Below are 57,671 nucleotides of genomic sequence, written 5' to 3'. Positions count from 1 at the left end.
ATTTCAAATACCTATCTTAAAAATAATCAATTTATAAACTGTACTTCAAAAAAAGCTTTAATCTATTCTTTAACTGAATTTAATGCATATCTCAAATTTAAAAATGCGACAATTAATGGAACTGAATTTAAATTATATTGTGAAGTAACAGATGATTTAAACAATAGTGTAAGTACTTATGGAGAAGTTCATTTCTTTATTAATGATGAAAAAATAAAGTCCAGCAGATCCAATAATGGTACTGCTTCAATATCTGTGATTAAATTATTAGATAATGGTGATTACACACTTAGTGGAACTTATTACTATTATGAAAATCCATTTGAAGTTAATGTGAAAAATGCAACACTCCATGTTGATTTTAATCATGACCCCCTAGAATTATGGGTATCAAATGATGGTAATGATACAACTGGTAATGGAAGTGAAAATAATCCATTTAAAACACTTAAACATGCATTAAATTATGGATTTGAAAATACAATAGATTTAACTATTCACATGAAAGATGGAGTTTATACTGGAAGTGACAATAAAGATTTATCTTACTCTAATGTTGGTAAATTAACTATTTTTGGTGAATCTTATAGAAATACCATAATTGATGCAGAAAACACAAAAAAGATTTTTAATTTTGGTGAATATCTAAATGTGACATTAGCAAACCTGACCCTAAGAAATACAAGTGGAAATGTCATTTCTGCTTATATTCTAAAAATCTATGATTCTGTTATTGAACATGCTGATTCTTTAAATGGAGAATATAGTGATACATCTAAAATAATTTTTAATAATCTAACTTACACTAACAGTGGTGGAATATACATATACAATGCAGAAATTTACAATTCCAAATTTAAAAATTGTAACAATACTAAAAATAATTGCCTTTTACGGATAGGTTCTCTTGGAAATAATATAATACATATTGAAAACACTACTATAATCAACAATACCGTTAACGGACGACATGGTTCTTCTATTGTTAGTATCTCTGGAAATAGTGTATTAATAAATAACGATTACATTAATAATACTGTTATTAGTGAAAATTCGAAGTATATTTTTCAAAGTTATTCTAATAAATTAATATCTGTAAACGAAACTTTCATAGGAAACAATGTGTCCAGTTATATAGCATATTATGATATTAATGGAAATAACGTTGAAATAATAATTGAAAATATTACTTTTAAAAATAATTATGTAAAAACCGATGGATCCGGGTTAGCTATTAAGACCGGAAGAATTAAAGGTGCAAAATTTATTAATAATACTGCTTTAAATAATGGCGGAGCTATTATTATCTTACCTCATTATACCGGCAGTCAAGTTCCGAAATGCATTCTTGAAAATGTATTTTTTGAAAATAATAGTGCAAATAATGGTAAAGACATATTTATTGAAAAGGCCAATATCGGTTATGAAAACGGACAATTAGACAACATTACAGTAACTTTTAATAGCTTAATTACACATAATTTACAAGATATTGTGATTGCAAATATTAGTCATGTTAGTGGAGCTGTTATTGGTGGTGGAATGATTGAATTTGATTTAAATGGCTCATATATGGGAGTTGCAGAAGTTATTAATGGTGTAGCTAAATTAAATTATTTAGGATTTACAAAAAACGGCAATTATACTTTAAGTGGTTCATATAACTATGAATCAAACACCACCATTTATAATAGTGCTGTTGTTAATGTAATTCTTAATCCATTAAAAGAAAATATTACTTCATATGTTTCTGATAGTAGAGGAGATGATGAAAATGGAAATGGTTCATATGAAAATCCTTACAAAACCATTGAAAATGCATTAAACGAAGGTTATAAACAATCTAAAGTAATTTTTATCAAAGTATTGGAAGGTAACTATACCGGTAAATTCAATAATAATATTACAATTTATGATTCTTTAAATATCACAATTATTGGTGAAGGAATTGATAAAACAATCATCACAGGAAATAATACTAAAAACAACTGGTTTATAACCGTATTACATGCAGGTAATGGATTTTTAAAATTAATAAATATGACCATTAGTGAAATTAATTATAATTATAAAAACATGAATAGTCAAAAATCTGCGGTTGTTATTGAAAAAGGTGCTAATGTATTTATTGATAGTGTTAAATTTACTAAAAATCGTGGATACAACGGCGGTGCAATCAATAATCAAGGTACATTAAACATTATTAACTCTATTTTTTATAATAATGGTGATTCAAGTTATGGTGGATCTATATATAACAAAGGTATAACAATCATTGACAATTCATCATTTATTGCAAATCATGCTAAATATTGTTCTGATATGTTTAATGAGGGTATTTTAAATATTTACAATTCAAATATTCAAGATTCTATGCGTACCAATGGTTGGACAGGAAACACCCTTGTAATTGGAGGCCTTGGCAATATAAGCATTATTAATTCCAAAATATTTAGGACAGGTAAAATGCCTTTAGAACTCATTGATCCAGACGATACATATGCTGATAATCCAGCATTTACTATAAGTATTGGAACAATTGGAAGTATAACATTAATAAATACAACAATAGATGGTCATGATGCCAAATATACTGGACCTAATTTTTATATTACAAATAATGCTGCTATAAGTTGGTCTGTCTCTACAAATATTAAAATTCACAATTCCAGTTTCTTAAATTTAAATAACATTCTAAATAATCAAATGGGAAATTTAATAATAAAGTCATCATTTATTAAAAATGTATCCAACCTGATTATGTCAACAAGCAATTATAATCTAACTGTAATAAACTCTTACTTTGCAGATGGAACAATATCCACTGAAAAATACGATATATCCAATATTTACTTAAATAATAATTGGTGGGGAAGTAATTCTAAACCTACTTATAAAGTAGATAATGTTGATACAACTCCTGAAACCTGGTTAATACTAACATTAAATCAAAGTAATAAAGAAAGTTTATTAAAAGACATTATTTTATCTTTTAAAGTTACTGATGGTGAAAACATAACAGATTATACAGGATATTTATATCCTAGACCATTTACAATGTCTGCTATAAACGCTACATTAGAATATGCCAATGGAAATATTATTAATCATCTTATCAATCAAATCAATATGGCGAAAAATGCAACTAGTTATTATATAGAAGCTAAAATAGATAACCAAACAGTTAATTTAACAAGTAATATAACCCATAATGTTACTATCATTGCTAATGATATAGAATTTGATTATGGAACTAAAACAATTACTGTGAATGTTTTATTCGACAACTTATCTGCAGATGATGAAATTATTACTTTAAAAGTTAATAATAAAGAGTATTCTACTAAAATCAATAATGGTATAGCTATCTTTAATATTGACACATTAGTTCGTGGAACATATACATTAAACTACAGTATAAATGCTACTGAATTACATGACAATGTAATAAATTCATCCACACTAATTGTAAACGGAATAGATCCAAATATTAATGCAAGTTCTAAAGCAGTGCTGGTTGGAAATAATGTGACAGTAACAATAACAATACCTTCTGACTTAACAGGAACAATAAATGTTATCTTAAATAATAAAACATATGTGGCAGAAATACATGATAATAAAGCTATTGCAATCATTCCTAATTTAGCACAAGGAAATTACTTAGCAAATGTTATCTATTCTGGAGACGAAAAATACTTAGCTAAAAATACAACATTAAACATTAAAGTACTTGAAATTAATATTTCAGCACCGAATGTTGAAAAATACTACAAAGGTTCTGAAAAACTACGAGTTATCGTAATAGATAGTGAAGGAAATGCAATTGTTGGTCAAAGTGTTCAAATTAAACTTAATAATGTAAATTACACAGAAATCACCAACCAGGAAGGGATTGTAAGTGTAAATCTTGACTTAAATGTTGGAAAATATTCTGCAACAATTTTAGTTAATGATAAAAAAATTAACACAGAAATAACTATCAAATCCACAATCCAAGGATTTAATATGATCAGAGGATATAATAGTGGATTAGATTATCAAGCAACTTTATTAAATGATGATGGAACACCATTAGACAATACACTTGTAAAACTCAAAATCGGAAATAGTATATATGAAGTTAGAAGTAATGCAAATGGAGTTGTTAAATTAAACAAAAAATTAGCAATTGGAACATACACTGTATTAATTACAAATCCATCTAATTTTGAAACACAAACAGCTACTTTAAAGATTGTTTCTAGAATAAATAATAATAAAAACATAATTGGTGATTATTTATCTGGATTTAGCTATAAAGTTCGCATCATTGGTGATAATGGTAAATCCGTAGGAGCTAGAGAAATTGTTAAATTTAAAATTAACAAAAAAACTTACAATATCAAAACAGATAAAAACGGTTATGCAAGTTTAAAAATAACATTAACTCCAAAAACATATCAAATTACTGCAACATACAAAGGTCAAAGTGTTAAGAACAAAATAACCGTTAAACAAATACTTAAAACAGCGAAAAAAATTAATATCAGAAAATCTGCAAAAAAATTAACTTTAAAAGCAACATTAAAAAAATCCAACAAAAAACCACTTAAAAACAAAAAAATAACATTCAAATTTAAAGGTAAAACCTACACCACTAAAACAAACAATAAAGGAATAGCTAAAATTATCATTAAAAAGAATGTTATTAAAAAACTCAAGGCAGGTAAAAAATATACAGTAAAAGTGACCTATGTAAAAGACATAATCACAGGATCCGTAAAAGTTAAAAGATAGAGGTTTGAAACCTCTATTACTATTTTTTTAATTATTTGATAATTAATTTTATAAGATTATATGTGCAAAATATTGTAATAAAAATATAACAACAATTAAAACCAAAATAAGATTAAAATAAAACAATAGTTATCAATCAAAATATAAAATAAACAAAAGATTAATTAATTATAATATTATGACTGATTAACTCAAATACTTTTTTTATAACACCCATTATTTTTTAATTTTAATAGTGTTTTTTATCCTGAATTTATTCCATATTGACATTATAGTATATTTTCCAACTTTTAAATTCTTAATCGTAAGTGTGGCTATTCCATTTTTATTAGTTTTAACTTTATAGACTTTTCCTTTAAATTTAAAAGTTATTTTTTTACCTTTTAATGCTTTTCCTTTAATATCAACTAATTTAGATGAAAATTTAATCTTTTTAGCTTTTTTATGAAAAATGTTTTTAGCTGTTAGTAATGATTTTACATTAATTTTATTTGATACAATGTATGAATTGTATTCTGCAGTAATTATATATTTTCCAGGTTTTAAGTTTATTTTAAACAAAGCATAACCATCTTTATTTGTTTTAATTTTGTAAGATTTTCCATTAACTTTAATTTTAACAATTACCCCCGATTCAACAATTTTACCATCACTTCCAATGGCACGAACTTTATAAAAAGCACAATTCGAGAAATACATATTTATATTCTTGTTATTAATAAGTGTTGGCAATATTTTAACTGTATTTTCAATATATTCTTTAGTAACTGGATTAAAAACTGTCACAAGATAAATTTTAGGATTAAAATCCATATTTAATTCTAAAATACCCTTAACATCTGTTTTTTTATAATATAAAACACCATTAATAATTATTTTTACGTTTTTATTTTTTAATGGATTTCCAAAGCTATCAAGTAATTGCGCAGTATATGAAACTCCATTGTTAAAAACTTTAACTAGATTATTTGAGCAAATAGTTGTTAAAATATCTAATTTATACGTCACAAATAACCCATCATAAGGATTGTTAACTGAAATAAGATGACTTCCTGAATTTAAATTAAGATTAAAATTAAAAATACCCTCATCATTAGTTTGTGCAGAGTATTTCTTACCATCAATATCAATAACAAAACTTGTGTTTTTAATTAGATTTCCCGCACCATCTAAAAATTTAATTGTTAAATAAGGATAATCTCCATAATATTTCACTTCACTTTGACCTAAAACAGTAGATAATACTGTGATATTGGTTTTATCAAAAGAATTTTCATCAGTATTATTTGAATAATAGTAACATTCCACATCATAAAATCCTGGTTTTAAGTCAATATTTAATGTAATCCATCCATTTTCATCAGTTGTACAATTATAATAATTCCCTTCCAATAAAATAGATAATATTTTATTAATTAAAGGAACTCCTTTAGAATTCACAAGTCTTGCATGAAATTGAGTTCCATTCCTATAATATTTAACTAATGGTATAGCATATAAATGCGTTAGTTCACCTGAAATAAATATCTTTTTCAAACTAGAAACTGATTTGTAATCCTTATCCCCATTAAAAATAGCTTTTATAATATAATAATTAGGATTTAGGTTTAATTCCAAGTAAGCTCTTCCTTTTTCATCAGTTATGGAAGTAATTGTTTTATTTCCAATGATAAATTTAATTTCTTTATTAACAAGCAAAGTTCCATTAATATCGGACAAAATAACATAATATTTAGAATTAGTTAATTTTGTCTCTACATTAAATAAAATGGTTTTTGTACGATTATCAGCTGATTCAATATTAATCGTATTAGTTGAATAGCTAGCTAAATACAAAGCATTTCCATTATAATGTAAATTAGCTATATATTTTCCATAATCTAAATTTAAATCAAAGCTAATTCTTCCGTTGGAATCTGTGATACCAGTAATATTAATAATTGACTCTCCATAAAATGTAAAAAGCTCAAGTATTACTTCAGAACTTGATATGCTATTATTTAACATGTCTGACAATCGTATAGTGAAATTTAATATTTGATTATCAAATGCATTAATATCTTGTGAATATAAATTTGAAGGTATTTTATCACTATCAACAACTAGAATAACAGATGATGAGTTTGAGGACAAATAATTTGGATTGATAAAATTATAACTAATAATATGCTTTCCAACACCCAAACTAAGTAATATTTTAGCTATACCCTCATCATTTGTAGTGGAATTATATTTCACACCATCAATATCAATATTTACAAGCATGTTTTTGATAGGATTATTATTAATATCTCTGAGATTTATTTCATATAATTGTTGTTCATTACTTTTCATCACAATATTATTCGCTATTAAAACAGCAGGCATTTTATAAACATGTATAGTATTTGAAGATGTGCCAAATATATTATAATGACTATTTGAATATTTGTAAGTAATATTATATTCTCCAGGATTCAAATTGATTTTTAAACGTGCAAGACCAAAAATATCAGTGAAAACTTCATAAGATTGTGACCATGAGCCAGAAGATATTGTAACTCCAATTTTTTTGCCATATTGGCTATATGCATTAGGATCATTAAATTTTATTATGAAATATTTATTTTCCCCATAATACTGAACCAAATCTGTTGAATTTATATTAATGTTGGATAAATTAACTTTTTTACTAATAACAATAGTTGCAGCATTAGTTGCATCACAATACCATTTATTTCCACCATATTCAAAAGTTGTTAGATAAGTTCCTTCTTCAAGGTTTATAACAAAATCAGCTTCTCCATTAGCATCAGTATTAATTGTGTATTTCTTTATTAGATTGCCTTTATATAAGGATAATGTTACAGATTCATTATTGACACGTCGCCCATACATATCACTTAAAACAACTGTGTATATCCCATTTAATGGTAAAATACAATGATGGAACCCTGAAATTATAGTAAAAATTTTTTCAACTTTAATAACTCCCTCACCACTAGTAGGGGCATATATACTATCTCCTAAAAACTGAGCTTTAACATTATAAACTCCAGGTAAATAGTTTATAGTTAATTTTGCAACACCATTATTATCTGTTTTTAATGTAAATTTATCACATGATGCTCCTTGAGTTATTGTGACAATAATATTTTCACCACGTATCAATGATCCATGAATATCTTTTAAAGTAATATTATAAACATCACCCACACCATATAATGTAACATTAGAAACAATTAGTGTGGAACTAACAGGATTGACCAATATATGAGAAATACTGCTTGAATAAGAATACCATAAATCACCTAAAAATTCAGACCTTATTGTATACTCACCTACATCCAAATTGATAATAATTTCACTAGTGGCGTCTTGATTTGTTAAAGAATAGATTTCCCTTAAATTACCTTTAGAATCTATAATCGTGAATTTTATAGTCATGTTGCTTAATTTCTTATTTCCTTCACCAAATAATACAGATTTAAACAAGTTATTTTTGCCGTAATATGTTTGATTATAACTAATTAAATAAGTATTAGATTTTATTATTTTCATTATAGAAGTAGAATTGCATTTATCAAAATATCCATTACCTAAATAATTAATATTTACCTGATAAATACCAACTGGATAATCTACATTAAATTCTGCATGACCATTATCATCAGTTTGAATTGTAAATATATTCTGTGTATTATTCTCATCAATAATTTCAACAACTAATGTTTGATTAAATATTTTATAACCATTAATATTGATTAAATCAACAGCAAAATTATTACTTTTACCTTTAAAAATAACATCTTCCATTATTAAGAGAGTTTTTGTATTTCTAATATCTAACTCTAATAGTTGATTATCAATTCTTGCATAGACTTTAAAATCTAAATTTAAATTATAAGTCATGTTTGTATAAGCAGAATTATTTATAAGTAAAGTATTCTCTGGAGAAAGACTTCCATGATTAATTTTGAAATAAACCATGCGAGAAGGCATGTTGTGGTTAATTTTACAAATATTACCTTCCCCATTATTAAGAGCATTTAATGAAGCTTTAATAATAGAATTTGAAACAGACTCAAATGTCATTATGACCCAATTATTCAAAGTTAAAGTTCCAAGGAAAATAAAAACTTTATCAGAGTTTGGTTTTTGATTATCACCCCACCAATTACTAGAATAATCTACATCTCCTGAATAAGAATAAATATCGTTACCACCATATTTAGAAGTGTTATTTACAAAAACACAATAATGGGCTTCTTTTGTATCTGCAATAGCTCCACCAAAAGCAGCTTCATTATACATAAAAATAGACTCCAATATACATCCAGCACTAGCTATGCCATTACCGATAAATACATTATTATAATCTTCATACAGATTTTTATTATTAATAAAAACTGAATTATTAATTAAATCAGCATAAACCATACTATAACCATAACGGGATTCAAAATTATTCATAAATATTGATGAATTAACACTGGTGGCGATGGCTAATTGACCTTTATTATTAATGAATGAACAGTTATCTATAATTCCATAAAAATGTTCATTTTCATTATAAATATCCAATCCAATTCCATTACTTGAATAATAAGAATTCTTATCGAAAAATACATTATTTTCAAATTTTGTGTTTTTAATATAAGCATATCTTGAATATGCATTACTATATTGAGAATATCTAAGTTTTGATGATGAATAAAAAAATGGATGTAAATTTACAATACCCATTAAATTATTTTGAAAACAGGAACTATAAATTTCTATGGAAGATGAAATTGCAAATAGTACATTATAATATTCATATCCTTGAATTATCCTATAGCATTTAATTTTTTCAAATAAAGAATTTGAAACACTTACTTTAGCAGACCCTATTAATATTGAGCCTGAAATATCTGCAAAATAAGAATCAGATATATTAACAATTCCATTATGTTCTATCCCATTAGATGTGTGGATAACATTTGTAGAAGTTATATTTGAAAAAGAACAATTGATAATAGATAAATTCCCACCATTTAAAATAATTAATGGATGTGCATAATCAATTATATCAACAGAGAAATTAATGTTTTTTAAAGACAAACTTCCCCATTCTTTAATATTGAAGATACTATAATCATTAGATCTTAGTAAATTTACATTTCCTAATCCAACAATAGTTATATTCTTCGTAATTGTAACATTAGAATTCCAATTGCCTTTATAAATCCCTTCTAATAAACAAATAGTGTTTCCATTTCCTACTTTGGAAACAGCATAATTTATTGTCTTAAATGGATGTTCGAAAGTACCATTTCCTAAACCGTCATGCCCTTCTGTTGAGACAAAATAATTATAGTTAGTTAAACCTTCTCCAATTCTAAGAGTCAACCTTTGAAAGTCTATAATAACATGAACTTGACAATCAAGATTGTTTCCAATTAAATAATTTGAAAAAACTTTTTCGATATTTGCAGATGAATATAAAAATTTACCATTTTGAGATTCAAATTTCAAATGTCTAAACGGTAAATATTCTTCTGTTTTAAATTCAAATGTAGAATTCCCATCACTCCATTTATTTAATGTTGTTGTAAAAGTGGAATTAGGATTAATTGGAATATAGTCAGATTCATATTCGAAAGTAGATATTGCCCAATAACTAACATTAACATCTGTAAAGTATTGATAAGATGGACCTGAATTAATACCCCACCAATTATAAGGAGCATAAAGATAACATTTATAGGCATTTCCAGATATTGATCTTAAAATTGCAGAATATGTTATATTAACATGCGAACGTTTAGTTGAAATAGGAGAATTAAAAACTGAATGAATCGCTGTAAAATTTGAATTCATTACATTAATTATTGAAAAAAGAGACTTATTATAAAGAAATGTACTCTCATCAACAGAAACATTACAACCATTAAAAATAGATTTAAATGTGATTTGAGAGTTGTGAATACAAACAAATGCATCTTCAAGATCAATGTTATCTAACTTAGAATTATTAATAAGAATTGAAGCTAAATTATATGAATCTTCAGAATATTTCTTATTTGAAAATAAATTATTAACTTGAGAATTAACAATACTAATCCTATTATAATTATAAACAACAACATCAATTGAAGAATATTCATTGTTTTCAATTAATTGGGAATTTAATATAGTAGTATTCCCAATATTAGTTAATATTTGAGCCATTGTTAAAGAAACTGCATTAGTAACCTTGGTATTTTCAATTTTTAAAGTTCCTTCATTAAAAAATGTTCCCATAATAGAGTTCATATTATTAAATGAAGAATTGTTTATCACTAATGTTCCAAGATTATTAATAATACCTAATTGAGAATAAGAATCTGTATATCCATTAATAAATTTAATATTATTAAGTATTAAAGAAGAAGAGGGGGTTATTTTAAAAAATGCATGTTTATTCTCTCCATTAATAACAACATTATTTGAAAAAGATTCAATTGTTAAATTTTTATTAATTAAAATAAATGTATTATTTGCACCTTTATATTCCCCCTCCATTAAAATAACTTTAGAATTATTTTTTGCCATTGCAACAGCATGATGAATGGAGGAAACAGGATTTTGAAAACTTCCATTAGCATCATCATCACCTAATGGACTGACATAAATTTCTTGATTTTCTAAAGAATTATTAATATCACATAAATTATGTTTAACATCCATTGGTTCTTCTACAATGCTCGTATTAGTATCAGCAGCACTAACAAAAGCTATTGAAGCAAACAGTAGGAATATTATTGATAATATTAAAATAAATTTAGTATATGACATTGAAACACCCTATTTTAATAATAAAAAAAGAATAATGATTATCATTCATCAAATTTACCAACTCCATATTTGTATCCTAAAATTATTAAAAACAATATAATAATTATAAATAAAATAAACGTAGTTATATGGTTCTCATCATAAAAGACTTCTTTAATTTTTTTAGTAATTTCATAAGATGCTGAATCACTTAAAGAACCTGATTCCTTACTAGCACGTTCTATTCCTCTTTGAGAACTTGATGGAGATGAAGCAGCATTAACAGTAAAACCAGCAGAAACTAAATCAGGATTATATTTTGAACTATTTGATTTACTGAGGCTATCTGAATCAACATTTCCACGATTTTGAGACTTATGTGAATTTGATGAGGTATTTGAATTCACATTTTGCCCATTATATTTATTATAACCTGGAATAGCTAAATAAAAACCTCCATTTCCACTACTCGGACCCAAATTATTTCCATCACCTGAACCAAAGTATTTCCCATTACCGTATCCATGATTATTCCCATTAGCTCCACCAATTGAAGTTGTAGTGGAAGAACTAGATCCTGTAGATATTGGATTATTATGATTATTTCCACCAGAGTTGGAATTAGGATTGATATAAGGATTATGATTACTAGAATTAGAGTTAAAACCAGAATTATTTGATTCAATGACTTTTGGCTTCCATTCTACCCATTGTTTGTACCATGGTTTAAATAAATTATGATTCACATTCCAAACTGAGTCATCAGGTCCAATATGACCATTTGGCAATACACCCCAATAGTTATATCTCATATCAATAGCGTATTTGATTCCATGAGAATTTATTGTAGTACCAGAAGGTGCAAAATTATTTACAATATTTGAATCATGAACAGAAACATTTCCAGAACCTATGTTAAATGCACCACCAGCATTTAAAGCTTTATTATTAGATATGGTGGAATTATAAATGTTAAAGTTGTCTTGAATATGCCCATAATAGGTATAAGAATCATATTCAATAGCTCCACCATATCTAGCTGAATTATTTGAAATAATTGATCTCATGATAAGGAAATTTTTTGAAATATCTAAAGCACCACCATTACTTCCTGCACGATTATTATTGAAAATAGAGTCTATTATCTTACCATCATTAGCTTTAGCATATAAAACTCCTCCATTATTAATAACCTGATTATAATAAAAATTAGAAGCATTTATATATAGTTTATTGTATGTTCCATAAACAACTCCTCCATTATAATCGTTAAAATAATCATAGTTCTTTAAATAAAGTGGATCATCTTTAAATCTAGTATCATTAGCCTTATTACTATTAAAATAACAATTATCAATATATAAATTAACATCAGAAATAAAATTTGATAGTTGTGTAAAAATATCACATTGTGTGGCTATTACACCACCAATACGAGCAGAATTATAAATAAAAGATGAATTTTTAATTAATACTGAAGTATTTTTAGTATAAATTACTCCACCAGCACCAATTGGTGAATCACATTCAGATTTATAATTATAAATATAATTCTCTCCAATTGACCAACCAATGGAATGTAACATGATTTTACAAAAGTCTATTGAAGTTACTGCTGTGTTATTATTAAAAATAGAGTTAATTACAAACAAATTATTTTTTGAATCTGAATAAATACATCCTCCATGAATTCCCCGATTATTATAAAAAATAGATGAATTTATAATAGTTTTGCCATAATCAGCTATTACACCACCACGATGCCCAAAATTATTAAAAAAGATAGATGAATTAATAATTAATTCACCGTTATTGAGAATTGCTCCGCCTTTACCTGTATTAGAACAATCAACTGTATGTGCTTTATCAATTAAATTATCTTCATGATAAGTTATATTTTGGTCAAATATTGGATGAGAATTATCAAAATAAGATGAGGAATTAAATATAACTACATTATTAATGAACAACTTACCATTGTTAATAAATACGGATCCTCCATCAACATTATGAGCATTTCCAATTAAAAAGCCAGAAATTGATAAAGTATTATCTTCAAGTATATCAAATAATTGATTAATTTGAACATCAATGAAAACTTTACCTAAATTAACAGCAACAAGTGTTAAATTCTTATCAATAATAATATTAGACTCAGTATAATTTCCATCAAATACATGTATAACATACAAATTTAAACTATTTTCAATAGCTTTTTTGATTGTAGCATAAGGATTATCAATACTACCATCTCCTACAACATCACTTCCATTACATGAAACATAAATGTCAAATGGAGAATTATCTTTAACCAAATCAAATGGAGCGTATACTGCAAAATTAGCTCGTTTAAATCCATTAGAACTTATTAAATAGTTTTTAATTATTAAATTTGATAAACTTTCATTTGAAATTACTGAAACTGCATAGTCATTAGCATTTAGTGAATATGAAATAATATAGTTTTCATTAATTGTATTATTAGATGAGTTATTACAATAATATATAGCTGACTGATTGGTTGATTTATTAATTAAAATATTATTATAACTAATACTACTCCATTTTGCATTAGAAGCTAAATATCCGCATATTGACGAAGCATTAGCATTTAATATATTTTTATAAATATTATCATAACTTGAACCCTTAGAACAAATAAAAATTAATGAATCGGATATGCCTATTATTACATTATTACTAATCAATGTGAAATTAGAATTATTAATAGTTATAATTTTAGAATTAGATGTATTGAATTTAATATTATTATTTTTTATAATATTTAATAAAGTTTTATTGAGATTAATCACTGAAATATCAGTAGAATTAATAAATAGCTCATTATTAACAAATAAATTTTTTTCTCCACCATTAATATTTAATATACAACTATTTGAAGAGTTAAAAGTGTTATTTATAATATTAATATTTGAAACATTGATTAAATCAATTGAAGAATTAATAAAAGATGCATTGGAAATAATTGAATTTGATGCATTATTTTTAAAAATTATTGAAATTGAAGAGGGTGAATTTAAATCATAAGATGAGATTTTAACTAGATCATTTATAATCAATAATTGATTTTTTGTTAAATTATGAATTAGCAAAGTACTATTTTTTATTACAACATTAGAATATAATTCTCCAACCTCATTAAAATAACAGTTATAGTTCTCATTATCAATAATAAATGAATTAAAAGATGCATTTATAATCCCATCAGTAGTATTGTCAAATATTGTTTTTGAAAGATTAGCATAAATAATATTTTCGGAAATAATAATTTTAGATGAATTCCTAAGTATTGCTATAGCTGAATTTCCGATACCTAATACATCAGATATTTCTAAAATTTTAGATAAATTTCCACCAAATACAGAAATGGCATTATTATTAACAGAAATATTATCAGACCAATATATACCAATAGCATAGACTCCATTACTTTTACCATATAACTTATTATTTTCAATTGTTGAATTATCCACTTGGAGAAGTTCGATTAAATATGCCATTTGCTCACTATGGATAACAATTTCATTATTTGAAACATTAATATCAGATAACCTTCCAATCATATTAGAAACTGCAATACCATATCCATAATTTTTAGAAATAATATTAATTTTATTAGAAATAAAATTACTTTCAGATAGAGTATCAGTGTAAATAGCTTCTGTAATACCTGAAGAAATCATGATTATTGTATTATCTAAAATATTAACTCTTTTAGATAATTTGTTATTCATTTTATGAGTAGCTGGATTAATTGAAGGAGCATTGATTGCATAAGTATAACAATGTGTTCTTGAATTTACATATATATTATTATAGGATATTATAAGATTTTCACAAACATCTTGAATCAATACAGCTGAATTAGATAAACTGCCATTTCTAAATAAATTTGTAATATTATTCCTAGTGACTGTAACATCATTAACACCATTTAGAATAATAGCTTCTTTATCATGATTAATAAAATTAAAATCACGTATTAATGAACCACTGGCATTGGTTTCAAAAGTAATTGTAACATTAATTAGTAAATTGTTCATTTTATTACTAATTACATTTATTTTTTCCTGAAAAATTAAATTTTTATTTGTTAAAAATGTTAAAAATATTATTTTAGTTTTATTTTTTTCGAATTTAAATGTTAAATGCCCATATTTATCAAAATATTTATGATAGTTAGTATTATTGACAATAATATATGTTGAATCTAAAATAACACCATTAACCATGTTATTTTCTTCAATATTGGATAATTCATCAGTTATGTCTTTAAAAATGCCCATAGTACTATTAGTTTCAATAATATTATCCAATATTATACAATTATAAACTAAACCATCAATATAAATACCATAACTTTCACTATTAATTTTATTATTGGTAAATGTATTATTATAATAACGGCAGTTAGTAGATCTAGCAGGTAGTGTAATACCTATATTTTTGGTATTAATAATATTGTTATTTATAGTGTTATTATTACCTAATACTGATATACCAGCATCATGTTTGTTATTAATCCTATTATCATGAATATTGGAGCAGTTACCTTTAATAAATATACTCACCCCATATTCTTTGATATTTATATAATTATTATAAGCTTTGACATGATTACCAATAAATATTGCATTATAAACATCTATAAAAGTAATATTATTATTATAAACATTACACAGCGAACCACCATTCGCTTCTGCCATAATACCATAACCTTGACTGTCACCAATTACAGCATTATTATGAACAGAAAAATTACGTCCAAAAACAGAAATACCAATACCACTATTGAGTACTACATTACCATAAACAGAAATATTGTTACCAAATAAATGAATAGCATATGAGCCTTTAGAAAAAGTGTTATTTGCAATAACAGTGCCATCATGATTTTCATAAACACTTTGTAATAAAATGGACATAGGCCCATTAGAAAAACCTTTAAAATCATTGAATGAAATCATATTATATTTACATAATCCAGAACCACTATAATCGGCATGCCCAAAAGGATTAAAATAAATTAAATTTGTAACAGATGTATCGGAATAACTTAACAATTCTAAACTATTATGTGAAATTAAATTATAATGACATTGTCCCATAACCATATTACATGTGATATATGTTTTCATATTATTGTAAATAATTCTATTATTGCTTGACCAACCCATAGGCATGGCATAAACGCCTGCAGCATTTGCAATCCTTATTGTATTATATGAAATAAGATTATTATTAGAATTTGATAACCAAATACCATGTAATTGACCTACATTTCCACCTAAAATATTTAATCTATCTTTTGTATTATTAATAGTAAGATTTGTTACAGTAGAACCATCACTTCCTTTAATAAGATGGATAAAACCATTACTAATCTTATCATTAGAAGAGATTGGCATTAATATAAGTTGACGATCTATAACAAAAGCCCTATTTGAAATATTGCCAATTTTTAAAGTATCTCCCTTAGAAATACATGAGGCATCAATAATCTTTCCTGTTCTAATATTAAAATAATTTTCATAATTATCCTGTGTAATTTCAATTGTTTTATGGCTCCTTGGATAATTAACAGTAGAATTTTGGTTTAAAACATCGATATTTAAAACATCATCTGAGTTTTTCAAACAATCAACATTATTCTGTGTTTCATTTGATGCAAATGCCGTGTTTAATGAGAATAAAATAAAACAAATAATAAGGCCAATGCATAATTTCTTATTGATTTTTTCACCACCTTCAAAATTATTTCACACCATAAATTCAAGTTTTATTTAAAAAATATAAATAACACATTAATTATGTTGTATTCTCTTATAATAGATATATAAATTTTATGAAAAAAACCATCATTTCTAGAAACTTAAAATATTTCTTCTTTTTTATTATTAAAGGTCACCAAAATTGACTTTTGGCTGTTTTATTGATTTTTAAAATATTGACACAACGAGGTTTAATTGGTTTTTAATGGATGTAATTTCGCAGAAATCTTCTAAATTTTCCGTTGTATTTTTAGCAGAATATACTATGAATTAGGAACAAAAAATAGACAGACAAAAATAACTACAAGAATAAAATTAAATGCAAATGGCTATTAAGCAGTAAACGGCAATTCATTAATACTATTTCAACAAAATACTTGTATATTTGAGGAAAATAAAATCATTAATCAATCTTAGAATTGTTAATTGCACAAATAACGAGTTAAAATCAGAACTTAAAAATATTTTGACCGATGATAAACTAGATGAAAATAAGATTTACAATAAATTAAAAGAAGAAAATACATTAGAAACATTAAAAAATGAATTTAATGAATTCATATCAAACAGCAATAGTTCTGAAAAACAATTTTTAGTAAAAATAAAGAATAAAGCAAATAAATTAAACCCTGAAAAACACACAAACATAGAAAATATTCAAAAAGAAATAATCATTAAATTACTAAATAAAGACAATATAATCAATAATTTACAAAAAAAGAAAATTTGTACTAATATTGGATAATCACTCACTTTATAAAGCTAATTTAGTGATTCAAGCATGCGAAATATTAAATATAAAATTAATTCATTTACCTCCCCATCCCCCACTTAAATCCAATAGAACAAGTTTGGAAATCAATAAAAAAGTATATGGCATATTATTTATTTGATACAATAGAATTTATGGAAGAATTATTCGAAAAAGAATTCTATAGAATCATAAATAGAGATTCCTACTATAAAAATTGGATCAATAAATTCATCATGATTAACTAAAAAATTTTTGTACAAAACTATATTAAAAAATAATAATTTTAACAATATAAAAATAGAATTTAAGAAAAATCAAATAAAATATGATGAAAATAAGAAAAAATTAAACCTAAAATTATTCAGCAAAAAAATCAAATTTTGGCAGACACCCTAAAAAAAGAAAAATTATAGATGAATATTGAATTCATCTATTTTAAGGTTATTTTGACTTTTTTGTTTAAGCTGTTGTAGTATTTGCTTCCAGCAAACTTAATGTAAGCATTGTATTTACCTTTTTTAGTTAACTTGGTAATTTTAAATGTGGCAATGCCTTTGCTGTTGGTGTATGCTTTGAATGTTTTTCCTTTTATTTTTAATGTAACTTTAGTCTTTTTCAGGACTTTGCCCACATTATTTTTCAAAACAATAGAATATTTCTTGGTTTTTAATGATTTTTTGAATTTTTTAGCCTTAGCAGATACTTTAAGTGTTGCTTTTTTAACAACAACCTTAACTTTAACTGAGGATTTAATGTGTGTATCATCACCAGCATAAGTTACGGTTGCAGAGTATGTTTTAGGCAAAAGATTGCTGACTTTTAAAGTAGCCTGACCTTTAGCATTAGTAGTTAAAGTCTTGCGGATAGATCCGACTTTAACGGTTACTTTTTTACCTGCAATAGCAATTCCGTTTTCATCTTTTAATGTGATAACTAAGTTTTTAGCAACATTGTAAGTGGCTGTTACTTTTTTTGCTGTAATTTTTGTACCATATTTGAAGATGAATGTGTTTGAAGCATTGGAAGCTGTGTGTAGTGTGTCTCCTTTATATAATACGTTGAATGCAAATTTACCTTTTAAATTGGAAACAGTTACTGTTCCATTTTCATCTGTGGTTGCATTGTAGTCAATGCCGTTGACTGTATAAATTACATTAGCGTTTGCAATTGGATTGTTCTCATCATCTTTTAAAATGATTAGAATATCATCACCATTAACCGCACTGGAAACAGCAGTATTGTATTTAAATATGAAATTATCAGATTTATTAGAAGCTAAATAAGATTCATTGCCTGAATAGTAAACAGTGATGTTTACAATACCTTTTAAATTAGAAAGAGTGAAAGTACCGTCAGCGCCAGTAGTTGCACTGGCATTGGTTCCGGCAATACTATAAATTATACCTGCATTAGCAACAGGATTACCGTTAACATCAGTTAAATTAACAATTACATTATTTTCATTAGATTTAATTGAAATACTTGTGCCAACAGCAGTAACTTTAAGTTTAGTAGCATTTATATAATAATGACCATTAACTTCAGTTGTTCCTAAAGCAACTTCACTATCATAAGTACAATCCTCAATAACAACAGCATCATCAAAATTAGCTAAGGAATCAGCAATACCATTATATTTACAGTTAGTGAAAGTGCAGTTTTTAAATGAAATTCCATCCTCTTCAAAATAATTAATATCATTACGATAAACAATTGAATCAGCAGTAATATTTTCAAAAATACAATTAGTAAAGTTCACAGCACCATACTTATAAAGAGTAACTAAAGCATTAGTAGTATTGACATCCTTGAAAACACAGTTATTAAAGTTCATGAAATAAGTTTGAGCATAACCATATTCCACAACATGATTAGGATCATGATATGTGAGACCTTTTGAAATTGAAATTGAACCTAAAAATGTACAATTAATGAAATTAGCATTTATACCAAAATCTTTACCAGTGAAAGATAAATTGATAAAATTATGAGTAGAATTTTGATCACTACCTCCATATACAGTTGTTATAATCTTCTCTATATTAGTTTTTGGACCTTGACCAATCATAGTAAAGTTTCCATGAGCTATTGAGTATTCATAGCCATAGTCCTCATTATAACGCCCATCTGCAATATAAATTATCCCATTATTATGAAGATAATTTATTGCCATTACAAAACACTCCAAACCACCATAAGCATCATCCCAACTTTGACCATGAACATTGTCATCTTCTGCATCTTTATCTGAAGAAACATTAACATAAACAACATCATGATCCTGATAATCAGATAAAATTTCAGTATTAGTTGCTCTTAATTTTGTTTTTAAATTCAATTTGGAATTCAGATTACCCGGCAAAGCTGCAGAATTGTATGTGTTTCCAGTTCCTGTATAAATGGTGTTTTGATAACTATTTATAAATACATTGTTGTTGAATATATAATCATTTCCAGTAATAACTACAGTATCAATTCCAGTTGCAGTGTGGTCTGTAAATTTATTGTTGCATATTTTAATGTGTGGGTTTCCACCAGTTCCATTTTCATAATTATAGGTTGCAGCTGCAATTGCCTGACCTATTTTTGCATAGTTTCCAGTGAAATTTGAATTATAAACAGTTAAATAACCTCCATTAAGTACAGAGATTGCTCCTCCACGACCAACTGAAGTAGTTGAAATATTTGTGTATGCATAGCAAAGGTTTGTATTATAATTAAATCTAGATGAATCTATTGTTATATTGTATCCTGATCCATAGTTGTATGCTCCGATTGCTCCACCACCATTGTTAGTGGTACAGTTGTTGTCTTCAAAAGTACAATTTTTTATTTTAAGTTTGCTGTAGGTGAATAATGCACCACCATTCCATCCAGCAGTGTTTCTTCTAAAATTAGTATTTTCAATTTCTGTTTGAGCATTTGTATGAGTATGAATTGCTCCAGCCCACCAGTTTGCATGGTTACCATCAAATTCAGAGTTATTTACATATAAAATTCCACAATTATTAATAGCACCCGGTTCTACACTAGCACTATTATTAATAAACCTACAATCATCAACATACATTACAGGACTTGTTGTACTTCCAGAGTTATAATTACTAACAGCACCATAACCAGTATGACAATTAGTAATATTACAACCAGTCAAATACATCAAATTATTAGTATTATAAATTACAGAATTGTGTCCGGTTGCAGTTTGAACATTATCAAAAGTACAATTATCCAAATAAACAGTACCATCAAGCTCTAACAAATTCTTAGCATTAACATTTAAAAATTTCACATTAATAAAATGTAGTGTTAAAGCAGAATTATTATTTACAAAAGGAGTATTTGAAGTAGAACCTCCAGTAATGTAACTAACATCACTACCAACAATTGTAGCACTATTTTTAAAAGTTATATAAGTTCCAATTGGATAACTAGTACCAGTCAATGTTATATATTGATCAGTTGTTTTTTCACATTTTGTTCTTAATGTATTCCAATCCTTCGCAGTAGTAGGTGTTCCCCTTGCAAGAACCTTATTTGATTCATCACTGCTTTGAATTTCTGTTATCTCATTATCGTCAACAGATTGTTCAATATCTACAGCACTTACTTCATCAATTTCTGAATCAGCAATTGCTGTATCATTGACATCTTCAGTTGCACTTGCTGCTCCAATAAAACAGATAAGTACAAGGAATAATGATAAAACGATTATTTTATTCAGTTTCAATTTTATTAAACCTCCTAATTAATATTAATTAAAAATTTCCAGAGTTTTATCCGGAATTATATTGGATTAGTTAAAATAAGATCATTTAACTCATAATTAAGTCTTTTGTCAATACAATAAACAACATAGTTATTATGAGTTTAGTAACTCTTTTAACCAAAATAAACTTTGAATAAAATATATTAAATAAAAATTAATTCAATAATAAGTAATTTTTTTTCAATATTATTTTACTCATCATTAATTTATGAAGTTTAATTAATATAAATTTAATGAATATCGTGTTAAAAAATAGTGTAAAAAACAATAGAGTATATATCTATTATTTTTTTAACAATTTGAATCGATTTTTTTATTATTCTTTGTGTTCTTTTCTTTTATATCCGATGATTAGTAAAATTAATGCAATAACAGCCATAATAACAATAGGAATATGAATTAAATTATCATTAATTTTTTTAGTTACTTCATAGGATTTCACATCAGATGACTCAGAGTTACTGCTTCCAGCACCTGAACCAGAAGATGAAGAAGCACTGGCAATATCAGTACCTGAAGAACCATAAGTGTAATATGTTGAATTTAAAACACCATTACGTGCTTGCGATTCACTATAATTAAGATTATTACCATAAACCTTATTGTTAACCAAACCGCTATTTCCATTATTTAATGAATTGCCATTTCTGTCACCATTGCCGATTATGGAGTTTCCATCACCGTCAAGCCAACCCAATCCCAGACCGTTTCCTTTAAAAGGACTTGAAAGATAAAATTTCAAATTATCGGAATACTCATCATCAGTCATTTTATGAACAGGACGGGACCCATCAGTATTATTAATAATAACATTACCTGTTCCTCCAGTAATGTATGCTGCACGGTTTCCACCATATTTTCTGCCCTTTAAAATATTATTGGCAACAATGGAATTACTGACAGTGGAACTGCCACTGCCTTTCAGTGCAACAGCATGGTCACTATTGGTTGAGACATTATTATACTGAATATTATAATTGTGATCTCCATCGGTTCGTTGTGAATAGCTTATGCCGTAAACGTTGTATCCTTTTTCAAATTTATTCACAGTATCAACAATAATGGTATTGTTCATTATTCTGTCATCGGAATCCTGCACTTCAATTCCAGCAACCAAAGCCCAACTGTGTTTGCTTGCATGACCTGTAACATTAATAAAATTGCTAATAATATCCAGATGAGTTACTCCATAATAGTTTTGTGAATAAATACCTATATTAGGTCCGTTACTGTAACTGCTCAAATTGTTAAATGCAATCAGGATATTTTCTGCCTGTCCAGTTACTTGAATCGGATAAGCAGTACCGTGAGCCTCTTTACCTCCGCTTGTGCGAATATGAATGTCATTACCATAGATTACAACATCATTAGACAAATACAAATCCAAACCATACAAATAATTAACATCACCCTTTTTTGTAACATAATCATTTTCAATAATTGTATTGTTTTCTATTGTCGAATTGTGACATGCATAAATCAGTACAGCATCCAATGTAGGTTCGCCCTGAGCAACACCATTGACAACACATCTGATGTAGTTATTGGAAAGTCTTAAGCCATTACATGAGCCCGCAGCCAGCCCGGATACTGCATCCATACTTATACCTCCATATATTTCAGCCATCCAATTAACAGCCCTCAAAGGAAGCTGACAATCAATAATATTACCATAAACAATAGCATCACGAGTATTAGTCAATACCACCCCATAATTATACCCATCATTTAAAGCATTACCATGAAGCCGAACAGTATTGTTGACCAGTTTAACATCAGATAAACTTTCATCCAAACCATTGGAATAGATTCCAAATCCGGTAACATTTTTAGGCACATTATAATCAATATCAACATTATAGACAGTGACATTGTCACCATTAATCAGTACACAAGCACCTTCATTATCACTAAATTCCTTATTTAAAACAAAATTTAAATTAGTCAACATCACACCATTAGATTTGATGTTAAAAACAGTATTGTTAAACAATGTATTTCGACCAGTAATTTTAGTATTTTCGGAATCAATAGTAATAACACCTTTATCAGTGAACTTACCACTAAACGCGATGATTTTGCCGCCATACTCCTTTTTTAAAACATTGCTATCATCAAAATACATCTTATAATTTCTCTGATTAACAATAACATTACCTGTTGATTTCACATCATCAGAAAAAACACCAGAAGAATAAGATTCAATATCATTAATTCCGATATTAGCATCACTACTTGCATCATGAGTTAAATTTGTATCAACAGTATTGGAAGCAGAAACTAAACTAACACAAGATAACAAAATAAAAAATATCAAAATTAATAATAAAAATTTATCAATTTTCAATTTAAATCCTCTCCCCATATTAAATCTATGAAATTATACCAAATAGATAAACTATCCAGCAAAAATATAAAGTAAAATTTAATAAAAATCTAAAAACAATAATTATAATAATAATTTAAAAAATATTAAATTTACTTTACTAATTATATATTTAAACAAAAGTATTATTAATATGTTACTGTAAAAAAGAAAATTATCTTAAAAATCTTTATGAGATACTGAACAATGAATTCAAATGTTTTTAACCACTTTTAACAAAAATTCTACACACAAAATAACTTAAAGCAAATTTACTCAAAAATAGGCAATATATAAAATTCTTAATATATTAGAAGTATAACCAGCATCATGAAAACTGATTATTTCAAGAACTCTAATGGCATTAAAAGTATGATATAAAAACATTAATTAATATTAAATCAACATAACATTAATTGATATTTAAATGTGAAATAATGTATACTGAAGAATTTATTTTAAATGAAGTTAATTCAATAAGAGAAGACATTGGCCATGATAAAGTAAATATTTATATTGAAGAAATTTATTTTAATGAAAACACCAATGAATTATGGATTATCACTGAAGACAGGCCAGATAAATCAGCCATTATTGGAAAAGGAGGTTGGGTTGTTGGTAAACTCAGAGAAAAATTAGGTCTTGAAAGCATTCATGTTGAATCATATGGTGACTTTTTAAATAAAAAATACAAATTAGACTTATCAAAAAAGACTATTCTAAACTTAAATTCAGATTCAGTTGGCTTAAAAAACCTGGAAAAAGTTATTGACGATAAGATATCAAGTATTTACAGTTTTAATTTCGAGAATTATTTAAGTGAAAATGAATTTAAAAAATCATACAAACATGAAGCAGTAGTTGCATTGTCCGGTGGTGTTGACAGTAGTTTTTCATTAATTTTAGCTAAAAAACTCGGATTCAACCCTATTGCTGTTACAGTTGATCCTGGAACAATCATACTCCCAAAACAATTTAAACGGAATATCAAAAAAATATGTGATGAATTAGATATTTCTCATGAATACCTCAGAACTGATTATTCAGAGGTTATTAATGAATCATTTACAGGTAAGGTTCATCCATGCGGAAGATGTTCAAAAAATACTGAAGAACTCGTAAGAGAATATGCAAAATCAAAAGAAATTCCAATAATTATCTTTGGTGATATGCTTGCAACTGGTAGTCAATGTATAAATTCACAATATGATTCATTATATCGATTGAATCTTCCAGCAAGTTTAAGTACCAGCAAACAAGAGATAAAATCATTGATTGAAAAATATAATTTAAGTACATTCAAAGGATTCGGTTGTCCACTTCTTTATGAAGTTCACAGAAAATTTCCACATATGAAAAAATTTTCAATACAGAGAATTCTTAGAGAAACACGTTCAGGAGCATTAGAACCTGGAGAAGCATTAGATTTAATATGGAGCTTTTATAAGATTTGATACTATGATGCATAAAATTTGTCCTAGATGCGGATCTAGAAAAGTAAAATGGATAATACCGCAAAATTGGTCTCAATGGGTTTGTTATGACTGTGATTACACAGGACCAGTCATTGAGGGCAATGATGATTTAGCTGAAGAAATACACGAAAACTATCTAAAATCAAAAAACAAGAAAAACAAAAATGATTAATAGAATAAAAATACAAATAGAAGCTGAGCTTACTTATCCATTAATAAGTATTCTATAACCTTTTTTATTCTAATAACCATGTTTCAATAATCAAAGATTACCTCAACATTATTGTATTAGTAAATTAGAGTATATAAATATTTAGGTTAGCCTAAATAAATATTTTCTTAAAAATATAGGAATTTAATTAAATTCCATGTTTTTCAAATTCAGCATTTAAAAATTCTTTAATGTTTTCACGTGCAATTTCAACCATTTCAGGTGCGGGTCCACCAGGAACAGATCTAATTCTTACATTTTCAACAGGATTTAAAGCTCTTTGAATTAAATCATCAGCCAAGTTTAATTTGTCAAAACCTAATTCAGCTGAAATATCATCAATGAATTTAGAAGTGATGTCCTCTTCCACCATGTTTTTAGTTGTTGCTTCATTAACAATTCTTCCAACGATTTTATGAGCAGTCCTAAATGGAATTTGTTTTTCACGAACCATAATATCTGCCAAATCAGTTGCAGTTGCAAAATTTTTACCTGCAAGTTCAGCACATCTTTCAGTTTTAAATTCAACAGACAACAACATTTTAGTCACAATAGATAAAGTGTCTTTAGTTACTTTTAAAGAATTCCATAGGTGCGGAGTAATTTCTTGTAAATCTCTATTATAAGTGTATGCAATTGCTTTAAGAATAGTTAAAATAGTAACCAATTCACCGTTGACAATTGCGCATTTACCTCTTGCAAGTTCAGCAACATCAGGATTTTTCTTTTGAGGCATAATAGAAGAAGTTGATGAATACTCATCTGCCATTTCAATAACGCCAAATTCATAGGTGCTCCATAAAACTAACTCTTCACAGATTTTAGATAATGTAGTGCATAAAGATACCAAGTCAAAAACACTCTCAGCAATGAAATCTCTTGTGGAAACTCCATCCATTGAATTTTCCAAATATGCATCAAAGCCAAGCAAATCAGTTGTTAATTGCCTATTAATTGGAAAACTCGTAGTTGCCATTGCTGCAGAACCTAATGGATTTAAATTAACACGTTTATAAGTGTCATTTAAACGTTCATAATCTCTTTTAAGAGCCTGTACATGAGCCATTAAATGATGGGCAATAGTGATTGGTTGGGCATGTTGCAAATGAGTAAAACCAATGAAGACATCCTCCAAATGTTCACCGGCCATTTCAACAAGGCCTTCCATAAATTCTAAAATACCAACTTGAATGTTGATAATTTCTTCTCTTAAAACTAATCTAACATCACAAGCCACTTGATCATTACGTGATTTGGCAGTATGCATAAAACCAGCATCAGGGCCGATTTTAGAAGTAACATAGTTCTCAATAGCCATGTGCACATCTTCAACAGAAGGGTCGAATACTAATGCATCATAACCTTCTTCTTTAAGAGAATCAAGAGCACATAAAATTTTATCCGCAATTTCTTCATCAACAATCCCTTCATGTTTTAACATTGAAGTATGAGCAAAATTAGTTTTAATATCAGCTTCAAAAAGAAGTTTATCCGCTTCAAGTGATGAAGTGTAAATTGCAGCTTCATCAGTCATTCCAGTTTTAAAACGACCATTTCTAATATTATCCAAAAGAATCCCTTCTAAAAATGATTAAAATAAATTATAAATAAAAATAAATAAAAAAAGAAAATAAAGATTATAAAAATCTTATTTTTTCATTTCAGTGTATCCGCATTTACCACAAGCGAATCTGTCACCATGATCAGCCATGAATACACCTTCACCACAACGAGGACAAATTGGATTTTTTCTTTCAATTTTGTCGCCATCTACTTTATACAGATCAGATTTTTTTACCATTAAAACCACCTATTCTTCATCTTCTGCTTCTTCTGCAGCTTCTTCAGGTTCTTCGTTTTTAGCTAATACGTGATTAGTTTCAATGTATTTTAAGTCATCTACAGTTGCGTAAACTTTAGCATATCCTAATGCTTTAGGTTCACCGTAGTGAGGCTGTACATTATCAACTACAATTAAATCTTTTTTAGTGTTTAACAAAGCAACTAATTTAGATTTAATATCTAAGATTTTAGGAGTTGCTTCACCATCATAATCAACATAGAATTTAATTTCTTTTCTGTTAAATAATTTATTTTCTTTTTCTTCGATAAATTCGATTTCCATAATAAAACCTCAATTAATTTATTCTTTGATAAATCCGTCAATAAGTTTTTTAGCTTTATTTTTTAAATCAGAAACTTTTAAAAGCACTAAACCTTCATTTGGCTGACCATATAAAATGGTAGTTTCCGGATTTGCCATTATGATGCAAGGAAGAACAGCAAGATCTTCTTCCCCTGCTACTTCAATTACATAACATTCGCCAGAGTTAGATAATTCAAGAGCGTGTCCTATGGTTTCCCATAGATCATCAGTAATAGTTCCAGCGGGATTTTCAGCTTTCAAAATATGTTCTGCACGTATAATTTCATGAGTATGATTTTTTCTTTGAATTACATTATCAATTATACCAATATTCGGGTATAATTCATATTTAGTAAGATTACCGAATGTTGCATCACCAACAGAAATTAAAAACTCAGAAGATTTAATTTCATCAATTGCATCTTCAAAGTTAGGATATAATTTACCTAAAGGCCTTTTGAGCTCAGACATTATATCTTTATTTTCTGTATCCAAACGTAACACAATAAAACCTCTATCTTACTCTTAAACAGTATTCGCCCGCAACAGTAATATTCAATTCACGAGCTACATTGGATTCTTCAGGATCAGTTATAATCAAAAGACCGCTCCAATTGTCAGAAGTTGGATTTCCACAATTAGGACAATGATCTTTATTTGAAATCATTTTACAAACAGTACAAGCTTTCATTCTTTAACCTTCTTACTTTTTTGTTTTGCTTCTTCAATCCATTCAAATCTGCCCAGATTAGTTTGTCTCATTGTGAGAGGAATCTTAGAATTCCTACTATTTTCAATGTTATTATTTGATTCATCTTTAATAGAAACACTAACTGCTCTAGCCCTAACTAAGTCCCCTTCTTCTAAAACTTTGTTAGATTCTTTTGCAAGTAAAGCACCTCTTTTAGCATCATAAGTAATATAATCATCAGTTACTTGGGAAACATGGATTAAACCATCCATAGATCCGATTCTCACAAAAGCTCCATAATCAACAATATCAATTACTTCACCATCGAAAATTTCATGTTGTTCAGGTTTAAAGAAAATTGCTTCGAAAACAACATTATGGTATGTAGCTCCATCACCAATAATGAGTTTACCTTCACCAATTTCAAGAATATCATTAACACAAATGAGTAAACCTAATTTTTTATCTAAACGACCAGCATACTGTTCGTTTAAAGTTTCAATAGCGACTTCATTAATAGGACTTTCAAACTTGTAAGGTGGAATTCTTACAGTATCCTTAATTTTTGTTCTATAATACAAAATAATCCCTCATTTTATTAATAAGTTTAATTAATATTATATTTTGCCATCAACAGCAATATATTTTTTTTGTCTTAAATATGCAACGGTTATACCTTTGTCCTTTGCACGATTTTTCAGTTCAATATCATTCGTAGCTAAAACTTCTGAAACTCTAAGTAACGCATCATCCACAGTTTCATTTTCAAGCAATGAAATATCCTTTATTTCAACTTTTGAAGAATTAGCTAATTTTAAAGCTAAATTTGCATTTAACCTTGTTTTTGCATTTTTATTTCTTTTCAAACCCTTCAATTCATTGATAACAAAGCTTGGAGTAGTCAAATTATAAGAAGGTAATAATTTTTCAAGTTCAGTGATGATATCAACATTGAACTGAAAAGGAACCATAAAAAAATTGGTATCAATTACAACTTCTTTAGAGTTCATTATTTTCCCTCTATTTAATAATACCGTAACCAATTAATCTCCAACGGGCTCCAACTCTACGACTTAAAGCTACTCTATCACCCGGACTTGCACACACAGGTAACTTTAGTGTTACTTCAACATCGTTTTTCTTAGTAGATGTTACAACACCGATTGTTGTTGTAGTACCGCAATTAATCATTAAAGGTTCTTTAAGTTTAATCGGAGCAACATCACGTTCTTCTTTAGTACCGACAACACGATCAAGTAAATTAGCATCCATTTTGAAACTATCTAATACATCAGGTAAAGTACCTTCTTCACCAGCAACTGTACCGGATAGTGAATCTGATTTAGTTAAAGATGGATCTAATTTAGTTGCAATACCAACAAGCCCTCCAGGACCAATTTCTTCAACTTGTTCACCATTAGCTTCAAGACCAATAATCTCTGATGTTAAAGTCATCCTCTTACCATCATTAGTAGGGCCCGGTCTGATTTCAATAGTATCGCCAAGTTTGAATTTACCTTGAATCAAAGTGCCTCCAATAACCCCGCCTTTAATTTTATCAGCACCTGAACCAGGTTTATTAATATCAAATGATCTTGCTACATGCATTAATGCAGTGTCATCAACATTCCTTTCAGGAGGTTGAATTTGTTTAAGCATTGCTTCAATCAAAATATCTACATTAGCTCCTTGTTGAGCAGAAACAGGGATAATCAAAGCATCTTCCGCACAAGTACCTTTAACAAATTCCTTAATTTCATTATAACTTTCAATAGCCCTTTCTTTTGAAACAATATCAATTTTATTTTGAACTACAATAACATCTTTTACACCGATGACATCAAGCGCCATGAGATGTTCTTTAGTTTGTGGTTGTGGACAAGTTTCATTTGCAGCAATAACTAATACTGCACCATCCATAATTGCAGCACCAGATAACATAGTTGCCATAAGAGTTTCGTGACCTGGAGCATCAACAAATGACACTTTTCTAATTAATTCTGTTTCACTCCCACAAATCGGACATTTATCATCAGTAGTGTAACATTCAGGTTCACCACATTCTGGACATTTCCTAAATTCAATATCTGCATATCCTAAACGGATAGAAATACCTCTTTTTGTTTCCTCACTATGAGTATCAGTCCAGATTCCTGACAATGCTTTTGTAAGAGTGGTTTTACCATGATCTACATGACCAACTAAACCTATGTTAACATCTGATTGTACGTTCACAGATAACCACCTTTTTTATAATTTTAATTCGACTTAAAAGTAAAATAAGAAAAATAGTGTAACTATTCTTCCTCTTCTTCACCAGCACCAATAATATCAGCTATTGATTTATTTCCAGCTTGAGTAACTACAGTGTTGATTTGTACAATATCTTCAGCAATAGTGTTTCCTCTAACAGTTTTTCTTCTTTTAACACCGTCAGCTTTAGGATGATAACCGATACCGCCAGTTAATAAACTTTTGATTCTTCTAGTACCAGTAACATCTTTTTTCATAGTGAAACCGTTTTTATCACTACCACCGGTTACTTTTAAAGTATAACCATCTAAACCGACAAGTCCGCCATCAAATTCTTCACCGATAGTTAAACCATTAAAAGCTTTAGTTTCATCTACTTCAATTTGATGAGTTTCAGCACCTTGAGATACAACAACTTTGAATGCCATGGTATTTTCCTCCTTTATTTTTTTATATAATTAATTTATTATTCAAAAAGACCGAATTTACCCCAATCAGGATCTTTTTTACGTTTAATCTCTACGAGTTCATAAAGAGTTTCAAATTCATCTTCAGTTAATTTATCCTTGAATTCTCTTTCAATGAATTTATAATGTTTCTCAGAAACATCAATATATAATTCATCACCTTCATCGAAATGTTTTCCAACAATAGCATCTTTAATAGCCATAGCCACCCTTTGACCTCTAGGAATAGAAGGCAATGTTTCACCTTTATCTTCCATACTGGCTATTACACCAACATATTCTCCATTTTTGTTAATTAAAACTTGACCTTGTTTAACTGTACCGCTAAGTGATTCGATTCCAATAATTGCCGGTTTACTTTGACGGAAAACTAATTTAGGTAATGCAACAAATTTTGCAGGTTTAACTATAGCATCATAAAATGCTTTCTTTTTAGCTCTTTCAATTTCATCAGTCCATTCCTGATAGTCCTCAATGATTTGATATATAACATCTCCTTTGAAAAGTTTAACATCAGAGTTGCTTAAATCATCTAAAGAGTTAGGGTGAACATCCACATTAAAAGCAATTATGGCACCATGCGCTTCATTTTCATTTAATGCAATTTTAGAGTTAATAATATCCCTACGACTTACATCACCAATGTCTGCTTCACGAATAGGTATATTTAAATCTCTTAACAACTTAACTACAGCCTCAAGAGAACCTAATGTATCTGCTTTAACTAAAAGACCTTCATCTTCTGTGTTAATAGTAATATCTTCAATTTCTTTCAGGAGTTGTTCTTCAACGTCTTCTTCCTCACTTAGTACTCTAAGTGGTGAACCTGAAACAACATCATCTAAATTTGGTGCAGCAATCTTAATACCTGCAGCTGCAACAACTTCATCTAATTTTCTGAATTTCTTTTTAGAATCTCTCATTTCTTCAAGCGGAAGTGGTCTTAAAATAGACCTAATTTTAGTAGTTACAACTTCATTTGAAGAATTGATTAAAGCAATTTCATCATTAGTTCGTAGAACACCATCATAAATAATACTGTCAACAGTAAGACCTAATCCTACTTCCTCTTTAATTTCCAAGATAGTACCTTTAGCAGGAGCATCTTCATTAATTTCTAATTGTTCAGTTAAATATTCTTGAGCGAGTCCGAGCAGCATTGCTAATACTTCAATAATACCTTCACCTGATCTAGCACTAATAGGAATAATACTAATCTGTGAAGCAAAATTACTGACTCTGTCAAATCTTTCAGATTGGAAACCTTCTTTATGAAGAGTACCAACAAGTTCGTAAAGTTTAAGATCCAATTCTTGTTTAACACTTTGAGCTTGTTGATTGAAAGATTCACTAAAAGAAGCTCCTTCATGGGTCTCCCAACCAAAAATTCTATCAATTTTATTAGCAACAACAATAAATGGAGTCTTATACATTTTAAGAATATTTAAAGCTTCATAAGTTTGTGGTTTAAATCCATCATTAATATCAACAATCAAAATTGCTAAATCAGCTAATGCTCCACCACGTTTTCTTAAACTAGTAAATGCAGCGTGGCCAGGAGTATCAATAAAGAATAATCCCGGGATTAAATCTTTGATAGTTAATCTTGATATGAAATTTCCACAGATTTCTTCAATAGTATCATTTGGAATTTCTGTAGCACCAATATGTTGAGTAATACCGCCTGCTTCTTTATCTGCAATGGTACTTCCTCTAATATAATCCAACAAGGTGGTCTTACCATGGTCCACATGTCCTAAAACTGATACAATCGGGGATCTGATTTTCATAATATCGTCTTTGATAATAAATTTTTAAAATCTAAATTTATTCATAAATTAAATCGTTATCAACAATTTGATAATCGCAAATTTCATCTTCATTAAAGAAAAGAGCAATTTCTCTTTCAGCAGATTCAGGAGCATCTGATGCGTGAATAATGTTTCTTCCAGTATCCATACCAAAATCTCCTCTAATAGTTCCAAGATCTGCTTCTAAAGGATTAGTTGCACCAACTAATTTCCTAATAGTGGTAATAGCTTCGTCTCCTTCAATTACCATAGCTAAAGATGGTGAAGAAGTAATGTATTCAACTAAACCTGGGAAGAATGGTTTATCTGCATGTTCACCATAATGAGTTTTTGCTAATTCTTCATCAATCTGAATCAGTTTACAAGCAACAATTTTAAGACCTTTTTGCTCAAAACGAGACAAAACTTTACCCATAAGACGTCTTTGAACAGCGTCGGGTTTCATCATAACAAAACTTTTTTGAATCATTCTTTAACCCATTTAACTTTTCTTGGAACCCTTCCAAGTTTAATCATATTTTTTTCACATTTACTGCTACAAAAGAAATAAATTGAGCCATCTCTTTTGACGTACATTTTACCTGTACCCTCTTCAATTTCTTTACCACAGAATGAACAAGTTCTCATGTTCTTACACCTTCTTAAGGAGTTCTAATTTCCTTAGCTTCTCTAATTGTATCAAGTAACATTAAAATGTCACCTTCCCTTACAGGCCCCATAATGTTTCTTGTTAAAATTCTTCCTTTATCTCTACCATCGAGGATTCTGCATTTAATTTGCATTACCTCACCAGTCATACCAGTTCTTTTTAAAACTTTAATGACTTCAGCAGGAGTTCCTTCTTCCATGTAAATCACCGTAATTCAATTAAAAGAATCTAATCTTTTAATTCAGCAACTTTTTCTACGATTTCAGCAACAGCAGCTTCAGCATCACCAGCGTCCACAATACATGCAGATGCAGTACCAACAGTTAATCCAGCAGCTCCACCAACTTGTTCTTTAGTAGGTAAGTAAACGTAAGGAATTTCTTTTTCATCAGCTAAAACAGGGATGTGTGCAACAATTTCAGCAGGATCAACATCTTCTGCGATAACAACTAATGCTGCATCTCCTCTTTCGATGAATTTAGTTACTTCGTTGGTTCCTTTTGCTACTTTACCAGTGGTAAAAGCAGTTTCTAATGCTTCTTCAGCTTGTTTAGCTAATTCTTCAGGTGTGTCAAATTTTACATAAATGTTTGCCATAAAATATACCTCCTTTTTCATCTGGCTATGCCATCCATCGGCAGATATTACAATTCATTCTTGAATTATAATATAATGTAATTATATATAGTTATATTATTTTTTAACTATAAAAATTACTCAAATTATTCAATGGAATAATTTAATATAGTTTTAATAATACTAATTCTTGAACAATTCATATATCACTAAATATAATCCCGAGAAAAAAATAAGAGGGATTAAACTTTCAATACAAATACTTCTGAATTTCATATAATTTTTAGCAAAACTAAAAATAAAAATTTAGTAATTAATGAAATAATTCTAGAGAACTAGACATTTATTAAATATGTTTACATAGTATATAAATGTTTTTAAAATAAAGCAAAAATAAGTAATTTTTAAAAAAATAATAATTTATTAATCGAAAAAATGTAAAAGAGATAGTAAAAATTACTATCAAAAGACCACAGCAAATCTATTTGATTGCTAATTTTACATCTTCAGCTTTTACAGTTTTTCTACCAGCATGACGAGCAAAACCTATAGCTTTAGCAGCGATATCATTTCCATAATCTTCAATAGCTTCAGCTAAAGCAACTTTTGCATCATCACTTACTCTTTGTGCACCTGCATTTTTTAAAATTCTTCCTACAGGAGCGAATGGTAATTCAGCCATGATATAACACCTCATAATTTTGTTAATAATAGTTATAATTTGCTTATATATAAATATATTGGTAAATTATTGTTAATTTTTGATAATTTCAACATTTACAGTCATACTTTTATAACATGAAAATTGTCAGTATTATATTTAAAAATGTTTTTCATAGCATAGCTTAAATAAAAAAAGTATAATTTAGATTAGAATAAATAAGAATTAAAAGAAAAAATAAAAAATAAAATAAGCTTTAACTAAATTTATTTATTCATTAAGATTTTTCTTAAGGTGTCAATATCAGCATCAACCTGAGTAGGTTTGGTACATGCTTCAATAGCAGTATTAGGATCCTTCAATAAGTGTCCAGTAACAACACAAGTGATTGTCTCACCCTTGTCAACTACACCTTCATCAACAAGTTTTTTAAGACCTGCAATAGAAGCTGCAGAAGCCGGTTCAACACCAATACCCTCTGTTCTTGCAAGCAACTTTTGCGCATCAAGGATTTCCTCATCAGTTACAGTTTCAGAATAACCATTTGAATCATAAATTGCATTTAGTGCTTTAATATCACTTACAGGAGCTCCTATACGTATAGCTGTAGCAATAGTTTCTGGATTTTCTACAGGTACCACTTTTCTATCTCCTTTTTTAAATGCATTAGTTACAGGACAAGCACCTTCAGCTTGAATACCTGTCATCATAGGCAAATCTTTAATAAATCCGGCATTATAAAATTCTGAAACACCTTTCCAGATTGCAGAAATATTTCCAGCATTGCCAACTGGTAAAATAATCCTGTCAGGAGCTTGCCAGCCTAAATCACGAACAATCTCATAACCAATGGTTTTTTGTCCTTCTAATCTGTATGGATTAATTGAATTTAATAAGTAAAGATGTTTTTCCAATGCAAGAGCAGTCATTGCTTCAAGAGCCTCATCGAAGTTTCCATCAATAGACATTACTTCAGCTCCGTGGAACATTGCTTGAGCTAATTTTCCTAAAGCAACTTTTCCAGAAGGTAAGAACACAATACATCTTAATCCTGCACGGGCTGCATAAGCAGATAACGATGCAGAAGTATTTCCAGTTGAAGCACAGCCAACAGTATCAACACCTAACTCCATTGCTTTAGTCATGCCAACAGTCATTCCTCTGTCCTTAAAACTTCCAGTAGGATTAGAACCTTCTACTTTAACATACAAATTTACTCCAAGTTCTTTTCCCAGTTTATCACATTTACAGAATGGAGTTCCACCTTCTTCAAGAGAAACAATTTTGTTTTCATCTACAGGAATGCATTCTTTAAATTTCCACAAAGTATCCTTTCTACCATCAAAAATGTCTTTAGAAACATCTATTTCGTTGACGAGTTCAAGTACGGATCCGCATTTTTCACAAGTGTAGATTACTTCATCATCACCATATTCTTCTCCACAAGATACACATCTAATCATAAAATCACATCTATTATTTATAAAATATTTTTATAATAAAGTTTTAGCTATTTCACGAGCCTCAACCTGTTTTTCTTTTAACTCATCCATGAATTTTTCCACCAATTCAGCAGTCCTAACTTTACAGTCCCCACAACGGAGAGTTCCGCTTAAACATTCATGCCTAATTTTTTCAAGTTCACCATCATCATCAATAAAGTGATATAACAACATTTCATAAATTACACACTTATCAACTTCTCCACCTAATTCCTGTTGCTCTTTTAAGCTTTCCCTACCACCAGTTTTAGCAGATCTGACTTTTTTAACAGCCTCTTTTGTATCATCATTAAGATAAATTGCTGTAGATGGTTTGGAACTACTCATTTTATCACCAGTCAAACCTGTCAAAAACCTATGATATGTAGATGCCGGAGTTAAAAGCCCCAAATCTTCATGAAGTTTTTGAGCAATATCCCTTGTTAATCTAATATGAGGATCCTGGTCTATTCCAACCGGGACTACAACCTTTTTCGGACCTCCGAACTCTTCAATTTGTGGAAGTAATATGTCTGCAACCTGAACCAATGGTGCTTGAATGTGGGCAATATTTGTAGAAGGTGTGAATCCATATATTGACTTGAGTTGATTGAAATTAGTTTTACTGGATGCCATGAAAGCCAAATCTTGAAGTGCTTTATTTTGAGATTGCAAATATACATTTACATTATCTTTTTCCAAATCAAGCCCTAGTGCTATCCAGTTTGTTAAATATTCATTTACTGCAATTTCACGACCTTTTTCAAAACTCATTCCGCGAGCCGCATAAGATTCCAAATCTGCAATAGGAAGAGACAGCATTGCTCCTTTTTCCTGATACCATTTTAATTGGTCAACAACCATTTTATGACCAATATGCATTTGACCGCTTGGCATCATACCAGTTACAACAGCAAAATCTTTATTTTGATTGATTAAATTATTAATTTCACTGAATTCCCTATGTCCAAATATCACTCCTCTTTTCATTAATCTTTGAGGATTTTTAATTTCATTTATAATATCTGAAAATTTACCAATACCGAATTGATTAACTAACTTATCATAATCTAAACTAAATGATGCCCATGGATCTATCAAATTCCCCATATTATCACCAACACTCACATTAAATTACATTTATGATTAAAAATTATAATAATAAACATATTAAATTATAAAAATACAATAAACTTCTTTGATTTAATTAAGGTCTAGTCCATTCAATATTATAGTAAGTAATATCAAAATCATCATCCACAATAGCCAACAGTAGTTTTTTGTTAACTCCATGTGAAACTCTAACATAGCTTGCAAAGTCAAGAGCATTAATTTCATAATTTTCAAAAATAATCTTAACTAAATAATCAGAATGTCCCTGACCCGGACCTCTTCCACGATTATACAATCTAAATTCAGATCCATATTTAAAACCAGTTTTAATTACAAAACCACGGTCTTTTAAATCACGGTAAACAACATATTTTCCAAATAAATCTTGTTCTTTTAAAAGATCAATGATGTAACCAACACTACATTCGAAATCATCTTCATAAATATTTAAACGACCTTTTTCCAACAAATAACAAGCTTCAATTAAAGAAAGATTTAATGAATCAGCTTCAATTTTACCAAAAAGACTTTTTTCATGTAAAGCTATTGGTTTTTTGCTTCCCTCTTCAATCTTAATAGATACAATATCATTTGATAAACTACCACGCATTAAAACACCATAAAAAGAAATAAATTATATTAATGGTATTATTTTGAACAAAATATTATATATATCTTTGTTTGTAAAAAAAGAAAAAGAAAAGTTAAATTCTAATAAAAATATTATTAGCCATTTCTTTAGGAATATTAAACTCTTCATCATCAATGAAAACCAAATAAGAATCTTCATCCTTATTATCATTAATTGCATAATTTAACTGGCATCCAACTTTAATGTTCAAATCTGCAATACTGTCCAAAAGGTCGGTATTTCCACGAATGAATGAAATAGTTCCTTCAGTATCAGAGGTTAATTCTGAAATAGACAATAAGTTGAATTCCCTATTGATAATTTGATCAAAATCTTTCTGAGAAAAACATTGACTGCAACTTTCAAAATTAAAATTACAAGCAGGAATAACATTATCATCAGGAGATACATCAGGATGTTGTAACATATTACATAAAGCTCTTTCCGCTTCATCTGATAAAGCATGTTCCATTTCACAAGCCTGTTCATGGATATTTTCTTCTTTAACTTTTAAAACATCCAACAAGAATTTTTCTAAAATTCTATGTTTTCTTGTAATTTTTCTAGCTATTTTCATGCCTTCATGAGTCAAAGTAGCTCCTTTATATGGAGTATAATCAATATATCCTAATTTTTCTAATTTTTTAAGCATTTGAGTTACGCTTCCAGGTGCAATACCTAATTCATCAGATAATTTAGTGGTAGAAACCTGTTCCCCATTACTTCCATTGCAATAAAGAACTTCAAGGTATTCTTCAATATTTTCACTAATTTTACCGTTAGCCATAGTTTTCACCTACCTTAATAATTGATTTTATATTTATGGCTTAAAGTATAAAAAAGTTTTTGTATACCTAAAAATAAGTGTAAAATTAAAATTGCAAATAAAAAATAAAAAAGAAGTAGAAATTAGAAACCAAGTTCAGAATAATAATTATTAAATGAAAATTTATTAGTATTCCAATTTGCTACTTTTCCAAGAGAATTTCTTGAACTTGTTGCATCTGCAACTGTCCATTTCTTATCAACTAACACCTGAACCCATACGTGACCATAAGTACTTCCACTGGAAAATGTACATTTACCGTGAACATACCTGGCATGAATATCAGCAGTTCTAAACATGGCGACTAACAAGTGTGAATGATCGACACAATTTCCTTTTTTAGCATTTAAAGCACCTACAGCACCATATTTAGTATTGTAATAGAAACTATAATCCAAATTGTCTCTTACATAATTATAAATTGCAGTAGCTTTATCTTTAACAGATGTTAAACCTTTAGTCACTTTGTTAACAATATCTTTAATCTTAGAATTGTCTACCTGACAATTTTTAGTAGCTTTAAGATATTGTGACAACTCAGTACCATTTTTAAGTGCTTCATTTAAACCAGTTCCAGTTGCACCAGTTCCAGAATTTGATCCGGATCCTGATGAATAACTAATAGTTACTGTATTTGGTAAACGATTTTCATTACCATAAAATGCCAGGATACGTGAAAATGCATCGACATATTCAGAGTAGATAATTTTACCAAGACTGGATGAAACATAATTAGGAGCTACTTTATTTTTATTTATATAATTAGTCACATTTAATGCAACTTTAAGATACTCTGATTTTGATAAATATTTTGAATTAATATTATCTCCAGAAGGATTTGTTGGATTACCTATACCAGTGATTATAGTAATTGCCTTTGTATTAGATTTTCCGATTTGATTAATAGCTTTACTCATCAAGTAAACAAATTCAGATAATTTGAATGTAATTTTACCTGCAGTAACAGTGGAAGGCAACTTCTTATAATCATTATAATATTTTTTCAAATTAGTCGCACCAGTAACGATATCCTTGATGGATATTGTTTTGGCAGTTATGACTTCGGATTTTGTACCATTGTCCACTTTTACAGAAGTTGGCAATTTATTATTATCTTTATAGTCTGTTAAAATATCAGCAAACATTTCAACTAAAGAATCATAATCAATAGTGCCTAATGAAGATGATGAAGCGAAATTCGGAGCTCTACCATTTTCCATAATGAAACTATTAATACTGATTGCCATATTCACATATTCGCTGGATGCGATATTACCTGATTTAAATGAACCAGATGGATTTGTTGGAACTCCAACAGATATAGGCAATATTTGTGATGAAGTTTTACCACCATTAATCTTCTTAACAGCTTCGGTCATCATGTATAAAAACTGAGCAGTTGAATAACTTGACCCACCAACGCTAACTGTTGCAGGGATTGTATTCTTTGAATTAATAACATTTTTCAAATTATTTGCTGCTGCAATTATATCTGCAATAGTTACGGATCCAGTAGTACTTGGGGATGTGGATTTGTCAGATAATGAACTGAAATCTACAAAGTTAGTTACACCCCATCTAAATATAATTACACCTGGAGCTTTACCATCTAATGCAGCCTGTGCATCAGTTTTGATTGTGGAAGCAGACAATTTAGTAACATTACTATCAGATTTATATCCCTGTAAGCCTGCCCATACTTGAGCACCATTAGAATTATCTACAAACCATTTTGTAGTTGTAGTAATCCAAGCTGAAGTTTTACCATAATTTCCTTTATAAATCATTGGAATAACTACATCTAAGTATTTACTAATTACCGAGTAATCCTGACCATAGTATTTTAAAATACTGGTAGTTTCAGGCATCAATGCAGCTGAAACGATAATATTAGAATCAATATTATGAATAGCTTCAGTAGCATCCTCAACGAATTGACTTATTGCTGCAGCACCACCAGGAGTTTTATGAGCAGCACTTTCACCATTACCTGAATATCTTAAATAATCAAAGTGTATACCTGCCACACCTTTGATTTTTGCATATCCTTGAGCTTCAGTTATTTTTTTCTCAAAAAATGCCTCATATGGTTTTCCATTTTTAACAGGATTGACCCATTTTCCACCTTCATAGAATATTTGCATCCAAATATGAACTCTCATTCCTAACTTATTAGCGCTAGCAATCCATGATTCAACTTTAGATTGACCATGAAGCTCAATTGCTTTAAAGTTTAAGAATAAATCGCTAGTTCCTTTGGAAGCTAATGATTTAAGGTCAACATTGCTCATGTCTTCACCATAAACCCAATACCCATATCCTGTATTTTCTTTTTTCTCAACACTGACTTTTACATTTCCATTGCTTGGAGCATAAGAATTATCTCCAGGATATTTTAGTGAAATTGAGTAATTTCCAGGAGCTAAATTTACATTAAATGTAGCATATCCATTTGATGAAGTTGTTGCTGAATAAGTCTTACCATTTACAGTTAATTTAACAACTTTACTTGCTAAAGCTTTACCATTAGAATCCTGCAATAAAACTTTATAAGACTGAGCACCCTGATAGAAAGATGTTCCACTTTTCCAAGTAACTTTAGTGGAAGTTCTTTCCTTAACTATAATTGAAGAAGATCCGGTTTTAGCATTTACTTTAGAATCACCATTGAATTTATAGGTTACTGTATATTTGCCATTTTGTAAATCAATAGGTATTGAAACGATTCCATTACTATCAGTAGTTTTATCATATGACTTTCCATTTACAGTTAAAGTAATAGTTTTTTTTACTAAAGGAACACTACCTGAAGTTAAAGCAACCTTGAAAGGAGTATTAGCACCTTTACCAAAAGTTGTTGTGCTTTTCACAGTGAAAGTAGCAGTTTTACTTGGAAGAATATATAATTTATTAGATGCACTAGATGCAGTATAAAATGTATTTCCAGAAAACTTGTATTTTACTGTATAAGTACCTGCTTTTAAATAAGGTAATTTAAGTGAAGCTACACCTTTACTGTTGGTTTTAGCAGAATAAGTTTTACCATTTACGGTGAACTTGATTATTTTACCTGAACCTGGTGCATATCCTAAACCGTTAAGTAAAGTAACTTTAATATTTTTACTATCGCTTTTAAGGAAAGTATAGGCATTGGTATTAAGCTTTGAACTAGTCTTAGAAACAACTTTAACAGTATTAGTTTTAGTTAGACCATCCTTATTATAAGAGACCATTTTATAAGTACCTTTTTTAAGGTTAGTCATTGATAGACTAGCAACACCCTTGCTATTAGTTTTCTTAGAGTATGTTTTTCCATTAATCTTAAACTTGATATATGCATTAGCTAAAGCTTTACCATTACTTTTCAAAAAGGTTGCATAAAACTTCTTTCCGTCAGTATAAACTTTAGTAACGTCATTTGCATTAATGGTTGACAATACTTTAATAGTATTGGTTAATTTATAACCTGTAATGAGATTTTCTGAAACTATTTTGTAAGTTCCGGGTTTAAGATTAATCGCTAAAGAAGCAACACCTACACTATTAGTTTTTTTAGTATAAGTAACACCATTAACAGTAATTTTAACATCTGACCCGTTTAATGGATTACCATGCATATCTAAAAATTTAGCAGTATAACCTGTGCTTCCTTTATAATACTTAGTAATATCTTTTGAAGCAATAGTTTCAGATGCATTAATAGTTGGAGAAGCGGTATTATTCACTTCTAAAACATCATTTCCCCTATTACTTAAAGAGTTAGTATCCGAGTTAGTTGATAAAGTATTTGATTTTACAGATTCAGAATTCTTAGATGATACATTGCCAACATCTGATTCGCTTGATAGAGAAAGTACTGATGAATCATCAGAATTTTCAATAGGAACTGAGACATTTGATGCGCCATCCGCTACACTTGTTGTGTAAGAATCTGTAACATTTACATCACTAGCTGAAATTGCACTAACAGATAATATCACTGCAAGTACAAAAAGAAAAGTGAGTAATAATTGTTTGTTCAAAATATTTTACCTCCATAACAATTTTTAAAGTCATCCATGAGACTATTGTCTCACTTCAACAATATGTATATGCAAATATCTTATATAAACCTTTTTATTTCCTAAATCAACTTAAATGAGTTTAATTTTTAAAAATAAGATTAAAATATTATGAAAATTGAATATTAAGTAAAAATATACTTGAATTAAGTTATAAAACGATTAAAAGATATGAAAGAATATTTCAAGATAATAAACAATATCAATTTATAAACATCAATCTTAATGCTTATTGTATAAAATAACATATAATTAGAACTTATATAATATAAAATCATTGATTTAATTAAAGTTAAAATAAAAAACAATAAATTTAATAGAGAATATTAAAAAATAAGGCCATATAAATAAAAAAAGATCAGAATGTCAAAAAAACAAAATAAAGCCCGAAATTAACTACAAATTATGTATAAAACATGCATAAAATTATTTGAAATTTATTGTAAAAAAAGAAAAATAAAAAAATGTAAAATTAATTTTACATCATTGGGGGCATTCCTCCACCCATGCCAGGCATAGGAGGCATACCGCTAGCATCATTGCCAGACTCGTCAGGTCCAGTAGAGTTAAGTGCGTTTCTTGCTGCAATCATATCATCAATACGTAAAATCATTTCACTAGCAGCGCCAGCTGACTGTAAAGCCTGGATCTTCACTCTTAACGGTTCAATAACACCAGCTTCTTTCATGTCTACAACTTCACCAGTGAATACATTAATACCAATTAAATTAGACTCCTCGTGAGCAGCTTTTAAATCAGCAATCAAGTTAATAGTATCCAAACCTGCATTTTCAACTAAGGTTCTAGGAATAACTTCTAATGCTTCAGCATATTTTAAAATAGCTAATTGTTCTCTTCCATTTACTGTTTCACCATAATCCCTTAATTGTTTTACCAAATCAATTTCACATGCTCCTCCACCAATGAGGACTTTACCTTCTTCGATAGTAGCGGCAACTACACCTAACGCATCATCAATAGCTCTTGAAATCTGTTCGGTTACATAACGGGTACTGCCTCTAAGAACAATAGAAGACGCTTTTGGGTTTTCGCATTCTTCAATGAATGTCAATTCATGATCAAATAATTTATCGAGATATACGTGACCTGCAGAACCTAATTTATCTTCAGACAAATCTTCAATATCAGTTACTAATTTAGCGCCAGTAGCTTTTGCAATTCTTTCCATATCTGATTTTTTAACTCTTTTGAAAGTCATGATTCCTGCTTTTTTCAAGTAATGTTCCGCCATATCATCAATACCTTTCTGACAGAATAATACATTAGCTCCAGAATCAACAACTTTATCCACTAAATCCCTAATCATCTGTTCTTCATTTTTTAAGAACATTTCAAATTGATCAGGACTAGTAATATCAATTTTTGCATCAGTGTTAATATCTTTTAATTCAATAGGATATTTCATGATAGCAATTTTTGCATTTTTAATATCTTTAGGCATAGCTTTAGAAAGGGGTGCTTTATCAATTACAATACCTTCAGCCAAGAAAGAATCTTCAACTGAATCTCCGGAGACTCTTTGAATATTAATATTCTCAATATCAGATTTTCCATCTTCTTCAATTCTTAAAGCAGCTTCAACAACAAGATCAGCTAAATGTTCTTTAGCATAATCAGATCCTTTACCACTCATTGCAGTAACTGCCACTTTTTTAAGAGTTTCTTTATCATCAGCATCAATAGCAATACCTTGTAAAAGTTCCACGGCTTTTTCTGTTGCATTTCTAAATCCTTTTACAACAACAGAAGTTGCAATTCCATCATCTAATAATTCTTCAGCTTTAGATAATAATTCACCAGCAATTACAACAACAGATGTAGTACCATCACCAACAATTTCTTCTTGTTTTTTAGCTGTTTCCACAAGCATTCTAGCTGCAGGTTGTGCAATATCCATTTCACTCATAATAGTTGCACCATCATTAGTTACAGTTACATCACCTAATGAATTAACTAACATTTTATCCATACCTTTAGGACCTAAAGTAGTTCTTACAATACCTGCTAAAACTTTAGCGGCAGTGATATTCATTCTTAGAGCATCTCTTTTGGAATATCTTTCAGTCCCTTCAGGAAGGATGAAAATTGGTTGATTTGCCATTTTTTAATCACCTTTAAAATTTTCTAATAAAACAATATAAAACTAAGTTTTTATACATATTTAATATGGATTAGAAGTTATATAAAAATATTACTTATTAAACTAACTTTAGGTGTTTTAATGTACGAAAAAATAATAAACAATATTAAATTAAATTTAGGTGAAAATAAAGATTTAAATCGGAAATATCTGGCATCACAAATAGAAAACTATAAAGATCATCCATATAACCTGGAAATTACAAAAGAGATTTCACGCATGATGTGGGATTGTTTAAGTGATGAGGAAAAAAGAGAATTTATAGAAATTTCAGAAAATGAAACTCCGGTAATTGATATTTTAGAAGAGATTTACCCAATGATTGAAATGGGAAAGTATGATAATGCACTAGACAAGCTTAATGGATTTATGAAAACTTTCCAACCAATGTTTGAAGATGATGCAGTAAATGAATACCACTTCTTCACCAATCAATTGGAAGAAGAAATATTCAATAAATATATTGGTGCTAAAAAAGAAATGAGATACATACCAAATAACCATCCTCTACTTGATTTGTATTATGTATATGGATTCCTCCTTTTAGAAAAACATGAACTAAAAGAAGCAGAATTTTATCTAAAAAAGGCACTGAAAATTAACCCAGTTTCTTCAAGGATACTGTTAGAGTTATCTGATATTTATAAGACTAAAGCACCTAATTTTAATAAATTTTACATGTACACAATACAAGCACTTGAATATGCATATTACCCGCAGGATCTTGCAAGATGCTATAGGAACTTAGGTCAGTTTTATATGGAAGAAATGAATTTCGAGATGGCCGCCGCATTATATAATTATAGTATGAAATACGAATTAAATCCGATTGTATACAGCAAACTTCAGTATATAAAATCAAAAGGAACCAATATTGAATTGGAGTTAGAAGAATGTTTAAACACTTTAAAAGATAAAAAAATTCAGATTGATGTGAATCCATTTATTTTAAAAACATTAGAAGAGTTATCAGATAAATATGATGAAAAACAAGCATTACATCAAGCATTATATTTTTATGAATTACAATATGACCTGAATCATGAACAAGATATACTTGAAAAAATTAATAATATTAAAAGAGTAATGAATCATTAATATAATATATAATAATAATATATAGATAATATTAGGTGATTTTTAATGTGTTCCGGTGGAGGGCCAATGGCCGATATTGATATAAAAAAATTAAAAACAAAAAAATACTTTTGTAAAGACTGTGGAAATTCATTTAAAGGCCTTGGAAAAAAAGTAGTTTGTCCATCATGCCAAAGTGAAAATGTTGAACTTGTAGAGTAAACTTATTTACTCTACTTTTTATTTTTTAGTGATATCTATGAATATTGATTTTAAAAATAATGAAATACTATTTCTTGAAGGAGAAACTGGAATAGTGGGTATTGTTAAAGTAGCACATGATAATAAAATGTTATTTATTGCAACACATGATAACCAGGAAATAGTTCAATTTTTAGAATCTGATGATATTATTGCTGTGTCTAACTTTAAAAAAGATAAAAGAACAATTCGCTCACAGGCTTATCTCAGTCGTGAAGAATCTTCACCACTTATCATTTTAAACAAAGACCATCCTTCAACTAAACGTTTAGAAACTGTTATATCAATTGGTGATGAAGTTAACCTAAATTGTAATATTATCCCCGGAACCCATCCTGAACAAAATGTTTTATGTTCATGTGACAGTTTATCTGGACTTAAAATAATAAAAACCCCAACTGGGATCAAATTAAATAAAGAATTTGATAATTTTACAATCGAAAAATTTTAGGTTAAAATATGATTTTTGATTCATTCTATACATTCTTAGGACAGCTTGTAGTTTTTTTAGCAATCCTCATTATAATATTATTCATTGTCATATTAGTTTTAGGAGTTTTAATAGCTAGGAAAAATGAAATTAAATTTCCAAGATTTATTTTATTTGTTGTTGATTCCCTATACTTCCCGTTCAAATCAATAGCAAACTTTTTAAAACTTGATGAATACTTGATTGATGATATCTCAATTAAAGTAAGAGATGAATTGAACAAAGAAAAATTTAGATCAATACCCTCTGAAAAAACATTAATATTCCTACCCCACTGTTTAAGACATAAAAATTGTCCTGCAACACTCCAAAAAGAAGGATTAAACTGTACTGAATGCGGATTATGTTCAATTGGTGTCGTTAAGAAAAAAGCCGAACCAATGGGATATAAAATGTATATTGTTCCAGGATCCAGTTTTGTTAAAAAAATAGTTAAAGAAAACAAGTTCAAAGCCGTGCTTGGAGTGGCTTGTCATGAAGATTTGAACCAGATGATGATGTTATTATCTGATTTTTGCCCTCAAGGAGTTTTGCTTGAAAAAACAGGTTGTTTTGAAACAAAAGTAAATATTAAGAAAATATTCGAAAAATTAGACTCAAAATACTAATCATCAAAATATCTCATAAACTCCAATGATTCCGAAGTCTCTTCAAATTCTTTTATAAAATCATTTAAATCCTTTATAAATTCCTTTTTTCTCACATTAACATCTTTAGTCTGAGAATAATCTTTTTTTAATGATATTGTCATTACAATATCCTCAGTTTCAAGAGTGATTTCCGGATATAATTCATCAAGAAAATCATCCATATTATCCTCTTCCAAGTTCCTGATGAGCTCTTGCAAGGTGTCCTGCAGCTAATGCTCCAACAAGAGATAATTCACCTGCAAGTACAGTACATGCAACAATCTCTGCAAATTCACGTGCTTTATCAGAACCTGCAACACCAAGAATCTCCAATCCCTCATGAGCAACTTCAAGACTTGTTCCTCCACCAACAGTAGCTACTGGCAAATCCGGCAGATTAACAGAAAAATATAAATCTCCATCCCTATCTTCTGCTGTTGTAATACCTAATGAACCTTCAGCAACATGAGCAGGATCCTGACCAGTTGCCAAAAATATTGCTGCAACCATGTTTGCATAATGTGCATTAAATCCCATACTTCCAGCTGCTGCCGAACCAATTAAATTTTTAGCCATGTTCACTTCAACAATTGCTTCAGCAGTTGTTTTAAGCTTTTTTAACACTATATCTTTTGGCACCAATATATCTGCTATAACACTTTTTCCTCTTCCTTCAACAATGTTTATCGCAGCAGGTTTCTTATCAACACAAACATTACCACTTAATGCCACATGAACTGCACTAGTATCTTGTGCCAGTTTATCTAAAATTTTTTCAGAAGCTATTGTTACCATATTCATTCCCATACTGTCCCCAGTTGAAAAAACAAATCTTGGATAAACATAACTTCCAACTATTAAAATAGGATCAATTTTGATTAATTTACCATGAGAAGTTGTGCTTTCCGCAATAGATTTTAATTCATCAAAATTATCAATAAACCATTGTTTAATTTTTAATGCATCACCCACACCTTCACACTTAATTACTGGTGCACGAGTCATAATATCTGAGGTTATTCTTACATTTGCACCACCAGACGCAGTAATAGTTGATGCACCCCTATTAATAGAAGCTACAAGTGCTCCTTCAGATGTAGCGAGGGGTACAAATACTTCACGACTGCAGCATTCACCATTGATTTTTAATGGTCCTGCTATACCCATTGGAAGTTGTAATACTCCAATGGAATTTTCAATATTACGAGCAGATGCTCTTTCCATATCAAGAGTATAATTTGAGATATTATCTAATTTAATAGAATATTTTTGTTCTAAAAATTCTCTTCTAATATCTGTTGCCTCTTTTGCTGAAACTTCCCTATCCACCTGATAAAGTTTCATTTCACCATTTAATAATTTATCAATAATTTCCTGATTTGACATCACATAACCTTTTTAAGTAAATTTACAATTTCAGACGGTTTTGCTGCTACTTCAACACCAGCTTCATTTAAAGCTCTGGTCTTGCTTTCAACAGTACCAGAATTCCCTTGGATAATAGCTCCAGCATGCCCCATTCTTTTACCTGGAGGTGCAGTTCTTCCTGCTATGTAAGATACAACAGGTTTGGTCATTTCTTCAGCAATGAATTTTCCAGCTCTTTCTTCTGCTGTTCCTCCAATCTCACCAATTAAAACAACAGCATCAGTATCCTTATCTTCATCAAATCTTTTTAAAATATCCACATAATTATCCCCAGTTACCGGATCCCCACCAATACCTACTGCTGTACTCTGACCGATTCCAGCATTAGTAAGTTCATTAGCAATTTCATATGTTAATGTACCACTTCTTGAAATTAAGCCGACATTACCTTTTTTAAAGATATGAGTAGGCATGATTCCTAATTTGCCAATTCCCGGAGATATAATTCCCGGAGTATTTGGACCAATAATGGTTGTTCCCATTTGTTTTGCATATGCCATAATCTGCATACTGTCATGAACTGGAATGTGTTCTGAAATAATAACAACTAAATCCAAGTGTCTTATTGCTTCAAATGCAGCATCTTTTGCAAATTTTGCAGGAACAAAAATAATTGAAGCATTAATGTCAGTTTCTTCTTTTGCTTCTTCTATTGAGTTAAAAATTGGAATCTGGTCCAAAAACATTCGTCCGCCCTTACCAGGAGTAATTCCTGCAACAATATTAGTATTATAATTTAACATTTGTTCTGTATGGAATGAACCTTGTTTGCCAGTTATTCCTTGAACTAAACATTTTGTATCTTTATTTAATAAAATCATGATTAATAGCTCCTATCTTAATATCCTAGTTTTATTTTCAAATGGAACAGCCAAATCAATTATATTCCCATTCATAAATGCAGTAGCTGAAAATATTACACTACCTGGTAATACATTACAAGTTGTTCCTCTTTTAACTAAATACACATTTTTATTTCCGAGTGCAGCCCCAATCATTGCACTAGCTATTACACCAACAGATTCTATATTTTCAACGGTAGCTACAACAACAGGATCATCGGTTTCTGGTGAAACATAACCGACACCAGGTATTTTTCTTATTTTAGATTCGATGTAATCCGAAACATCAGTTAAATTTTTCATGCCTTTTGCAGCATCGATGGTTGAATTAGCAACATCTGCAACAAATGGTTCCCCCCCATATGTATCAAAACCTAAAACAATAGCATCAGGATATCTATCTTTTCTAACAGTTGATTCGGCATATGAAATTCCTTCACCAGCACCTTCAGGAGTTTGTGAAATTCCAGATAAATCCCCTAAGTTCTCTGCACTTTCTTTTAAAACATTAACAATACCTTCATTTACAATTTCAAGCAAATCATCTTCAACAAATGCGCTTACAACAACATCATCACCTGTGACATTAGTTAAAGCAACATCTCTTGCACCTAATTTTTTAACTTTATAAAGGCTTTTTTCAATATTTTCTACTAGCATAGTACTGCAAGATACATCGTTTTTTGATATATCTGCACCTATTGCAGTAATTTTCAAATTAACACCTTGAATAATTGATTTTTGAAATAAATAAAATATTAAATTTTATTGATATATTATTTGTTATTTAATTTATTTAAGTATTATTTATCAATTTGAGCTAATTTAAAAAAAAATTGTCTGATTTAAATTTTATATAACCAGCACATCATGAATTAGATTTAAAAATTCCATGTTTAAAAAAAATAGCTTAATGATGCATTTAATGCCCATTATAGAATATAATATTTAAATAAAAATATAAAAAACTAATTAATATTTTAAACAAATGCTCATAATGAAATTAAAACAAGCTGAATATCAGAAAAATATCCTGCAAGTTTTTAAAAAAGCAATAATCTACAATAAACTTTAATTAATAGAAATAAGTTATAAATAATTAATGTATTCTCAGACAAAAATCGCAATTCCAATTTTTCAAAATGATTATAAAAATGTAATTGAAGTAGCTAATGACTGTATCAAAAAGGGAGCAGATGTTTTAGAATTCAGAATTGATGCTCTTGAAAATCCAAATATTCGTGAAATAAAACAAACAATTGAAGAAATTAATTTTCCAATTATTGCTACTAACAGAATAATTACAGAAGGTGGATTTTTTAAAGGAACAGAGGAAGAAAGATTTAACATATTATATGAATGTTGTGATTTAGTTGATTATGTGGACATTGAACTTCAAAGTAACGACGAATACATTAATAAAATTCATGACACTGGAGTTACAACCATAATTTCTTATCATGATTTTGAAAAAACACCCAAATTAAGTGAAATAACATATATTGTTGAAAAAGAACAGGAATTGGGAGATATTGCCAAAGTTGCATTTATGCCACAAAACCTTGATGACACTTTAACAATCTTAGCCGTTCTTTCCCATTGTAAAGATACAATTGCCATTTCTATGGGTGAATTGGGAAGCTATACTCGCATTATGGCTTCAAAATTTGATTCACCAATTACATTTGCAGCCGGGAGTGATGTTACAGCCCCAGGACAAATTGACATCGAAACTATGAAAGCATTACTCAATATGAATTTAAATATAATGGATGAATGATTCAAATGGCTAAAAAAAATATTTTAGCTTTAATAATACTTATTCTGATTATCATTATTTTTGGAATGAATCTGTTTAATAATACTGTAAACATCTATCTTGATGGGGAAAATGTAAGTGTTGAAACACAAACTTTTGAAGATATCGATTCTAACAGTTTAAACAAAGATATCTGTAGTTATACATTAAATGTTATGAATAATACAACATCCGATGTGGAAACTTTAAAAAATGGAGTAGAAAAGCTTTGTTATCAACATGGTCTTGAAGATGCTGAAATAAACATTGATTCAAGTTTAGGACATGATCAGATCCCAATTATTGTCCATGTTGACGGAACATCAATGCTTCCAACATTACAAAACGGACAAACAGTTTTAGTAAATAAAACTCATGATTTTGAAGTTGGTGATATTGTTGTTGCAGAATCTAAGGAATATGGTGGAATTATTAAAAGGGTTGACAAAATTGATGAAAATAAAGTTCATTTAATAAGTGACAACAAAAATATTTCATATGAGTATATTGATGGAGCACTATATCAAATCAAAGGTATAACAACATGGGTAGATATTTCTGATGTCAACGGTGTGGTTATTGATTATTAATTTTTAAGTGTCAGCCAAAATTCCAAAATCGATTTTTAATAAAATCGAACAATGATTCGATTGAAAAATAAATAAACATTTGCATGAATGAATTTAATTTTGAAAGCAGCATTCATAAAAAAAGGAAAATAATTTAAAAAAATTATTTCCCAGAAAGTGGATAAAATATTTTTAGTTAAATTCAATTGAACTACACAGCTTCATCCCCATGTTCATTTGTTCTAATTCTAATTACATTATCAACAGATTGTATGAAAATTTTTCCATCCCCAATGTTTCCTGTATAAGCTCCTTCAATAATCTTATCAACAATTAAATCTAATCTGTCATCATTGACAACAATTTCAATACGTGTTTTTGGAATTAGGTCAATGCAAAAATTTGAACCTCTGTAGGATTCCCTTATGCCTTTTTGACTTCCTCTTCCTTTTACCTCTGAAACTGTCATTCCCTCACAGCCGACTTCGATTAATTCTCTTTTAACATCTTCAAATTTTTCAGGTCTTATAATTGCAACGATACGTTTCATTTAAACCACCTTATGAATTGAAATTATATGCAGATTCTTTATGAAGATTATTGTCTAATCCACCAATTTCATCACTTTCTTCAACTCTAATTCCATCCATAGCTTTATCTAACACTTTAGCAAGAATAAAACTTATTGTAAATGCATAAACAATTGTAGCTACAACACTCATCACTTGAATCACAACCTGATTTGCGTTTCCAGCAATCAATCCTGCTGCTTCATTTACTGCAGGCACTGCAAATATACCAGTTGCAACTGCACCCCACACACCAGACATACCATGTATTCCCCATACATCTAATGCATCGTCATAACCAAGTTTTGGTTTTAAGTAATATACTGCAAAGTAAGATACTAATGGAGCTACAGCACCAATAATTAATGCTCCATATACATCAACAAATCCTGCTGCCGGAGTGATACCTACAAGTCCCGCAACCGCACCAGAGATTGCACCTAAAACTGTTGGTTTTCCAACAAGATATGTATCAATAATTGTCCAAACAATAAGACCAGTTGCTGCTGCAACATTAGATACTATTATTGCATTTGCTGCAAGTCCATTTGCTGCTAAGCCTGATCCTCCATTGAATCCCATCCATCCAAACCAGAGTAGTGCTGCACCTAAAACAGCATATCCTAAGTTATGTGGAATTAATGATGTGTTTTTTCTTCTTCCTAATACTAATGCAACAGCCAATGCTGAAATACCTGAGTTAATGTGAACTACCGCACCACCTGCAAAGTCAAGTGCACCCATCTGCATTAGCCATCCTCCTCCCCATACCCAATGAGCAATAGGGACATAAACAAGACATACCCACAATACAGTGAAAATAACCCAAGCTTTTGTTTTCATTCTTCCAACCAAAGCTCCAGACATAATTGCACAAGTTAATCCTGCAAATGCACATTGGAACATGACAAATAATAATGTTGGAATTGATCCACTTAAGTCATCAATTCCAATTCCTTGTAAGAAGAAATTAGTTGGTGAACCTATTAATCCATTAATATCTGATCCAAATGCAAATTGATAACCAAAAATAACCCATATTACACTAATTATTGAAAATGCAATAAAAGTTAAAAAAATTGTATTAAGAACATTTTTTCTTTTGCTTAATCCTCCATAAAAGAATGCTACTGCCGGAATACTCATCAAAAGTACAAGAAGTGTACAAACAAGAACCCAAGCAGTGTCACCCGCACTAAACATAACCATTATATCAAATCTCTTAAATTAAATTATAAATTTTATCCGATATTCATTTCAACTATATTATCGGAAGTAATATGTCGGAAGTATTATTCCTACATAAGACTATTGAACCACATCGTATATAAACCTTTGTATAACCTGGATATCAAATACAAAAAAATAAAATTGCTAACTCAAAGAGTGATTAGTAAAAATAATATAAATTCGCTCCAAATTAATGGAATTATAAGTTTAAAAATTAATATTTTAAGAAAATATTAAATATAAGCTTTTTAAAAAGATAATACTAGTATAAACAAAATACTAACTAAAATTAAAAAAAAGTGTTATTATGAAAGGCTCAGTTAAAGCGAAATTAATTGTATTTATGGTTATTGCACTACTTGCATTCGGTATTAGTTCTGCATTTGCTAGTCTAATAATAAGTGATTCGCCTGATTCATACAAATTGATTCCCATCAAAAATGATTCATTTGAACCGAACTACATTAATAAAGTCCCGACTATTCTTCCGAAAGTTGAAACAAATAACACTACAAATATTACTACAAATAAAACTAATTATAACATGACCAATTTGAATTATACAAATCAGTGGGTTGAAACATACGAAAATTAAGAGGACTGATAAAATGAGTGAAAAAAAGAAATTTATCAGAGATAGTGTCTATGGAGATATTAACCTAAACGATTTTGAAGTAAAAATTATGGATATGCCGCAATTCCAACGCCTAAGACGAATTAAACAGTTGGGATTGATTAGCTTAATTTATCCCGGTGCAACCCATACTAGATTTGAGCATTCAATTGGAACAATGAATTTAGGATCAAAACTTGCAGAAGAACTTGATTTGAAAAAAGATGAGATAGAATTAATCAGATCTTCATCATTATTACATGACATTGGCCACGGTCCGTTTTCACATGTATCCGAAGGAGTTCTATCGGTTCCTCATGAAGAATTAACAAAATTTGTTGTCACTAAGACATCCATGAGAGAATTACTTGAAGAAAAATTCGATGTTAATGAAATTGTAGATATTGTTAATGGAAAAGGATATCTTGGCCCGATCGTTTCTGGTGAACTGGATGTTGATAGAATGGATTATCTTTTAAGAGATTCACATAATACCGGTGTTGCATATGGCATTATAGACTATGAAAGGATTATATCCAATTTGAAATTAGAAAATGGATTAATATTAGATATTAAAGGAGTTCAAGCTGCTGAAGGAGCTCTTGTTTCAAGATACTTCATGTACCCTAGTGTTTACCAACACCACACAACTAGAATCGTCAATTCAATGTTTAGAAGAGCTTTAAAAAAGATTATTGATGAGAAAATAATCAATGAAAAGGATATTTACAAATATGACGATACCGACATGATTAGCATATTTAGACATTGCGACAATACATTTGCAAATGACATTATGAACAGATTAGACAATAGACGCATAATGAAAAGAGTGAAAACAATAAGGCTCAATAATTTCAAATTTCCTGAAAAAATGTATAAAATCAAAGCAAAAACATTAAGAAAAGCTGAAGAAGAAATTGCTGAAGATTATGGTCTTGATAAAGATTATGTTTTTATAAATATTGCTGAATACCCTCGTTTTGATGAAATGAAAACACAAGTTAATGTAGATGGAAAATTATATCCATTGACAAAAATATCAAATATTATTGGTGCATTAAGTAAAGCAAGATTTAATATACCTGACATAAGTGTTTATGTAGACAATAGCGAAAGATCCAAGTTTGATAAATTCAAATTAGAAAATTACTTAGAATTACCTGAGATTGACAGAGAAAAGTTCCATGGAATTCATTATGACCAGATTAAATTAATATAGGGAAAAATATGATAGTTGTCGGAATTACTGGAGCAAGTGGAGTAATATATGGAATAAAACTCCTTGAAGCTCTAAAAGAATTAAATATTGAAAGTGCATTAGTGATAAGTGATTTAGCTAAAGTTGTTATTGAATCAGAAACAGATTATACATTTGAGGACGTAATAAAATTATCAAACACATATTTTGATTTTCATGATTTAACTGCATCTATAAATAGCGGATCATTTAAAACAGATGGCCTAGTCATAGTACCATGCACAATGAAAACTTTATCATCAATAGCTAATGGATATGGGGCAAATACAATAACTAGAGTGGCAGATGTCAGTTTAAAAGAAAAAAGACCAACTATTATTGTCCCTCGTGAAACTCCACTTAGAAGCATTCACTTACAAAATATGCTAACATTATCACAAGAAGGAGCAACAATTTTACCAGCAATGCCCGGATTTTACTCAAATCCTAAAACGATTGATGATCAGATCAATTTTGTTGTTGGAAAAATTTTAGACTCGTTAAAAATTGAAAATAATTTATTTAAAAGGTGGGAATAAATGTTAGATGATAAGGATTTTATTAAATCCTGTGATGTGCCGGGACCTACAAAAGAAGCTATTAGGGCTATAATTTTATATAAATCAGAAGTAACATCTAAAGACAAAGTCGTCGATTGCGGATGCGGAACTGGAGGAATTACTTGTGAATTTTCCCAAAGAGCCGGTGAAGTAATATCAATTGATACAGACCCAGAAGCAATTGATGTGACTTCAAAAAACCTTAAAAAATTTGGTCTTGGAGATAATGTCACTTTAATTAATGATAATGGCTCAAAAGCATTAAAAAATATTAAAGATATTGATATTGCCATTGTGGGAGGCAGCGGCAGACAACTTGAAAATATCTTAGATATCATTAATGAAAACTTAAATTCAAAAGGTAGAATAATTATTACAGCTATTTTAGTTGATACAAAGGTTGAAGCAATTAATAAACTCAAAGATTTAGGATATAATCCAAAAATAATGGAAGTTAATGTTTCTAATGGAAGAGTTCTTGATCGTGGTGTTTTAATGATTAGTGAAAACCCAATAGCAATTATTACTGCTAAAAAAAGATAAAAATTATTAAAAATATGGGAGATTATAAAATGGATGAACATGAGAAATGGAAAATTAAATTTTCACTTTTAATGGTTGTTTTAATAATCATTATTTATGGATCAAATTACCTCGTACTAGGAGACGGAGAACATATTATTTCATATGTTTGGACACACTTAGGTTTTATTCCTGTAGATATTCTCGTTGTAGCATTCTTACTTGAAGGAATTATCGAAAGAAAAGAAAAAGAAGCAATGCTTGAAAAATTAGACATGCTCATGAGTACTTTCTTCTCTGAATTAGGTAATGATTTAATAACTCAATTAAGTACTGCTAACAGACATAAAGCAAGTACTGCCAGTTTAAAATCAATTAAAAATTGGGATGACGA

The 57,671-nt window shown here is 28.9% G+C and carries 46 protein-coding genes (2 of these 46 cut by a window edge); 15 read left to right on the top strand and 31 right to left on the bottom strand.

The window, feature by feature from the left end:
- On the top strand, positions 1-4,779 hold the 3' portion of the coding sequence (locus tag EDC42_RS07620) for a hypothetical protein (protein ID WP_123833442.1). Its footprint begins 906 nt before the window's first position; 4,779 of the gene's 5,685 nt are visible here — the last part of the coding sequence; its start codon lies off the left edge, out of view; its stop codon occupies positions 4,777-4,779.
- Between the two features lie 216 nt (positions 4,780-4,995).
- On the opposite strand, the gene EDC42_RS07615 is transcribed toward EDC42_RS07620, so the two are convergent.
- Entirely contained in the window at positions 4,996-11,577 is a 6,582-nt protein-coding gene (locus EDC42_RS07615) for a hypothetical protein (protein ID WP_069572695.1), read from the bottom strand.
- A 41-nt stretch (positions 11,578-11,618) separates the two neighbouring features.
- Positions 11,619-17,213, bottom strand: a complete 5,595-nt coding sequence (locus tag EDC42_RS09555; RefSeq protein WP_198923022.1) for a right-handed parallel beta-helix repeat-containing protein — start codon at positions 17,211-17,213, stop codon at positions 11,619-11,621.
- Between the two features lie 520 nt (positions 17,214-17,733).
- Here EDC42_RS09555 and EDC42_RS07605 point away from each other — a divergent pair.
- A complete protein-coding gene (locus EDC42_RS07605; RefSeq protein ID WP_091698836.1) occupies positions 17,734-18,093 on the top strand; it encodes a hypothetical protein in 360 nt (119 codons plus the stop codon).
- Between the two features lie 439 nt (positions 18,094-18,532).
- Here the strand turns inward: EDC42_RS07605 and EDC42_RS07595 are convergent, their stop codons facing one another.
- On the bottom strand, positions 18,533-21,832 hold the full coding sequence (locus EDC42_RS07595) for a hypothetical protein (protein ID WP_069575408.1): 3,300 nt from the start codon (positions 21,830-21,832) through the stop codon (positions 18,533-18,535).
- A 355-nt stretch (positions 21,833-22,187) separates the two neighbouring features.
- On the bottom strand, positions 22,188-24,218 hold the full coding sequence (locus tag EDC42_RS07590) for a right-handed parallel beta-helix repeat-containing protein (RefSeq protein ID WP_123833441.1): 2,031 nt from the start codon (positions 24,216-24,218) through the stop codon (positions 22,188-22,190).
- A gap of 455 nt (positions 24,219-24,673) precedes the next feature.
- On the opposite strand from EDC42_RS07590, the gene EDC42_RS07585 reads away from it, so the two are divergent.
- Positions 24,674-25,690 (top strand): 7-cyano-7-deazaguanine synthase, encoded by a 1,017-nt coding sequence (locus EDC42_RS07585; RefSeq protein WP_069575406.1) that lies wholly within the window; start codon positions 24,674-24,676, stop codon positions 25,688-25,690.
- 4 nt (positions 25,691-25,694) lie between these two features.
- Complete coding sequence (locus EDC42_RS07580; RefSeq protein ID WP_069575405.1) at positions 25,695-25,883, top strand: hypothetical protein; 189 nt, start codon at positions 25,695-25,697, stop codon at positions 25,881-25,883.
- Between the two features lie 187 nt (positions 25,884-26,070).
- Here the strand turns inward: EDC42_RS07580 and argH are convergent, their stop codons facing one another.
- From argH to thsA, 21 genes are all read right to left on the bottom strand, one after another.
- A complete protein-coding gene (gene argH / locus EDC42_RS07575; protein WP_255360582.1) occupies positions 26,071-27,492 on the bottom strand; it encodes an argininosuccinate lyase in 1,422 nt (473 codons plus the stop codon).
- Between the two features lie 78 nt (positions 27,493-27,570).
- Positions 27,571-27,723: a 30S ribosomal protein S27ae gene (locus EDC42_RS07570; RefSeq protein WP_069575404.1), complete on the bottom strand. Its 153-nt coding sequence runs from the start codon at positions 27,721-27,723 to the stop codon at positions 27,571-27,573.
- 9 nt (positions 27,724-27,732) lie between these two features.
- The gene (locus EDC42_RS07565; protein WP_069575403.1) at positions 27,733-28,047 is read right to left on the bottom strand and encodes a 30S ribosomal protein S24e; all 315 of its coding nucleotides are present in this window, start codon (positions 28,045-28,047) and stop codon (positions 27,733-27,735) included.
- Positions 28,048-28,065: 18 nt separating this feature from the next.
- A complete protein-coding gene (locus EDC42_RS07560; protein WP_083234890.1) occupies positions 28,066-28,572 on the bottom strand; it encodes a GTP-dependent dephospho-CoA kinase family protein in 507 nt (168 codons plus the stop codon).
- Between the two features lie 10 nt (positions 28,573-28,582).
- On the bottom strand, positions 28,583-28,759 hold the full coding sequence (gene spt4, locus EDC42_RS07555; RefSeq protein ID WP_069575402.1) for a transcription elongation factor subunit Spt4: 177 nt from the start codon (positions 28,757-28,759) through the stop codon (positions 28,583-28,585).
- Positions 28,756-29,340: a DNA-directed RNA polymerase gene (locus EDC42_RS07550; protein ID WP_069575401.1), complete on the bottom strand. Its 585-nt coding sequence runs from the start codon at positions 29,338-29,340 to the stop codon at positions 28,756-28,758. The genes spt4 and EDC42_RS07550 overlap by 4 nt, the downstream gene beginning before the upstream one ends.
- A 36-nt stretch (positions 29,341-29,376) precedes the next feature.
- Positions 29,377-29,769 carry a type II toxin-antitoxin system VapC family toxin gene (locus EDC42_RS07545; protein WP_069575409.1) on the bottom strand — a complete coding sequence of 131 codons (393 nt, stop codon included), beginning with the start codon at positions 29,767-29,769 and terminating at the stop codon, positions 29,377-29,379.
- 10 nt (positions 29,770-29,779) lie between these two features.
- Positions 29,780-30,994, bottom strand: coding sequence for a translation initiation factor IF-2 subunit gamma (locus tag EDC42_RS07540; protein WP_069575400.1), 1,215 nt, complete (start codon positions 30,992-30,994; stop codon positions 29,780-29,782).
- Positions 30,995-31,056: 62 nt separating this feature from the next.
- Positions 31,057-31,440, bottom strand: coding sequence for a 30S ribosomal protein S6e (locus tag EDC42_RS07535; protein ID WP_069575399.1), 384 nt, complete (start codon positions 31,438-31,440; stop codon positions 31,057-31,059).
- A gap of 38 nt (positions 31,441-31,478) precedes the next feature.
- Positions 31,479-33,269 carry a translation initiation factor IF-2 gene (infB, locus tag EDC42_RS07530; protein ID WP_091698844.1) on the bottom strand — a complete coding sequence of 597 codons (1,791 nt, stop codon included), beginning with the start codon at positions 33,267-33,269 and terminating at the stop codon, positions 31,479-31,481.
- 37 nt (positions 33,270-33,306) lie between these two features.
- Positions 33,307-33,759 carry a nucleoside-diphosphate kinase gene (gene ndk / locus EDC42_RS07525; RefSeq protein WP_069573270.1) on the bottom strand — a complete coding sequence of 151 codons (453 nt, stop codon included), beginning with the start codon at positions 33,757-33,759 and terminating at the stop codon, positions 33,307-33,309.
- Positions 33,756-33,917, bottom strand: coding sequence for a 50S ribosomal protein L24e (locus tag EDC42_RS07520; protein ID WP_069573264.1), 162 nt, complete (start codon positions 33,915-33,917; stop codon positions 33,756-33,758). Before EDC42_RS07520 ends, ndk begins: the two co-directional genes overlap by 4 nt.
- 14 nt (positions 33,918-33,931) lie before the next feature.
- On the bottom strand, positions 33,932-34,138 hold the full coding sequence (locus EDC42_RS07515) for a 30S ribosomal protein S28e (protein ID WP_069573256.1): 207 nt from the start codon (positions 34,136-34,138) through the stop codon (positions 33,932-33,934).
- 29 nt (positions 34,139-34,167) lie between these two features.
- Positions 34,168-34,536: a 50S ribosomal protein L7Ae gene (gene rpl7ae, locus EDC42_RS07510; protein WP_069573249.1), complete on the bottom strand. Its 369-nt coding sequence runs from the start codon at positions 34,534-34,536 to the stop codon at positions 34,168-34,170.
- A gap of 460 nt (positions 34,537-34,996) precedes the next feature.
- Positions 34,997-35,197, bottom strand: a complete 201-nt coding sequence (locus EDC42_RS07505) for a histone family protein (protein WP_069573245.1) — start codon at positions 35,195-35,197, stop codon at positions 34,997-34,999.
- Between the two features lie 245 nt (positions 35,198-35,442).
- Entirely contained in the window at positions 35,443-36,639 is a 1,197-nt protein-coding gene (gene thrC, locus EDC42_RS07500; protein WP_069573239.1) for a threonine synthase, read from the bottom strand.
- Positions 36,640-36,669: 30 nt separating this feature from the next.
- The gene (locus tag EDC42_RS07495) at positions 36,670-37,758 is read right to left on the bottom strand and encodes a tryptophan--tRNA ligase (RefSeq protein ID WP_069573327.1); all 1,089 of its coding nucleotides are present in this window, start codon (positions 37,756-37,758) and stop codon (positions 36,670-36,672) included.
- 106 nt (positions 37,759-37,864) lie between these two features.
- A complete protein-coding gene (gene endA / locus EDC42_RS07490; RefSeq protein ID WP_069573234.1) occupies positions 37,865-38,380 on the bottom strand; it encodes a tRNA-intron lyase in 516 nt (171 codons plus the stop codon).
- A gap of 94 nt (positions 38,381-38,474) precedes the next feature.
- Positions 38,475-39,188 (bottom strand): metal-dependent transcriptional regulator, encoded by a 714-nt coding sequence (locus tag EDC42_RS07485; RefSeq protein WP_069573229.1) that lies wholly within the window; start codon positions 39,186-39,188, stop codon positions 38,475-38,477.
- A gap of 122 nt (positions 39,189-39,310) precedes the next feature.
- On the bottom strand, positions 39,311-43,249 hold the full coding sequence (locus tag EDC42_RS07480; RefSeq protein ID WP_069573225.1) for a pseudomurein-binding repeat-containing protein: 3,939 nt from the start codon (positions 43,247-43,249) through the stop codon (positions 39,311-39,313).
- Between the two features lie 517 nt (positions 43,250-43,766).
- On the bottom strand, positions 43,767-45,410 hold the full coding sequence (gene thsA / locus EDC42_RS07475; RefSeq protein WP_069573222.1) for a thermosome subunit alpha: 1,644 nt from the start codon (positions 45,408-45,410) through the stop codon (positions 43,767-43,769).
- 120 nt (positions 45,411-45,530) lie between these two features.
- Between thsA and EDC42_RS07470 the strand changes: the two genes are divergently transcribed.
- The 4 genes from EDC42_RS07470 to EDC42_RS07460 are packed head-to-tail and all read left to right on the top strand — an operon-like array spanning position 45,531 to position 47,885.
- The gene (locus EDC42_RS07470; protein WP_069573217.1) at positions 45,531-46,547 is read left to right on the top strand and encodes a tetratricopeptide repeat protein; all 1,017 of its coding nucleotides are present in this window, start codon (positions 45,531-45,533) and stop codon (positions 46,545-46,547) included.
- A gap of 45 nt (positions 46,548-46,592) precedes the next feature.
- Positions 46,593-46,748, top strand: a complete 156-nt coding sequence (locus tag EDC42_RS09485; RefSeq protein ID WP_170151653.1) for a hypothetical protein — start codon at positions 46,593-46,595, stop codon at positions 46,746-46,748.
- A 37-nt stretch (positions 46,749-46,785) separates the two neighbouring features.
- Positions 46,786-47,238 carry a hypothetical protein gene (locus tag EDC42_RS07465; RefSeq protein ID WP_069573212.1) on the top strand — a complete coding sequence of 151 codons (453 nt, stop codon included), beginning with the start codon at positions 46,786-46,788 and terminating at the stop codon, positions 47,236-47,238.
- Positions 47,239-47,246: 8 nt separating this feature from the next.
- Complete coding sequence (locus tag EDC42_RS07460; RefSeq protein WP_069573207.1) at positions 47,247-47,885, top strand: DUF116 domain-containing protein; 639 nt, start codon at positions 47,247-47,249, stop codon at positions 47,883-47,885.
- Here EDC42_RS07460 and EDC42_RS07455 read toward each other — a convergent pair.
- From EDC42_RS07455 to EDC42_RS07440, 4 genes are read right to left on the bottom strand one after another with little or no spacing between them, the layout of a single operon-like run.
- Positions 47,882-48,088 (bottom strand): hypothetical protein, encoded by a 207-nt coding sequence (locus tag EDC42_RS07455; RefSeq protein ID WP_069573202.1) that lies wholly within the window; start codon positions 48,086-48,088, stop codon positions 47,882-47,884. The genes EDC42_RS07460 and EDC42_RS07455 overlap by 4 nt on opposite strands.
- Before the next feature lies 1 nt (position 48,089).
- Positions 48,090-49,292 (bottom strand): hydroxymethylglutaryl-CoA reductase (NADPH), encoded by a 1,203-nt coding sequence (hmgA, locus tag EDC42_RS07450; RefSeq protein ID WP_069573196.1) that lies wholly within the window; start codon positions 49,290-49,292, stop codon positions 48,090-48,092.
- Positions 49,292-50,155 (bottom strand): succinate--CoA ligase subunit alpha, encoded by an 864-nt coding sequence (gene sucD / locus EDC42_RS07445; protein ID WP_083234819.1) that lies wholly within the window; start codon positions 50,153-50,155, stop codon positions 49,292-49,294. Before sucD ends, hmgA begins: the two co-directional genes overlap by 1 nt.
- A 12-nt stretch (positions 50,156-50,167) precedes the next feature.
- Positions 50,168-50,893 (bottom strand): hypothetical protein, encoded by a 726-nt coding sequence (locus EDC42_RS07440; protein ID WP_069573186.1) that lies wholly within the window; start codon positions 50,891-50,893, stop codon positions 50,168-50,170.
- Positions 50,894-51,278: 385 nt separating this feature from the next.
- On the opposite strand from EDC42_RS07440, the gene aroD reads away from it, so the two are divergent.
- Both aroD and EDC42_RS07430 read left to right on the top strand, forming a co-directional pair.
- Positions 51,279-51,956 carry a type I 3-dehydroquinate dehydratase gene (gene aroD, locus EDC42_RS07435; RefSeq protein ID WP_069573180.1) on the top strand — a complete coding sequence of 226 codons (678 nt, stop codon included), beginning with the start codon at positions 51,279-51,281 and terminating at the stop codon, positions 51,954-51,956.
- A 5-nt stretch (positions 51,957-51,961) separates the two neighbouring features.
- Positions 51,962-52,564, top strand: coding sequence for a S24/S26 family peptidase (locus tag EDC42_RS07430; RefSeq protein WP_069573319.1), 603 nt, complete (start codon positions 51,962-51,964; stop codon positions 52,562-52,564).
- Between the two features lie 190 nt (positions 52,565-52,754).
- Here the strand turns inward: EDC42_RS07430 and EDC42_RS07425 are convergent, their stop codons facing one another.
- Positions 52,755-53,093, bottom strand: a complete 339-nt coding sequence (locus tag EDC42_RS07425) for a P-II family nitrogen regulator (protein WP_069573175.1) — start codon at positions 53,091-53,093, stop codon at positions 52,755-52,757.
- Between the two features lie 10 nt (positions 53,094-53,103).
- Positions 53,104-54,321, bottom strand: a complete 1,218-nt coding sequence (locus tag EDC42_RS07420; protein ID WP_069573169.1) for an ammonium transporter — start codon at positions 54,319-54,321, stop codon at positions 53,104-53,106.
- Between the two features lie 328 nt (positions 54,322-54,649).
- Between EDC42_RS07420 and EDC42_RS07415 the strand changes: the two genes are divergently transcribed.
- The 5 genes in view from EDC42_RS07415 to EDC42_RS07395 are tightly spaced (at most 29 nt apart) and all read left to right on the top strand, a layout consistent with a single transcriptional unit that may run on beyond the window.
- Positions 54,650-54,937: a hypothetical protein gene (locus EDC42_RS07415; protein ID WP_069573165.1), complete on the top strand. Its 288-nt coding sequence runs from the start codon at positions 54,650-54,652 to the stop codon at positions 54,935-54,937.
- Positions 54,938-54,950: 13 nt separating this feature from the next.
- Complete coding sequence (locus EDC42_RS07410; protein WP_069573160.1) at positions 54,951-56,177, top strand: HD domain-containing protein; 1,227 nt, start codon at positions 54,951-54,953, stop codon at positions 56,175-56,177.
- Positions 56,178-56,185: 8 nt separating this feature from the next.
- Positions 56,186-56,734, top strand: coding sequence for a UbiX family flavin prenyltransferase (locus EDC42_RS07405; protein WP_069573155.1), 549 nt, complete (start codon positions 56,186-56,188; stop codon positions 56,732-56,734).
- A complete protein-coding gene (cbiT, locus tag EDC42_RS07400) occupies positions 56,735-57,298 on the top strand; it encodes a precorrin-6Y C5,15-methyltransferase (decarboxylating) subunit CbiT (RefSeq protein WP_069573149.1) in 564 nt (187 codons plus the stop codon).
- Between the two features lie 29 nt (positions 57,299-57,327).
- Positions 57,328-57,671 carry the 5' end (the start) of a hypothetical protein gene (locus EDC42_RS07395; protein ID WP_069573144.1) on the top strand. Its footprint extends 418 nt past the window's final position, so the window shows 344 of its 762 coding nt (coding positions 1-344); the start codon lies at positions 57,328-57,330; the stop codon falls past the right edge of the window.

It is taken from the genome of Methanobrevibacter gottschalkii DSM 11977, from assembly GCF_003814835.1.
Taxonomy (GTDB): domain Archaea; phylum Methanobacteriota; class Methanobacteria; order Methanobacteriales; family Methanobacteriaceae; genus Methanocatella; species Methanocatella gottschalkii.
Note: the sequence above shows the minus strand (reverse complement) of the source record. Positions and strands in the feature narration are given on the sequence as shown.

Excerpts from the sequence above, each read along its gene's own strand:
- EDC42_RS07545 (WP_069575409.1), bottom strand. The coding sequence starts at position 29,769 with ATGAACTCTAAAGAAGTTGTAATTGATACCAATTTTTTTATGGTTCCT.
- EDC42_RS07425 (WP_069573175.1), bottom strand. The coding sequence starts at position 53,093 with ATGAAACGTATCGTTGCAATTATAAGACCTGAAAAATTTGAAGATGTT.
- EDC42_RS07405 (WP_069573155.1), top strand. The coding sequence starts at position 56,186 with ATGATAGTTGTCGGAATTACTGGAGCAAGTGGAGTAATATATGGAATA.
- EDC42_RS07505 (WP_069573245.1), bottom strand. The coding sequence starts at position 35,197 with ATGGCTGAATTACCATTCGCTCCTGTAGGAAGAATTTTAAAAAATGCA.
- sucD (WP_083234819.1), bottom strand. The coding sequence starts at position 50,155 with ATGATTTTATTAAATAAAGATACAAAATGTTTAGTTCAAGGAATAACT.
- thsA (WP_069573222.1), bottom strand. The coding sequence starts at position 45,410 with ATGGCAAATCAACCAATTTTCATCCTTCCTGAAGGGACTGAAAGATAT.
- EDC42_RS09485 (WP_170151653.1), top strand. The coding sequence starts at position 46,593 with ATGTGTTCCGGTGGAGGGCCAATGGCCGATATTGATATAAAAAAATTA.
- ndk (WP_069573270.1), bottom strand. The coding sequence starts at position 33,759 with ATGATTCAAAAAAGTTTTGTTATGATGAAACCCGACGCTGTTCAAAGA.
- EDC42_RS07485 (WP_069573229.1), bottom strand. The coding sequence starts at position 39,188 with ATGGCTAACGGTAAAATTAGTGAAAATATTGAAGAATACCTTGAAGTT.
- EDC42_RS07580 (WP_069575405.1), top strand. The coding sequence starts at position 25,695 with ATGATGCATAAAATTTGTCCTAGATGCGGATCTAGAAAAGTAAAATGG.
- EDC42_RS07470 (WP_069573217.1), top strand. The coding sequence starts at position 45,531 with ATGTACGAAAAAATAATAAACAATATTAAATTAAATTTAGGTGAAAAT.
- EDC42_RS07565 (WP_069575403.1), bottom strand. The coding sequence starts at position 28,047 with ATGGAAATCGAATTTATCGAAGAAAAAGAAAATAAATTATTTAACAGA.
- EDC42_RS07515 (WP_069573256.1), bottom strand. The coding sequence starts at position 34,138 with ATGGAAGAAGGAACTCCTGCTGAAGTCATTAAAGTTTTAAAAAGAACT.
- EDC42_RS07570 (WP_069575404.1), bottom strand. The coding sequence starts at position 27,723 with ATGGTAAAAAAATCTGATCTGTATAAAGTAGATGGCGACAAAATTGAA.
- EDC42_RS07420 (WP_069573169.1), bottom strand. The coding sequence starts at position 54,321 with ATGGTTATGTTTAGTGCGGGTGACACTGCTTGGGTTCTTGTTTGTACA.
- rpl7ae (WP_069573249.1), bottom strand. The coding sequence starts at position 34,536 with ATGGCAAACATTTATGTAAAATTTGACACACCTGAAGAATTAGCTAAA.
- EDC42_RS07455 (WP_069573202.1), bottom strand. The coding sequence starts at position 48,088 with ATGGATGATTTTCTTGATGAATTATATCCGGAAATCACTCTTGAAACT.
- spt4 (WP_069575402.1), bottom strand. The coding sequence starts at position 28,759 with ATGAAAGCTTGTACTGTTTGTAAAATGATTTCAAATAAAGATCATTGT.
- EDC42_RS07535 (WP_069575399.1), bottom strand. The coding sequence starts at position 31,440 with ATGGCATTCAAAGTTGTTGTATCTCAAGGTGCTGAAACTCATCAAATT.
- hmgA (WP_069573196.1), bottom strand. The coding sequence starts at position 49,292 with ATGTCAAATCAGGAAATTATTGATAAATTATTAAATGGTGAAATGAAA.
- cbiT (WP_069573149.1), top strand. The coding sequence starts at position 56,735 with ATGTTAGATGATAAGGATTTTATTAAATCCTGTGATGTGCCGGGACCT.
- EDC42_RS07430 (WP_069573319.1), top strand. The coding sequence starts at position 51,962 with ATGGCTAAAAAAAATATTTTAGCTTTAATAATACTTATTCTGATTATC.
- aroD (WP_069573180.1), top strand. The coding sequence starts at position 51,279 with ATGTATTCTCAGACAAAAATCGCAATTCCAATTTTTCAAAATGATTAT.
- EDC42_RS07585 (WP_069575406.1), top strand. The coding sequence starts at position 24,674 with ATGTATACTGAAGAATTTATTTTAAATGAAGTTAATTCAATAAGAGAA.
- endA (WP_069573234.1), bottom strand. The coding sequence starts at position 38,380 with ATGCGTGGTAGTTTATCAAATGATATTGTATCTATTAAGATTGAAGAG.
- EDC42_RS07615 (WP_069572695.1), bottom strand. The coding sequence starts at position 11,577 with ATGTCATATACTAAATTTATTTTAATATTATCAATAATATTCCTACTG.
- thrC (WP_069573239.1), bottom strand. The coding sequence starts at position 36,639 with ATGATTAGATGTGTATCTTGTGGAGAAGAATATGGTGATGATGAAGTA.
- EDC42_RS07410 (WP_069573160.1), top strand. The coding sequence starts at position 54,951 with ATGAGTGAAAAAAAGAAATTTATCAGAGATAGTGTCTATGGAGATATT.
- EDC42_RS07460 (WP_069573207.1), top strand. The coding sequence starts at position 47,247 with ATGATTTTTGATTCATTCTATACATTCTTAGGACAGCTTGTAGTTTTT.
- EDC42_RS07465 (WP_069573212.1), top strand. The coding sequence starts at position 46,786 with ATGAATATTGATTTTAAAAATAATGAAATACTATTTCTTGAAGGAGAA.
- EDC42_RS07415 (WP_069573165.1), top strand. The coding sequence starts at position 54,650 with ATGAAAGGCTCAGTTAAAGCGAAATTAATTGTATTTATGGTTATTGCA.
- EDC42_RS07520 (WP_069573264.1), bottom strand. The coding sequence starts at position 33,917 with ATGAGAACTTGTTCATTCTGTGGTAAAGAAATTGAAGAGGGTACAGGT.
- infB (WP_091698844.1), bottom strand. The coding sequence starts at position 33,269 with ATGAAAATCAGATCCCCGATTGTATCAGTTTTAGGACATGTGGACCAT.